General features: G+C 71.7%; 53 protein-coding genes and 2 pseudogenes (2 of these 55 running past the window's edge). 39 read left to right on the forward strand and 16 right to left on the reverse strand.

The features are described from left to right. Positions 1-884, forward strand: partial view of a Na+/H+ antiporter gene (locus ACZ5GP_RS04890; protein WP_468749416.1) — the 3' portion only. The gene continues 703 nt to the left of window position 1, outside the view; only the last 884 of its 1,587 coding nucleotides appear in the window; its start codon lies off the left edge, out of view; its stop codon occupies positions 882-884. A 23-nt stretch (positions 885-907) separates the two neighbouring features. Here ACZ5GP_RS04890 and ACZ5GP_RS04895 read toward each other — a convergent pair whose 3' ends face one another. Beyond that, a complete protein-coding gene (locus ACZ5GP_RS04895; RefSeq protein ID WP_468749417.1) occupies positions 908-1,999 on the reverse strand; it encodes a mechanosensitive ion channel family protein in 1,092 nt (363 codons plus the stop codon). A gap of 91 nt (positions 2,000-2,090) precedes the next feature. On the opposite strand from ACZ5GP_RS04895, the gene ACZ5GP_RS04900 reads away from it, so the two are divergent. After that, positions 2,091-2,660 (forward strand): dienelactone hydrolase family protein, encoded by a 570-nt coding sequence (locus tag ACZ5GP_RS04900; RefSeq protein ID WP_358584277.1) that lies wholly within the window; start codon positions 2,091-2,093, stop codon positions 2,658-2,660. 52 nt (positions 2,661-2,712) lie between these two features. Here the strand turns inward: ACZ5GP_RS04900 and ACZ5GP_RS04905 are convergent, their stop codons facing one another. The 4 genes from ACZ5GP_RS04905 to ACZ5GP_RS04920 form a co-directional block, all read right to left on the reverse strand. Then, a complete protein-coding gene (locus ACZ5GP_RS04905) occupies positions 2,713-4,380 on the reverse strand; it encodes an alkaline phosphatase D family protein (protein WP_468749418.1) in 1,668 nt (555 codons plus the stop codon). Between the two features lie 92 nt (positions 4,381-4,472). Beyond that, positions 4,473-5,273, reverse strand: coding sequence for a DsbA family protein (locus ACZ5GP_RS04910; protein ID WP_468749419.1), 801 nt, complete (start codon positions 5,271-5,273; stop codon positions 4,473-4,475). A gap of 45 nt (positions 5,274-5,318) precedes the next feature. Further along, positions 5,319-6,005 carry a hypothetical protein gene (locus ACZ5GP_RS04915; protein ID WP_468749420.1) on the reverse strand — a complete coding sequence of 229 codons (687 nt, stop codon included), beginning with the start codon at positions 6,003-6,005 and terminating at the stop codon, positions 5,319-5,321. A 77-nt stretch (positions 6,006-6,082) separates the two neighbouring features. Continuing rightward, complete coding sequence (locus ACZ5GP_RS04920) at positions 6,083-7,411, reverse strand: DUF2252 domain-containing protein (RefSeq protein WP_468749421.1); 1,329 nt, start codon at positions 7,409-7,411, stop codon at positions 6,083-6,085. Between the two features lie 180 nt (positions 7,412-7,591). On the opposite strand from ACZ5GP_RS04920, the gene dnaE reads away from it, so the two are divergent. Beyond that, entirely contained in the window at positions 7,592-11,134 is a 3,543-nt protein-coding gene (gene dnaE / locus ACZ5GP_RS04925) for a DNA polymerase III subunit alpha (protein WP_468749422.1), read from the forward strand. A gap of 119 nt (positions 11,135-11,253) precedes the next feature. Here dnaE and ACZ5GP_RS04930 read toward each other — a convergent pair whose 3' ends face one another. Further along, positions 11,254-11,433 (reverse strand): hypothetical protein, encoded by a 180-nt coding sequence (locus tag ACZ5GP_RS04930; RefSeq protein WP_468749423.1) that lies wholly within the window; start codon positions 11,431-11,433, stop codon positions 11,254-11,256. 337 nt (positions 11,434-11,770) lie between these two features. Between ACZ5GP_RS04930 and ACZ5GP_RS04935 the strand changes: the two genes are divergently transcribed. The 4 genes from ACZ5GP_RS04935 to ACZ5GP_RS04950 all read left to right on the forward strand — a co-directional run bounded on the left by ACZ5GP_RS04935 (position 11,771) and on the right by ACZ5GP_RS04950 (position 15,954). Next, positions 11,771-13,021: an NYN domain-containing protein gene (locus tag ACZ5GP_RS04935; RefSeq protein ID WP_468749424.1), complete on the forward strand. Its 1,251-nt coding sequence runs from the start codon at positions 11,771-11,773 to the stop codon at positions 13,019-13,021. Positions 13,022-13,084: 63 nt separating this feature from the next. Beyond that, positions 13,085-14,119: an ABC transporter ATP-binding protein gene (locus tag ACZ5GP_RS04940; protein ID WP_468749425.1), complete on the forward strand. Its 1,035-nt coding sequence runs from the start codon at positions 13,085-13,087 to the stop codon at positions 14,117-14,119. 349 nt (positions 14,120-14,468) lie between these two features. Next, entirely contained in the window at positions 14,469-15,293 is an 825-nt protein-coding gene (locus ACZ5GP_RS04945) for an ABC transporter permease (protein ID WP_468749426.1), read from the forward strand. Positions 15,294-15,327: 34 nt separating this feature from the next. Next, positions 15,328-15,954 carry a DUF2567 domain-containing protein gene (locus ACZ5GP_RS04950; RefSeq protein WP_468749427.1) on the forward strand — a complete coding sequence of 209 codons (627 nt, stop codon included), beginning with the start codon at positions 15,328-15,330 and terminating at the stop codon, positions 15,952-15,954. Positions 15,955-16,110: 156 nt separating this feature from the next. On the opposite strand, the gene ybaK is transcribed toward ACZ5GP_RS04950, so the two are convergent. The 4 genes from ybaK to ACZ5GP_RS04970 form a co-directional block, all read right to left on the reverse strand. Next, positions 16,111-16,608 carry a Cys-tRNA(Pro) deacylase gene (ybaK, locus tag ACZ5GP_RS04955; RefSeq protein ID WP_468749428.1) on the reverse strand — a complete coding sequence of 166 codons (498 nt, stop codon included), beginning with the start codon at positions 16,606-16,608 and terminating at the stop codon, positions 16,111-16,113. Positions 16,609-16,638: 30 nt separating this feature from the next. Continuing rightward, positions 16,639-17,385, reverse strand: coding sequence for an LON peptidase substrate-binding domain-containing protein (locus tag ACZ5GP_RS04960; RefSeq protein WP_468749429.1), 747 nt, complete (start codon positions 17,383-17,385; stop codon positions 16,639-16,641). 2 nt (positions 17,386-17,387) lie between these two features. Next, positions 17,388-18,359: a hypothetical protein gene (locus ACZ5GP_RS04965; RefSeq protein WP_468749683.1), complete on the reverse strand. Its 972-nt coding sequence runs from the start codon at positions 18,357-18,359 to the stop codon at positions 17,388-17,390. 197 nt (positions 18,360-18,556) lie between these two features. Beyond that, positions 18,557-20,071: an oxidoreductase gene (locus ACZ5GP_RS04970; RefSeq protein ID WP_468749684.1), complete on the reverse strand. Its 1,515-nt coding sequence runs from the start codon at positions 20,069-20,071 to the stop codon at positions 18,557-18,559. Between the two features lie 235 nt (positions 20,072-20,306). On the opposite strand from ACZ5GP_RS04970, the gene hisD reads away from it, so the two are divergent. The 10 genes from hisD (at position 20,307) to ACZ5GP_RS05020 (ending at position 28,034) form a co-directional block, all read left to right on the forward strand. Then, complete coding sequence (gene hisD / locus ACZ5GP_RS04975; protein ID WP_468749430.1) at positions 20,307-21,665, forward strand: histidinol dehydrogenase; 1,359 nt, start codon at positions 20,307-20,309, stop codon at positions 21,663-21,665. After that, positions 21,644-22,774: a histidinol-phosphate transaminase gene (locus ACZ5GP_RS04980; RefSeq protein ID WP_468749431.1), complete on the forward strand. Its 1,131-nt coding sequence runs from the start codon at positions 21,644-21,646 to the stop codon at positions 22,772-22,774. Before hisD ends, ACZ5GP_RS04980 begins: the two co-directional genes overlap by 22 nt. Continuing rightward, entirely contained in the window at positions 22,771-23,364 is a 594-nt protein-coding gene (gene hisB, locus ACZ5GP_RS04985) for an imidazoleglycerol-phosphate dehydratase HisB (RefSeq protein WP_030783956.1), read from the forward strand. Before ACZ5GP_RS04980 ends, hisB begins: the two co-directional genes overlap by 4 nt. Positions 23,365-23,367: 3 nt before the next feature. After that, entirely contained in the window at positions 23,368-23,532 is a 165-nt protein-coding gene (locus ACZ5GP_RS04990; protein WP_468749432.1) for a hypothetical protein, read from the forward strand. Positions 23,533-23,548: 16 nt separating this feature from the next. After that, a complete protein-coding gene (gene hisH, locus ACZ5GP_RS04995; RefSeq protein WP_468749433.1) occupies positions 23,549-24,190 on the forward strand; it encodes an imidazole glycerol phosphate synthase subunit HisH in 642 nt (213 codons plus the stop codon). Further along, on the forward strand, positions 24,187-24,915 hold the full coding sequence (gene priA / locus ACZ5GP_RS05000) for a bifunctional 1-(5-phosphoribosyl)-5-((5-phosphoribosylamino)methylideneamino)imidazole-4-carboxamide isomerase/phosphoribosylanthranilate isomerase PriA (protein WP_468749434.1): 729 nt from the start codon (positions 24,187-24,189) through the stop codon (positions 24,913-24,915). The genes hisH and priA overlap by 4 nt, the downstream gene beginning before the upstream one ends. Further along, positions 24,912-25,322 carry a RidA family protein gene (locus ACZ5GP_RS05005; protein WP_468749435.1) on the forward strand — a complete coding sequence of 137 codons (411 nt, stop codon included), beginning with the start codon at positions 24,912-24,914 and terminating at the stop codon, positions 25,320-25,322. The genes priA and ACZ5GP_RS05005 overlap by 4 nt, the downstream gene beginning before the upstream one ends. Next, complete coding sequence (gene hisF / locus ACZ5GP_RS05010; protein WP_468749436.1) at positions 25,319-26,074, forward strand: imidazole glycerol phosphate synthase subunit HisF; 756 nt, start codon at positions 25,319-25,321, stop codon at positions 26,072-26,074. The genes ACZ5GP_RS05005 and hisF overlap by 4 nt, the downstream gene beginning before the upstream one ends. A 77-nt stretch (positions 26,075-26,151) precedes the next feature. Then, positions 26,152-26,757, forward strand: a complete 606-nt coding sequence (locus ACZ5GP_RS05015) for a helix-turn-helix domain-containing protein (RefSeq protein WP_468749437.1) — start codon at positions 26,152-26,154, stop codon at positions 26,755-26,757. Positions 26,758-26,768: 11 nt separating this feature from the next. After that, positions 26,769-28,034, forward strand: coding sequence for an MFS transporter (locus ACZ5GP_RS05020; protein ID WP_468749438.1), 1,266 nt, complete (start codon positions 26,769-26,771; stop codon positions 28,032-28,034). 10 nt (positions 28,035-28,044) lie between these two features. On the opposite strand, the gene ACZ5GP_RS05025 is transcribed toward ACZ5GP_RS05020, so the two are convergent. Continuing rightward, positions 28,045-28,680 carry a TIGR03085 family metal-binding protein gene (locus tag ACZ5GP_RS05025; protein ID WP_468749439.1) on the reverse strand — a complete coding sequence of 212 codons (636 nt, stop codon included), beginning with the start codon at positions 28,678-28,680 and terminating at the stop codon, positions 28,045-28,047. An 82-nt stretch (positions 28,681-28,762) separates the two neighbouring features. On the opposite strand from ACZ5GP_RS05025, the gene hisI reads away from it, so the two are divergent. The 11 genes from hisI to lgt all read left to right on the forward strand — a co-directional run bounded on the left by hisI (position 28,763) and on the right by lgt (position 37,534). Then, positions 28,763-29,149 (forward strand): phosphoribosyl-AMP cyclohydrolase, encoded by a 387-nt coding sequence (gene hisI / locus ACZ5GP_RS05030; protein WP_468749440.1) that lies wholly within the window; start codon positions 28,763-28,765, stop codon positions 29,147-29,149. A gap of 11 nt (positions 29,150-29,160) precedes the next feature. After that, the gene (locus ACZ5GP_RS05035; protein ID WP_468749441.1) at positions 29,161-30,669 is read left to right on the forward strand and encodes an anthranilate synthase component I; all 1,509 of its coding nucleotides are present in this window, start codon (positions 29,161-29,163) and stop codon (positions 30,667-30,669) included. A gap of 7 nt (positions 30,670-30,676) precedes the next feature. Next, on the forward strand, positions 30,677-31,342 hold the full coding sequence (locus tag ACZ5GP_RS05040; protein ID WP_468749442.1) for a TIGR02234 family membrane protein: 666 nt from the start codon (positions 30,677-30,679) through the stop codon (positions 31,340-31,342). Positions 31,343-31,448: 106 nt separating this feature from the next. Further along, positions 31,449-31,673, forward strand: coding sequence for an HGxxPAAW family protein (locus ACZ5GP_RS05045; protein ID WP_358583091.1), 225 nt, complete (start codon positions 31,449-31,451; stop codon positions 31,671-31,673). Between the two features lie 126 nt (positions 31,674-31,799). Next, positions 31,800-32,243, forward strand: coding sequence for a DUF2752 domain-containing protein (locus tag ACZ5GP_RS05050; RefSeq protein WP_468749443.1), 444 nt, complete (start codon positions 31,800-31,802; stop codon positions 32,241-32,243). Between the two features lie 141 nt (positions 32,244-32,384). Beyond that, positions 32,385-33,194 (forward strand): indole-3-glycerol phosphate synthase TrpC, encoded by an 810-nt coding sequence (gene trpC / locus ACZ5GP_RS05055; RefSeq protein ID WP_358583088.1) that lies wholly within the window; start codon positions 32,385-32,387, stop codon positions 33,192-33,194. Between the two features lie 9 nt (positions 33,195-33,203). Beyond that, a complete protein-coding gene (gene trpM, locus ACZ5GP_RS05060; RefSeq protein WP_468749444.1) occupies positions 33,204-33,365 on the forward strand; it encodes a tryptophan biosynthesis modulator TrpM in 162 nt (53 codons plus the stop codon). 136 nt (positions 33,366-33,501) lie between these two features. Continuing rightward, entirely contained in the window at positions 33,502-34,785 is a 1,284-nt protein-coding gene (gene trpB, locus ACZ5GP_RS05065; RefSeq protein ID WP_468749445.1) for a tryptophan synthase subunit beta, read from the forward strand. Next, complete coding sequence (gene trpA, locus ACZ5GP_RS05070) at positions 34,782-35,597, forward strand: tryptophan synthase subunit alpha (protein WP_468749446.1); 816 nt, start codon at positions 34,782-34,784, stop codon at positions 35,595-35,597. The genes trpB and trpA overlap by 4 nt, the downstream gene beginning before the upstream one ends. A gap of 62 nt (positions 35,598-35,659) precedes the next feature. Next, positions 35,660-36,439: a DsbA family protein gene (locus ACZ5GP_RS05075; RefSeq protein ID WP_468749447.1), complete on the forward strand. Its 780-nt coding sequence runs from the start codon at positions 35,660-35,662 to the stop codon at positions 36,437-36,439. 84 nt (positions 36,440-36,523) lie between these two features. Further along, the gene (gene lgt / locus ACZ5GP_RS05080) at positions 36,524-37,534 is read left to right on the forward strand and encodes a prolipoprotein diacylglyceryl transferase (RefSeq protein ID WP_468749448.1); all 1,011 of its coding nucleotides are present in this window, start codon (positions 36,524-36,526) and stop codon (positions 37,532-37,534) included. A 71-nt stretch (positions 37,535-37,605) separates the two neighbouring features. Here the strand turns inward: lgt and ACZ5GP_RS05085 are convergent, their stop codons facing one another. The 4 genes and pseudogenes from ACZ5GP_RS05085 to ACZ5GP_RS05100 all read right to left on the reverse strand — a co-directional run. Further along, the gene (locus ACZ5GP_RS05085) at positions 37,606-38,466 is read right to left on the reverse strand and encodes an HpcH/HpaI aldolase/citrate lyase family protein (RefSeq protein WP_468749449.1); all 861 of its coding nucleotides are present in this window, start codon (positions 38,464-38,466) and stop codon (positions 37,606-37,608) included. Then, positions 38,463-38,876, reverse strand: coding sequence for a CoA transferase (locus ACZ5GP_RS05090; RefSeq protein WP_468749685.1), 414 nt, complete (start codon positions 38,874-38,876; stop codon positions 38,463-38,465). Before ACZ5GP_RS05090 ends, ACZ5GP_RS05085 begins: the two co-directional genes overlap by 4 nt. A 108-nt stretch (positions 38,877-38,984) precedes the next feature. Then, positions 38,985-40,283 (reverse strand): annotated as a pseudogene (locus ACZ5GP_RS05095) (ADP-ribosylglycohydrolase family protein); the annotation flags it as partial. Then, positions 40,280-40,638: pseudogene (locus ACZ5GP_RS05100) on the reverse strand (ADP-ribosylglycohydrolase family protein); the annotation flags it as partial. The pseudogenes ACZ5GP_RS05100 and ACZ5GP_RS05095, both read right to left, overlap by 4 nt. Positions 40,639-40,935: 297 nt before the next feature. Here ACZ5GP_RS05100 and ACZ5GP_RS05105 point away from each other — a divergent pair. The 9 genes from ACZ5GP_RS05105 to ACZ5GP_RS05145 all read left to right on the forward strand — a co-directional run bounded on the left by ACZ5GP_RS05105 (position 40,936) and on the right by ACZ5GP_RS05145 (position 54,588). Continuing rightward, entirely contained in the window at positions 40,936-41,667 is a 732-nt protein-coding gene (locus ACZ5GP_RS05105) for a VIT1/CCC1 transporter family protein (RefSeq protein WP_468749450.1), read from the forward strand. 306 nt (positions 41,668-41,973) lie between these two features. Beyond that, complete coding sequence (gltB, locus tag ACZ5GP_RS05110) at positions 41,974-46,548, forward strand: glutamate synthase large subunit (RefSeq protein WP_468749451.1); 4,575 nt, start codon at positions 41,974-41,976, stop codon at positions 46,546-46,548. Next, positions 46,541-48,001, forward strand: a complete 1,461-nt coding sequence (locus ACZ5GP_RS05115) for a glutamate synthase subunit beta (protein ID WP_468749452.1) — start codon at positions 46,541-46,543, stop codon at positions 47,999-48,001. Before gltB ends, ACZ5GP_RS05115 begins: the two co-directional genes overlap by 8 nt. A 255-nt stretch (positions 48,002-48,256) precedes the next feature. Further along, on the forward strand, positions 48,257-49,558 hold the full coding sequence (locus ACZ5GP_RS05120; protein ID WP_468749453.1) for a sugar ABC transporter substrate-binding protein: 1,302 nt from the start codon (positions 48,257-48,259) through the stop codon (positions 49,556-49,558). A gap of 54 nt (positions 49,559-49,612) precedes the next feature. After that, positions 49,613-50,623, forward strand: a complete 1,011-nt coding sequence (locus ACZ5GP_RS05125) for a carbohydrate ABC transporter permease (RefSeq protein ID WP_468749454.1) — start codon at positions 49,613-49,615, stop codon at positions 50,621-50,623. Next, positions 50,620-51,456, forward strand: a complete 837-nt coding sequence (locus ACZ5GP_RS05130; RefSeq protein WP_468749455.1) for a carbohydrate ABC transporter permease — start codon at positions 50,620-50,622, stop codon at positions 51,454-51,456. The genes ACZ5GP_RS05125 and ACZ5GP_RS05130 overlap by 4 nt, the downstream gene beginning before the upstream one ends. Positions 51,457-51,656: 200 nt before the next feature. Further along, the gene (locus tag ACZ5GP_RS05135; RefSeq protein WP_055556530.1) at positions 51,657-51,860 is read left to right on the forward strand and encodes a cold-shock protein; all 204 of its coding nucleotides are present in this window, start codon (positions 51,657-51,659) and stop codon (positions 51,858-51,860) included. Positions 51,861-52,006: 146 nt separating this feature from the next. Then, positions 52,007-53,605: a DEAD/DEAH box helicase gene (locus ACZ5GP_RS05140; protein WP_468749456.1), complete on the forward strand. Its 1,599-nt coding sequence runs from the start codon at positions 52,007-52,009 to the stop codon at positions 53,603-53,605. Between the two features lie 119 nt (positions 53,606-53,724). After that, positions 53,725-54,588 carry a pentapeptide repeat-containing protein gene (locus ACZ5GP_RS05145; RefSeq protein ID WP_468749457.1) on the forward strand — a complete coding sequence of 288 codons (864 nt, stop codon included), beginning with the start codon at positions 53,725-53,727 and terminating at the stop codon, positions 54,586-54,588. 9 nt (positions 54,589-54,597) lie between these two features. On the opposite strand, the gene ACZ5GP_RS05150 is transcribed toward ACZ5GP_RS05145, so the two are convergent. After that, positions 54,598-55,491: a hypothetical protein gene (locus ACZ5GP_RS05150; protein WP_468749458.1), complete on the reverse strand. Its 894-nt coding sequence runs from the start codon at positions 55,489-55,491 to the stop codon at positions 54,598-54,600. Positions 55,492-55,739: 248 nt separating this feature from the next. Here ACZ5GP_RS05150 and ACZ5GP_RS05155 point away from each other — a divergent pair, with 248 nt between their 5' ends. Continuing rightward, positions 55,740-56,537 (forward strand): S1 family peptidase, encoded by a 798-nt coding sequence (locus tag ACZ5GP_RS05155; protein WP_468749459.1) that lies wholly within the window; start codon positions 55,740-55,742, stop codon positions 56,535-56,537. A 150-nt stretch (positions 56,538-56,687) separates the two neighbouring features. Further along, positions 56,688-56,910: the beginning of an endo-alpha-N-acetylgalactosaminidase family protein gene (locus ACZ5GP_RS05160; protein WP_468749460.1), read on the forward strand. It continues 2,882 nt past the right edge of the window; the window shows 223 of its 3,105 coding nt (coding positions 1-223); it begins with the start codon at positions 56,688-56,690; its stop codon lies off the right edge, out of view.

Here is a 56,910-nt window from a genome sequence, read left to right on the forward strand (position 1 = left end):
GTGTGCTGGCCGTCCTCACCACCGCGCTCTACCTCGCGGAGAACGCGGTCGACGCCGACGACGTGCTCGGCCGCATCACCGGGCAGACCTTCTGGCAGATCGTCGACACCCTGGTCACCGGCGCCGCGTTCGGGCTCATCGGCCTGGAGCTGCACAACGTCTTCGGCATCGCGAGCGGCCGCGAGTGGGAGATGTTCGGCTGGGGCGCGGCGGTCGTCGGCGTCGTCGTCGGCGTACGGCTGCTGTGGCTGCTGCCCGCGACCTGGCTCGCCAAGCGCCTGCACAAGCGCCGGGACTACGACGAGGACATCCCGACGACCTGGCGCGAGACCGTGGTCATGTGGTGGGCCGGCATGCGCGGCGTGGCGTCGGTGGCCCTGGCGCTCGCCATCCCGCTCAAGACGGACGACGGGGCTCCGTTCCCGGCCCGCGACGAGATCATCTTCATCGCGTTCTGCGTGATCATGGCGACGCTCGTCGCCCAGGGGCTCACGCTGCCCTGGCTGGTGCGAAGGCTCGGGGTGCGGGCCGACACCGACGCGGAGCGGGAGCTGGAGCGGGCGCTCGCGGTGCGCGCCGCCAAGGCCGCCAAGCGCCGCCTGAAGGAGATCGAGGAGGTCGAGGAACTCCCGGAGGAGATCTCCGAGCGGCTGCTGCGCGGCGCGTTCGACATCGGGGCGAGGATCAGCCCGGACGTGGTCGACGAGGAGCGGCGGGCGCGGTACGCCAAGCGCGTGGACCGCATGAAGGCCGTCCAGCGCATCCAGCGCGAGATGATGTCCGCCGCCCGCCACGAGGTCCTCGCCGCGCGCAGCGAGCCCGGCGCCGACCCGGAGGTCGTCGACCGGGTGCTGCACCACCTCGACGTACGCAGCCTGCGCTGACCCCGCCCGCGCGGCCCGCCGGGTCAGCCGCGGCCGGTCCGCGGCGCCTTCGACGCCAGGTGCAGCGGGCGGTGGCCGTTCGGCGTGGGCTCCGCCGAGGCCGTGGTGATCTTGGGCAGGGCGTACGGATGGTGTTCCGTCAGCCACTGGATCAGCTGTTCGCGCACGGTGACCCGGACGGTCCAGATGTCGTCGGCGTCCTTGGCGGTGACCAGGGCGCGCACCTGCAGGGTGCTCGGTGTCGTGTCGGTCACGGCGAGACCCCAGTCCCGGCCGTCCCAGGCCGCGCAGTCGCGCAGGATGTCCCGGAGCTTGTCGCGCATCTGGTGGACCGGCGCCGAGTGGTCCAGGTGGAAGAAGACCGTGCCGGTCATCTGCGCGCCGCCGCGGGACCAGTTCTCGAACGGCTTCGACGTGAAGTACGACACGGGCATCGTGATCCGGCGCTCGTCCCAGGTCCGTACGGCGAGGAAGGTCAGGGTGATCTCCTCCACGGTGCCCCACTCGCCGTCCACCACGACGGTGTCCCCTATGCGCACCATGTCGCCGAAGGCGATCTGCAGGCCCGCGAAGAGGTTGCCGAGGGTGGACTGGGCGGCGACACCGGCGACGATGCCGAGGATGCCCGCCGAGGCCAACAGCGAGGTGCCGGCCGCCTGCATGGCGGGGAAGGTGAGCAGCATCGCGGCCACCGCCACGACGCCGACGATCGCGGAGACGACGCGCTGGATGAGCGTCACCTGCGTACGGACCCGGCGGACCCGGGCCGGGTCGCGGTGGACCGTGGCGTAGCGGGCGTAGGAGGACTCCACTATCGCTGCGGCGATCCGGACGACCAGCCAGGCCGTGGAGCCGATGAGGATGAGGGACAGGGCCCGCTCGATGGCCGCCGTGTGGTCCTTGCCGATCCTGGCCTGCCCGTAGGAGCCTCTCACCAGGGCGGTGCACAGGACGAGGTGGAAGGGCACGCGGCAGCGCCGCAGCAGGCCCCACAGCGGGGTCTCGTGATGCCGTTCGTCGGCCCTGCGCAAAGCGAAGTCGACCAGCCAGCCGACCACCACTGTGAGCACGACCGAGCCGCCGATCACGATCAACGGACGCAGTACGTTCTCCATGCCCCCGAGGGTAGGGGCACCCGGGGGTGTCCTCGGCACGGCCCCCGTGACCAGGGCGGGAAGGGGCGTGGCCGGATGGCACGATGTCTCCATGAACATCATGCTTTTCCACTCGACGTACGGGCTGCGGCCCGCGGTCCACGCGGCGGCGGACCGGCTGCGCGCCGAGGGGCACGAGGTCTGGACACCGGACCTGTTCGGCGGACGCACCTTCGACGACGTCGAGGACGGAAGGGCCTTCCAGGACGAGCTGGGCAAGGACGAACTCCTGAAGCGGGCGATCCTCGCCGCCGCCCCCTACTCCGAGCGGGGCCTGGTGTACGCGGGCTTCTCCCTCGGCGCCGCGACCGCGCAGACCCTCGCGCTCGGCGACGAGAAGGCGCGCGGCCTGCTGCTCCTGCACGGCACGTCCGACATCGCGGAGAACGTGTCCGTGGACGAGCTGCCGGTGCAGCTGCACGTGGCGGAGCCCGACCCGTTCGAGACGGACGACTGGCTCAGCGCCTGGTATCTCCGGATGGGCCGGGCCGGCGCCGACGTGGAGGTCTACCGCTACCCGGGCGCGGGACACCTCTACACCGACCCCGGCCTCGACGACTACGACGCGGCGGCCGCCGAGGACACGTGGCGCACGGCGATCGGCTTCCTGGAGACGCTGTGACGCGGTGACGCACTGACGCGGTGACCGTCGGAGCGTCGGGACCGCCAGTGGGTCAGCGCACGGGCTCGTCCGCCCGCTCGACCTTCTGCGTGCCGCTGCGCGTGCGGTACGAGCGCAGCCAGGACGAGGTCGCCCCGGGGTCGGTCCGGTCGGACAGGGCGTAGTAGTCCATCTGCGAGCGCTCCGCGGTGATGTCCAGGACGCCGTAGCCGTGCGAGTCCATGTCCAGCCACTTCACGTGGCGGTTGGCCGCCTTGAGGGCGAGCGCGGCCGCCAGGGAGACCGTGTGCGGGGCGACGTGGAGCATGTCGTCGATGTTGTCGGAGCTCACCGAGGTGACCACGAACTCCGTGGCCGCGGAGTGGCTCAGGGGATAGGTGGCCGCCTTGACCGGCACGTCGTTCGCCCACGCCATGTGGATGTCACCGGTCAGGAAGACGGTGTTGCGGATGTCGTTGTCGCGCAGGTGATCGATGAGTTCCTTGCGGTCGTCCGTGTAGCCGTCCCACTGGTCGACGTTGATGGCCAGGCCCTCCTGGGGCAGGCCCAGCAGCTTGGCGAGGGGCTTGAGGAGGTGCGCGGGCAGGGCGCCGAAGGCGACCGGCGAGATCATCACCGAGGTGCCGACCAGCTTCCAGGCGGCGTCCGAGGCCGCGAGGCCCGACTTGAGCCAGTCGAGCTGCGCGCGGCCGGTGAGCGTACGGTCCGGGTCGTCCACCGCGCCGCTGCCGGTGCTCGCCTGCTCGGAGCGGAAGGAGCGCAGGTCGAGCAGGTGCAGATCGGCCAGCTTGCCGAAGCGGACGCGGCGGTAGACCGTGCCCTCGGTGGAGGGGCGTACGGGCATCCACTCGAAGTAGGCCTGCTTGGCCGCGGCCATGCGCGCCGCCCAGGGGCCCTCCGTCCCGGCGGAGTGGTTCACCGCGCCGCCCGACCAGGCGTTGTCGGCGAACTCGTGGTCGTCCCAGATCGCGATGACCGGGTGCGTGGCGTGCATCGCCAGCGCGTCGGGGTCGGTCTTGTGCAGGCCGTGCCGGACGCGGTAGTCGGCGAGCGTGACGATCTCGTGCCGGGGTTCGTGGGGGCGTACGACGTTCTCGGCGGCCGGGTACTCGCCGCTGCGGTACTCGTACATGTAGTCGCCGAGGTGCAGGACCGCGTCCAGTTCGGTGCGGGCCGCGAGGTGGCGGTACGCCGAGAAGTAGCCCGCCTCCCAGTTGGCGCAGGACACCACGCCGAACCGGACGCCGTGTGCCGAGGCGTCGTACGCGGGGGTGGTCCTGGTGCGGCCCACGGGGGAATGGGCCGGGGAGGCGTCGCCCGCGGAGAAGCGGAAGTAATAGGTGGCCGCCGGGAGCAAGCCCCTTACATCGGCCTTGACCGTGTGGTCGGACTCCGCCCGCGCCGTGGTGCTGCCGCGACCGACGACCCTGGAGAAGCCCTTGTCCTCGGCTATCTCCCAACGGACCTCGGTGTCGGGCCCCTTGCCCGACCCGGGCACGGCCTCCGGAGTGGGCGTCACACGGGTCCACAGCAGGACGCCGTCGGGCAGCGGGTCTCCCGAGGCGACGCCGTGGTGGAAGGCCGGCCCGTCCGCGGCATGCGCGGGGACGGCGGCGAGCGAGGCGCCGAGGGCGGCGGTGGCGGCCGCGGCCTTGACGACGGTACGGCGGCTCGGGGCCGAGGCGTCGAGCGGCAGGTGATCTTGGTTTCGACTGGTCACGGGCGATCACGATACTGATCGGTAATCGCCGGAGGGGGCGAACCGGCCAAGTCCGCCCCCCTACTCGACACGTCAGGCGCGCTCGCCTGCTGCTACTTCGTCACGCCCGCCTTCTTCAGCGCGGCCTTCCAGGCGTCGTCGGTCTTCGGCGTCTCGACGACCTTGTCGTTGATCTTGATGGTGGGGGTGGACTCCACGCCCTCGGCCGACTGGAAGGAGTCGCTCATCTTCAGGGCCCAGGGGTCGAAGGTGCCCTTCTCGACGGCGCTCCGGAACTTCTTGTTGTTCTTGAGGGCGTCCACGGTGTTCGCCACCTTGAGCAGGTACTCGTCCTTCGCGAACTTGTCGGTGGACTCCGACGGGTGGTACTTCGCCGAGTACAGGGCGGTCTTGTACTCCAGGAACGCCTCGGGGCTGACGTTCAGAGCGGCGCCGAGCGCGCTGAGGGCGTTCTTCGAGCCCTCTCCGGAGAGGTTGTTGTCGAGGAACGTCCCGATGGTGAAGGTCAGCTTGTAGTCGCCGTCCTTCATGCCCTTGTCGATCGCGTCGCCGATGGACTGCTCCATGGCGGCGCAACCGGGGCAGCGCGGGTCCTCGTACAGGTGGACCGTGTTCTTGGCGGCGGACTCGCCGATCGTGACCTTGGTGCCGTTCGTGCCCGAGGAGTTCGCCGGGGCGACCACCTTCGCGTCGGCGGCCTCCTCCCACTTCGAGGGCTGGTTGGACTGCATGACGGCGTAGCCGACGCCGCCGGCGATGGCGAGGACCGCGACGATCGAGACACCGACGATCATCGCGCGCTTGCGCTTCTCGCGCTTGCGCTCGGCCTCCTGCTGGAGGCGGATCCGCTCACGGGCGGCGGACTTGGCGGCCTGGCTGTTGCGCTGGCTCATGATCTTTTTCTCCGTGTGGGTGAACTGCGTGGGGGTGTGTCGTGCTCAGGCGAAGGCGGCCGAGCACGGCGGCCCCCGCCGCCCCACGCAGTGCACCAGCAGGCGTGTGCGCGGCACATGCGCCCGGCGCTCGGGGCGCGGAAGGCGCCGCGCGGGCGGCCGGGCGGCGCCCACGGAGGCGACCGCGAGCAGCAGCGGCCGGAAGGTCGCCCCGGCGACCGCGCGCAGCAGCTGGGCCAGCGCCCGCTCGCCGCGCCGCAGCCAGGCCGCCGCCACCAGACCCACCCCGACGTGCGCCCCGAGCAGAAGCCAGGCGGCGCTCGGCTCGGCGTCGGCGAGCAGCGCCGCGGCACCGGCGTGGCTGTCGGCGGTCATCCGGGCCAGCGGGGTCCCTACGGGCGTCCCGCCGCACAGCACGTCGAAGCCGACGGAGCGCAGCGGGCCCGCCACCGGGCCGCCCGCCTCGCCGTAGCAGACGTGCTGTCCGGCGGTGAACACCGTGTCGGCGGCCAGCTCCGCCGGGATCAGCAGGGCGGCGATCCGCCCGTAGCCGCGCTCGCGTCCCGCCAGGGCGTACGCGAGGACGAAGACGGCGGCGGCGATGGCCGCGACGGTGGCCGGCGGCAGGGGGACCCGGGACAGCAGCACGTGCGACGCGGCGGAGAGCGTCACGACGAGTGCCGTGAACAGCGCCGCGCGCACGGCTCTGAGCGGGGTCCCGGATATGTCCATCGCGGAGGAGTGTGCCACGAGTTCCTGTAGGCGGTCCCTAAAGGGTCCCTAAGAGTTCCGCAGCGGGCCGCGGTGGCTCACAGGCCCGGGATGCGGCCGTTGCGGAACAGGTCGACGAAGATCTGGTGGTCGCCGCGGGCGCGTGCGCCGTAGCTGTGCGCGAAGTCGACGAGCAGGTCCCCGAAGCCGTCCTCGTCGGCCGCGATAGCGGCGTCGATGGCGCGCTCCGTGGAGAAGGGCACCAGCTCCGAGTGGCCGCTCTCGTCGTCCGCCGCGGCGTGCATCGTGGCCGTGGCGCGGCCGAGGTCCGCGACGACCAGGGAGATCTCCTCCAGGTCGTCGATGTCCGACCAGTCCAGGTCGACCGCGTAGGGCGACACCTCGGCGACGAGCTGCCCGGCGCCGTCCAGCTCGGTCCAGCCCAGCCACGGGTCGGCGTGCGCCTGCAGGGCGCGCTGGGAGATGACGGTGCGGTGCCCCTCGTGCTGGAAGTAGCCGCGCACCGCCGGGTCCGTGATGTGCCGCGAGACCGCCGGGGTCTGCGCCTGCTTGAGGTAGATCACGACGTCGTTCTCCAGGGCGTCGCTGTTGCCCTCCAGGAGGATGTTGTACGAGGGCAGGCCCGCGGAGCCGATGCCGATGCCGCGCCGGCCCACGACGTCCTTGACGCGGTAGGAGTCGGGGCGGGTCAGCGAGGAGTCCGGGAGCGTCTCCAGATAGCCGTCGAAGGCCGCGAGGACCTTGTAGCGGGTGGCGGCGTCCAGCTCGATGGAGCCGCCGCCGGGCGCGAAGCGGCGCTCGAAGTCGCGGATCTCGGTCATCGAGTCGAGCAGCCCGAACCGGGTCAGGGAGCGCGCGTCGCGCAGGGCGTCCAGGAGGGGGCCCTGCGCGGTGTCCAGCGTGAAGGGCGGCACCTCGTCGCTCTTGGCGCCCGTCGCCAGGTCGTGGATCCGCTCGCGGTACGCCGCGGCGCAGATCCGCACCAGGTCGGAGATCTGCTCGTCGCTGAGCGCCTTCGAGTAGCCGATCAGGGCCAGGGAGGCGGCGAGGCGCTTCAGGTCCCAGGTGAAGGGGCCGACGTAGGCCTCGTCGAAGTCGTTCACGTTGAAGATCAGACGGCCCTGGGCGTCCATGTACGTGCCGAAGTTCTCGGCGTGCAGGTCGCCGTGGATCCACACCCGGCCCGTACGCTCGTCCAGGTACGGCCCGCCGTGCTGCTCGCGCCCGAGGTCGGCGTAGAACAGGCAGGCCGTGCCGCGGTAGAACGCGAAGGCGGAGGAGGCCATCTTCCGGAACTTGACCCGGAAAGCGGCGGGGTCCGCGGCAAGCAGCTCGCCGAACGCGGTGCCGAAGACGGCGAGGATCTGCTCGCCGCGCTCATCGGCCGTGGGCTGCGGGACGGACATCGCGGGGTGCCTCCTGGTGCGGGGTGGGGCGGTGACATTTGGGACAGGTTCCCGACCGGTCCAACGCACGACGGTACCCCCGAGTGCCCGTCGGCTGTCACTGCCGCGGATTAGACTTCCCCGCTGTCCCCCCGGACCGCCCGCAGCCCTTCACCGACCGTCTCCCGGAGGCCTCCCACCGTGACCAAGCCGCCCTTCACGCACCTGCACGTGCACACCCAGTACTCGCTGCTTGACGGTGCCGCGCGGCTCAAGGACATGTTCAACGCCTGCAATGAGATGGGCATGACGCACATCGCCATGTCCGACCACGGCAACCTGCACGGCGCCTACGACTTCTTCCACTCGGCGCAGAAGGCGGGCGTGACGCCGATCATCGGGATCGAGGCGTACGTGGCGCCGGAGTCGCGGCGCAACAAGCGGAAGATCCAGTGGGGCCAGCCGCACCAGAAGCGCGACGACGTGTCCGGTTCGGGTGGTTACACCCACAAGACGATCTGGGCGGCGAACAAGACGGGCCTGCACAACCTCTTCCGGCTCTCCTCGGACGCGTACGCGGAGGGCTGGCTCCAGAAGTGGCCCCGCATGGACAAGGAGACGATCTCCCAGTGGTCGGAGGGGCTGATCGCCTCCACCGGCTGCCCCTCGGGCGAGCTCCAGACCAGGCTGCGGCTCGGCCAGTTCGACGAGGCGCTGAAGTCCGCCGCGGAGTACCAGGACATCTTCGGCAAGGACCGGTACTTCCTGGAGCTGATGGACCACGGCATCGAGATCGAGCGCCGGGTCCGCGACGGACTCCTGGAGATCGGCAAGAAGCTCGGCATCCCGCCCCTGGTGACGAACGACTCGCACTACACGTACGCGCACGAGTCGACCGCCCACGACGCCCTGCTCTGCATCCAGACCGGCAAGAACCTCTCGGACCCGGACCGCTTCCGCTTCGACGGCACGGGCTACTACCTGAAGTCGACCGACGAGATGTACGCCATCGACTCCTCGGACGCCTGGCAGGAGGGCTGCCGCAACACGCTCCTGGTCGCCGAGCAGATCGACACCACGGGCATGTTCGAAAAGCGCGACCTGATGCCGAAGTTCGACATCCCCGAGGGCTTCACCGAGGTCACCTGGTTCCAGGAGGAGGTCCGCCGCGGCATGGAGCGCCGCTACCCGGCCGGCATCCCCGAGGACCGCCAGAAGCAGGCCGAGTACGAGATGGACATCATCATCCAGATGGGGTTCCCGGGGTACTTCCTGGTCGTCGCGGACTTCATCATGTGGGCCAAGAACAACGGCATCGCGGTGGGCCCCGGCCGAGGCTCCGCGGCCGGCTCGATCGTCGCGTACGCCATGGGCATCACCGACCTCGACCCGATCACGCACGGCCTGATCTTCGAGCGGTTCCTCAACCCCGAGCGCGTCTCCATGCCCGACGTCGACATCGACTTCGACGAGCGCAGGCGCGTCGAGGTGATCAGGTACGTGACGGAGAAGTACGGCGCCGACAAGGTCGCCATGATCGGCACGTACGGAAAGATCAAGGCGAAGAACGCCATCAAGGACTCCGCGCGCGTGCTCGGATATCCGTACGCCATGGGTGACCGCCTGACCAAGGCGATGCCCGCCGACGTCCTCGGCAAGGGCATCGACCTCTCCGGCATCACCGACCCCAAGCACCCGCGCTACAGCGAGGCGGGCGAGATCCGGGGGATGTACGAGAACGAGCCGGACGTGAAGAAGGTCATCGACACCGCCAAGGGCGTGGAGGGCCTGGTCCGGCAGATGGGCGTGCACGCGGCCGGCGTGATCATGTCCAGTGAGCCGATCGTGGACCACGCGCCGATCTGGGTGCGCCACACCGACGGCGTGACGATCACGCAGTGGGACTACCCCCAGTGCGAGTCGCTCGGCCTGCTCAAGATGGACTTCCTGGGCCTGCGCAACCTCACCATCATGGACGACGCCGTCAAGATGGTGAAGGCGAACAAGGGCGTCGAGCTGGAGATGCTCTCCCTGCCGCTCGACGACCCGAAGACCTTCGAACTGCTCTGCCGCGGCGACACGCTCGGCGTCTTCCAGTTCGACGGTGGCCCGATGCGCTCCCTGCTGCGCCAGATGCAGCCCGACAACTTCGAGGACATTTCCGCCGTCTCGGCCCTGTACCGGCCGGGCCCGATGGGCATGAACTCGCACACGAACTACGCCGAGCGCAAGAACGGCCGCCAGGAGATCACGCCGATCCACCCGGAGCTCGAAGAGCCCCTGAAGGAGACGCTGGGCCTGACCTACGGCCTCATCGTGTACCAGGAGCAGGTGCAGAAGGCCGCCCAGATCGTCGCGGGCTACAGCCTCGGCGAAGCCGACATCCTGCGCCGCGTGATGGGCAAGAAGAAGCCCGAGGAGCTGGAGAAGAACTTCGTCCTCTTCCAGGCGGGCGCCCGGAAGAACGGCTACTCCGACGAGGCCATCCAGGCCCTGTGGGACGTCCTGGTCCCCTTCGCCGGCTACGCGTTCAACAAGGCGCACTCCTCCGCGTACGGCCTGGTCACCTACTGGACCGCCTACCTGAAGGCGAACTACCCGGCCGAGTACATGGCCGCGCTGCTCACCTCGGTGAAGGACGACAAGGACAAGTCGGCCGTCTATCTGAACGAGTGCCGGCGCATGGGCATCAAGGTGCTCCCGCCGAACGTGAACGAGTCCGTGCACAACTTCGCCGCCCAGGGCGACGACGTGATCCTCTTCGGCCTGGAGGCGGTCCGCAACGTCGGTACGAACGTGGTGGAGTCGATCATCCGCTCGCGCAAGGCGAAGGGGAAGTTCACCTCGTTCCCCGACTACCTCGACAAGGTCGAGGCGGCCGCCTGCAACAAGCGCACCACCGAGTCGCTCATCAAGGCGGGCGCGTTCGACACGATGGGGCACACCCGCAAGGGTCTGACCGCGCAGTACGAACCGATGATCGACAACGTCGTGGCGGTCAAGAGGAAGGAAGCCGAGGGCCAGTTCGACCTCTTCGGCGGGATGGGCGACGAGAACGCCGGCGACGAGCCGGGCTTCGGGCTCGACGTGGAGTTCTCCGAGGACGAGTGGGAGAAGACCTACCTGCTCGCCCAGGAGCGGGAGATGCTCGGCCTGTACGTCTCCGACCACCCCCTCTTCGGCCTGGAGCACGTCCTGTCCGACAAGGCCGACGCGGGCATCGGGCAGCTCACCGGGGGCGACTTCTCCGACGGGTCGGTGGTCACCATCGGCGGCATCATCTCGGGCCTCCAGCGCAAGATGACCAAGCAGGGCAACGCCTGGGCCATCGCCACGGTGGAGGACCTCGCGGGCTCCATCGAGTGCATGTTCTTCCCGGCGACCTACCAGCTGGTGTCGACCCAACTCGTCGAGGACGCGGTCGTCTTCGTCAAGGGGCGCCTCGACAAGCGCGAGGACGTGCCGCGGCTGGTCGCGATGGAGCTCCAGGTCCCCGACCTGTCGAACGCGGGCACCAACGCGCCCGTGGTGATCACCATCCCGACCGTCAAGGTGAGCCCGCCGATGGTGACCCGCCTCGGTGAGGTCCTCAGCCACCACCGCGGCAACAGCGAGGTGCGGATCAAGCTCCAGGGGGCGCAGAAGACCACCGTGCTGCGGCTCGACCGGCACCGCGTGAAGCCGGACCCGGCCCTCTTCGGCGATCTGAAGGTGCTGCTCGGCCCGTCCTGCCTGGCGGGCTGAGGCAGAGGCCGCCCGGCGGGCCGGAGCAGGAGCGGGCTCGGCGGGCCGAGCCGGGGCTCGACAGGGCATGAGGGGCGCACCCGCAGTGGGTGCGCCCCTCATGTGTGCCTCGATGTGCGTCAGTTGTGGCCGAAGCGGCGCTGGTGCTTACGGGCAACATCAGCGGGGCTGCCCTGAGCCTGCGACTCCATCGGCGACTGGGCCTCGACGGCGGCCGACTTGGCCTGCTCCGATGCCCGCTCGGCCGCCGAGGCGCGGTTCTCCTGGCTGCCCTGCTTGCGATTCTTGTTCTTGGCCATGGTGATCTTCCTCCTGAGGGGGACCTGGGGGCCATGACGCGATCAGGTTCACATACGCCGACAAGCCGCGCATTTCGGGCAATTACCGTGTGTAATAAGGCCCGCCTCCACGAGATGCGCCCATACGCCACGCCGAAGATCGAGTTCCGGCCGTTAACCTCCGCCAGGTCGGGCAGACTCGAAGCGAACCCGACGTGGCCCCGCACCCGCACCCCTGACTCGTTTCCGTCACAGGGTGTGTTCGTGGGCCACCGAGGGAACGTCCAGGAACCTCCGGGCACTTTTCAGGGACTTCCGCCGAAGGCCGGAGAACCTCCAGGGAAAGAGGGTGGATCGCGTGGACCGCTGCATCGTCCTGGTGGACGCCGGGTATCTGCTGGGTGCCGCCGCGAGTCTCCTCGCGGGGGAACCCTCCAGGTCCCGGATCACCGTCGACCACTCCGCCCTGATCCGGGGGCTGCGCGAACGCGCGGAAGCCGACACCGAGCGCCCGCTGCTGCGCATCTACTGGTTCGACGGGGCGCCCGACCGCGTGCCCCAGCCCGAGCACCGGCGCCTGCGCGTCATGCCGCGCGTGACCGTGCGGCTCGGCGCCCTGACCCGCAGCGACGGGCGATGGGCGCAAAAGGGCGTGGACGCCGCCATGCACGCCGAGCTGACCGAGCTGGCCCGCAACCGCGCCTGCTCCGACATCGTGCTCGTGACCGGCGACGGCGACCTGCTGCCGGGCATGATGGCCGCCAAGGAGCACGGCGTCGCCGTCCACCTGTGGGCGGTCCAGGCCGCCGACGGCGACTACAACCAGTCCGAGGACCTGGTCGCCGAGGCCGACGAGCGGCGCGTGCTCGACCGGGCGTGGATCACCAAGGCCGTACGCCCCAAGGAGCTCTCCGGCATCTGCGGCGCCCCGCCGCCCGCGCCGCGCCCCGAGATCGCCGCGATCCTCTCCGCGCCGCTCCCGGAGTCCGCCCTCGCCGCCGCCGCGCAGCGCGCCGAGGAGGAGGCGACCGCCACCCCCGCGCCGAACGGCGACACCCCGCCCAACGGCCGCGAGGCCGGCGAGCACCGCGGCCCCTCGGGCAAGGGCGTGCCCACCCCCAAGGACCTGGCCGCCCTGCGCGGCCCCGGCACCCAGACCGCGCAGCACCCCACGAACGCGACGCTGCGGTGGTCCTCCGACAAGGGCTGGGTCGAACGGCCCGGCGGCGCCCCCGAGGGCCCCGAGGCCGCCGCCCTGCCGACGCTCGCCCAGCTGACCACGGCCGAGCAGCGCTGGGCCGACCGCGAGGAGGACATCACCACCGTCGGCGGCGACCCCTACGAGGTCGGACAGGTGTTCGCCCGGCGGTGGACGGCCCGCCTCCCCGAACAGCACAACCTCCAGAAACTGTCCACGATGTACCCGCGCATCCCGCACCGCATCGACGGCGAGCTGCTGCGCTACGCCGCGCGGTTCGGCCTGCTCGCCCACAAGGACGACCAGATCGACGAACACGACCGGTACGCGATCCGGGCCGGCTTCTGGCGGGAGATCGACGGACGGACGGCCACCGAGCACGCCCCCGCGGGGGACCGGGCAGGTGACTGATACGGGGCGTACGGGGCGCCCCGGGCGTCATCTCGCCCCGTGGACCCCGTAGGCTCGTCCTTCGTGAGTACGCGCCCGGCACCGGCAGTCCGACAGGGACTCCGTCAGGAACACGGCAGCGACGCCGTCTGCGCGGTGCGCGACCTGGTCAAGACCTACCCCGCGGCCCGCGGCAGGCGCGGCAGGCCCGCGACGCCCGAGGTCCGCGCCAGCGACGGCATCTGCCTCACGGTGCGGCGCGGCGAGATCTTCGGTCTGCTCGGCCCCAACGGCGCCGGCAAATCCACTCTCGTACGCCAGCTGACCGGGCTCATGCGGCCCGACAGCGGCGCTGTCGACATCCTCGGGCACGACATCGTGCGCCACCCCGAGCGGGCCGCGCGGATCCTCGCCTACCTCGGACAGGAGTCCACCGCGCTGGACGAACTGACGGTGTCGCTCGCCGTCGAGACGACCGCGCGGCTGCGGGGGCTCGACGTGCGCCGGGCCCGGGCCGAGCGGGACGCGGTCCTGACGGAGCTGGCGCTCACGGGGCTGGCCGCGCGGCCGCTGAAGAAGCTCTCCGGCGGGCAGCGGCGGCTCGCCTGCTTCGCCACCGCGCTGGTGGGGGAGCGGCCGCTGCTCGTCCTGGACGAGCCGACCACCGGGATGGACCCCGTCGCGCGGCGTGCCGTGTGGGCGGCGATCGACCGGCGTCGGGCCGAGCGGGGGACGACGGTGCTGCTCGTCACGCACAACGTCATCGAGGCGGAGACCGTCCTCGACCGGGTCGCCGTCCTCGACCGGGGGCGGGTCATCGCCTGCGACACCCCGGCCGGGCTCAAGGAGAAGGTCGCCGACGAGGTGCGGGTGGAGCTGGTGTGGCGGGAGCGAGCGCCGATCGGCGTCCCCGAGGTGGCCGCGCTCCGCTCCCTCGCCGTCGAGTCGGGGCGGCGGTGGTCCTTGCGGCTCGCGCCCGATGAGGCTCGGGCGGCTGTCGCGGCGGTTACTGGCGGGGTCGCCTTTGGGGCGTTGGATGACTTCACCGTGGCTACGGCCAGTCTTGAGGACGTCTATCTCGCGTTGGGTGGGAGTGGGCGGGGGTTGGTGAAGGCGTGACGGTGGGTTCGGGTTCTGGTTCCCATTCGGGTTCTTGTTCTGGTTCGGCTGTGGGTTCTTGTGCCGGTTCGTGGGGGTGTGGCTGTGCCGCCGCTTCGCGGCGGATGTCGCCCACCCACCCACCCGTTTGCCCGGCGTCGAGTCGCCGGGCGGGGGTGGGTCGGGTTTCGCCCGCGTCGAGTGGCGGGGCGGGGGCTCGTGGGGTTTGGCGGGTGTCGAGTGGCGGGGCCAGGGCTCGTGGGGTTTCGTCCGTGTCGAGTGGCGGGGCCAGGGCTCGTGGGGTTTGGTCGGCGTCGCTTCGCGGGGTGGGGGCTCGCGGGGGCGCGGCTCTGTGTGGGAAGGGTGTTCGGTGAGCGCGGTTCCTCTGGAGGTTGCCGTGCGGGGCGACAGTGTGCACGCGGGGCAGGATGTCGAAGGGTCCGCGGTGCTCGGGCCGCGGGCCCGGCTGCTGCCGGCGCTCGCCGCCGTCTACCGGGCCCAGCTCTCCCGCGCGCGGGTCGCCCGGATGCCGCTGCTCTTCGTGGCGACCTTCCAGTCCGTCGGCATCATGATCCTGATGCGCGGCGTCGTCGACGGCGGCGGCGAGGCCCGTGCGGTCGTCGCCGGGTCCTCCGTGCTCGTCGTCGCGTTCGTCGCGCTCAACCTGCTCGCGCAGTACTTCGGCCGGCTCCGGGCCGACGGCGGCCTCGACCACTACGCCACGCTGCCCGTGCCGCCCGCCTCCGTGGTGCTGGGCGCGGCGGCCGCGTACGCCTCCTTCACCGTGCCCGGCACCCTCGTCACGGCGATCGTCGGATGCGGGCTCTTCGGGCTGCCGCTGACCCACCTGTGGGTGCTCGTCGCGGTGATCCCGCTGGCCGGCGCCGCACTCGCGGGCCTCGGCGCCGCGCTGGGGCTGCTCGCGCCGCGGCCCGAACTGGCCACCCTCCTCGGCCAGCTGGGCATGTCGGCGGCGCTGCTGCTCGGCGTGCTGCCGGCCGAGCGGATGCCGCCGCTGCTCCAGTACGCGCGCGACCTGCTGCCGTCCACGTACGGAGTGGAGGCCTTCGCTCGTACGTTCGATCCGGATCCGGACTGGGTCGTCGTCGCCCTCGATCTGGCGGTCTGTGCGGGGGTCGGCGTCGCCTCGCTCGCGGCCGCCACGTGGGCGTACCGCCGGGCGGCCGTCCGGTGACGCGCCGCACAGGGAGTACTGGCACGATGTGTGGGTGACCGCACCGCTGACTCCCTCCCAACCGCCGCACGACCGACCCGCGCACGACCCCTGGCAGGTACCCGCGCAGCCGTACGGAGCGCTGCCCCCGTACGGTCACGAGGAGGACGGGCCCGGCATGAAGAAGGAACTGCTGCAGGCCGCGGCGATCATGGTCGTGGTGGTTCTCGGCGGCTTGGTGCTCGGTGCGCTGTGGATCTGGATGGCGCCACGCATCCCGCTCATCTCGGACGGCGAGGCGGTGTACCTCAAGGACACCGAGGGCGAGCAGGCGATCGGTGTCGACGGAACGTTCACTCTGCTCTCGCTCGCCTTCGGCGCCGTCAGTGGCGTCGCCGCCTTCCTGGTGCGCAGGAGCGGGGGCGTGCCGATGGTCGCGGGGCTCGCGGTGGGCAGCCTGCTGGGCGCCCTGCTGGCCTGGAAGCTCGGGAGCCTGCTCGGACCCGACACGGACGTCGTCGCGCACGCCAAGGCGGTCGGCAAGGGCGTCGTCTTCAACGCGCCCCTGCAACTCAAGGCCAAGGGCACCCTCCTCACCTGGCCGGTGGCCGCGCTGGCCGTCCACCTCGGCCTCACCGCCCTGTTCGGACCGCGCGACCCGGACCCGTACCCGCTGGCCTAGGCGGGGCGCCTGCCGTGGTCGGCCCCGTGCTTCTTCGTCCGCCGCCTGCGCATGCGCGTCTTCTTCGACATGCCTGGGTCACTGGTTCCGCCGTCACTGGTCCCGCCCCGCACCGCTGTGGGGAAGACTTTCACGCCGTACGGGCAGGCGGAGGCCTCACGCCCTGCCGATGGGCGCAAGCACCGCTTCCGTGAGCTTCGCCAGGTCGTCCGGCGCCAGCTCGACCTCCAGGCCGCGACGGCCCGCGGAGACGTGGATGGTGGCGTGGGCCGACGCCGAGTCGTCCAGGACCGTGCGCAGCTTCTTGCGCTGGCCCAGCGGGGAGATGCCGCCCCGCACATAGCCCGTGGTGCGTTCGGCGGCCGCCGGGTCGGCCATCACCGCGCGCTTGCCGTGGACCGCGGCGGCCAGCGCCTTCAGGTCCAGGGAACCCGCGACCGGCACGACGGCCACGGTCAGCTCGCCGTCCACCTCCGCGACCAGGGTCTTGAACACGCGGTCGGGCGGGACGCCCATGGCCTGCGCGGCCTCCTCGCCGTACGAGGTCCGGGCGGGGTCGTGCTCGTAGGAGTGCACCGTGAAGGCGGTGCCCGCCGCGGTGAGCGCCACCGTCGCCGGGGTGCCGGCCGCCTGCTTCTTCTGCTTCTTCGCCAAGGTGCTCGCCTTACCTCGCTCGGCCGTGGATCAGTTGAGGCTGGTCGTCCCGCGCGTCAGCTCCGTCGCGGGCAGTGACGGCAGATTGCGGATGATCGCGGTCTCCGCGCGCAGCAGTCCCAGTTCGTCGCGCAGCCGCGAGGCGGTGTCCGGTGCCTCCAGGAGCCGCTGCTTCGTCGGGGTGTCCAGGACCGCCGCGGCGGCGACCAGATACGAGACCACGGACGGCTCGTCCGGCAGCTCGGCGCCCGTCGTCAGCGACCGCTCCCGCGCCCCGGCCAGCCGCTTCTGATAGGAGCGGAAGGCGCGCAGGACGCCGTCGGCGAGCGTGCCCGCCCCCTCGCCCAGCTCCTCCGGCACCTCCTCGACCTCGGCGGTCAGGTAGGCCCCGGAGGCCTCGATCGATGCGATGCGCACGCGCGTCGTACCGGTGGCCAACACCTCGAAGCCGCCGTCGGCGCGCTCCCTGATCGTCGCCGCGTCCGCCACGCAGCCGACGGCGTGGAAGGCCTTGAGGGGGTCGTCGCCGAAGCCGGCGGCGGGCCCGTGCTCGGGCAGCGCGGTCTGGTCGGGGAGGCCGGGCGCGCTCGGCGCCACCTCCAGGCCGTCGCGGATGGCGACGACGACGAACTGGCGCTGCTCCTCCTCGGGGGTCTTGAGCAGGTCGCGCATCATGGCGCGATAGCGCTCCTCGAAGACGTTCAGCGGCAGCACGAGGCCGGGGAACAGCACCGAGTTGAGCGGAAAGAGCGGAAGCCGGATGGTCACGACCGGCAAGCCTAATGCTCGCCGGCGCCGGCGCGTCCGCGCGGCGGCCGCAGAGGCGTCGTCGAGGCCACTTCTATCCGCACGCCGTCGCGCAGCTCCAGGAACTGGCCCAGTGGATCGTCGGCCATCCGGTCCCAGGGGAAGGACGTCGCGTAGGGGCCGATCAGGCGCAGCTGTTCCAGGGCGTCCTCCCAGCGTTCCAGGCGGACCAGGACGTAGGTGAGGAGGTTGCGGACCTCGGCGGGCCAGGGGTCGCGGGCCTCGTACTCGCGGGACAGCCCGATCGCGAGGTCGGCCGCCGCGTCCAGGCGCCGGCGGGGCACTTTCCCCGAGGGGCTGGTGAGGTAGGCGAAGGCGGCCCGCGCCGGGAGAACCTGTATCAGTGAGCCGGGCAGCGCGTCCGCGGCGGCGCGCTCGGCGAAGTCGAAGCACTCGCGGTGCGAGCCGTACCAGGCGGCCGACAGGTACTGCAGGGCCGAGGCGTGGCATCCGTAGTGGTACGAGGAGCGGCGCACCGCCTGTGCCCACAGCTGTTCGAAGACGGTGTGCGGGGCGTGTGTGCCCCGCGCGTGGTCCAGGGCGATCCGCCAGGGCACCGGGTCGCGCGGGTCGGCCTCGGCGGCGGCGGCGAGCAGCGGGCTCATCTCGCGCAGCAGCTCGGCGCGGGCCGGGGACTCCCAGCCGCGCACGACCGCCAGTTCGGCCTTGACGAGCAGGGCGTCCGGGTCGTGCGGGGACGCCTCCAGCCAGTCGTCGAACCACTCCGGGCGGGAGCGGGCGAAGGCGGCGAGCCGGGTGGTGTAGCGGTCGCGGTTCTCCCACTCGGCGGCCTCGCGGGTGGTGGCGAGCAGCTTGGCCGCCGGGCCGTGATCGCCCCGGCCCGCGGCGACGAGCGCGGGGGCCAGCTGCTCGTCGGGCACGTCGAGGAGCACCTCCTCGTCCGGCGGCAGGCCGGCGGCGAGCCGCGGGGTGTGCCGGAGCATGCGGGCGGTCCGGACGAAGGCACGCAGCACCCGTGCCCTCCTTTGCCTCGACCGGCGCCGCTCGTGCGGGGGCCGGTCACCGTCGTGGTCGCTCAATCGGTCGCCCGATTGCTGGTTCGCAGGAAGGACGGCCATCGGACGGAGAAGGTTGCCCACGACCCGGTAACGGTTCGGCCGCCACCCGCCCCCACCCCCTCTCAGTTGCGGCGCAGCAGGCGCGTGGCACCCGCTGCCACCGTCGTCGCCAGGACCCAGCCGAGCAGGATCAGCGCCGTCGAGAACCACTGCCAGCCGCCGCGCAGCTGCCAGTAGCTCTCCTGGCCCAGGTCGATCACGGGCAGCAGCAGGTCGAGGGAGAAGAGCGCCGGGTTCCAGTGCGGGTGTTCGCCCGGTTTGATCGCCGGGTGGTCGGCGTGCGAGAAGGCCACCGCGCTGATCGCCCACAGCACGGCCATCCACACCGCCGCCCGGCCCGGCCGGTAGCCGTACGCGACCGTCCAGTCCTGCGCGTACCCCCACAGCTTGGCCGCCAGCGGCAGCGTCTCGCGGCGTCTGCGCTGTTTGGCGAGGAGGACCTCGCGGGCGTCGGCGTCCTCGCCGCCGTTGCGCAGGACGGCGGCGAGCTTCTCGTACGGCTCCGGGTTGTACTCGGCGGTCGCGGCCGCCACCCAGCTCAGCCGCCGGGCGAGCGGGAAACTGCCCTGCGGGACGAGGTTCTCGTAGGTGAAGCCGCCCATCTGGAGGCCGCCGGGACCGGGCCAGCTCGCCGCCCGGTCGATGAGGTTGACGACCTTGGCGCCGGACAGGACGACCTTGCCGCGCGCCGGCGCCTCGCCGAGGAACCGCAGCTCGGGCGTCTGCACACGGCGCAGCGAGATCTCCTGGTCGTTCTGGAGCGTGAAGCGGGTCGCCGCGAAGTCGATCGCGTCACCGAAGCGGCCGTCGTCGAGCCGGATGCCGCCCTCGCACTCGAAGCGCTGCACGCGGGTGCCGCGCGCCGGCGTCGTGCCGCTGGTCTGCGGCGGGTTGCCGACTGCCGCCGGGGTTAAATACAGCGTTCGTTCCACTGTGAGCTGCGGTGCGTTGAGCGCGTACCGCCCGTACTGGTTGATCAGCCGGCTGCCGCGCAGGCTCAGCGAGACGCCGACCTTCGCGCCGCGCATGCTCAGCTCGCCGTGCGACTCCATCATCTCGGCCTGGAGGTCCTGCCCGACGGTGAGCCCGTCGCCGGTGATGGAGCGGCTGCGCCGGTCGCGGTAGACCACCACCTGGTTCAGGAGCAGGTCCGTGCCGATCTGGGCGTCCGTGAGGCGGATGCCGTTGTGCACCCGGCAGCGCGGCAGGTGCAGGTCGCCCTCCGTGTGCAGCCGGGCCGCCTCCAGGCGTGGGATCGAGCAGTCGACGAGCCGCAGCGTCGCGAAGCGGGTCTCCGGCAGGAGCACCTCCTTCTCGAAGCGGCAGTGCTTCATCTCCGTGTACGGCACGACGGTGCCGCCCGCGAGATCGAGCACGTCGGTGATCTGCACGCCCGCCAGCTTCAGCGAGGAGACGCGGCCCGCGAGCGCGGGCGGCCCGTCCAACAGCAGCCAGCACACGATGCGCGCCCGGACGCTGCGCTCGGGGCCCCAGGGGTGGCCGCCGTGCGGATCGTCCACCGCGGCGTCACCGGACCTGAGGTCGTAGACACTGCCGTTGCGGAAGGCCTGCCACATGCCGATCTCCGCGGCGGTCAGCCCGTCCGGCGGATCGCCGGCACCGGCGTCGTCGACCACTGCTGTCTTCCTCCCCGTCGCGGTGCGCCCATGCCTCGCGCACCTGCCTCGTACATCTGTTTCATGCCCGCTCCGTGACCGGCTGAACGCCTGGGGTGAACGGGCCACGCGAGATCTATATCAGCCAGTGATACGGGCGACCGACGTCGAAAGAAGGTCTGAGAGAATTGGCCATGTGATCTCTCGAATCGATCTGCGCGGCGACGCCCTCACGGAATTTCCGTCGGGGTCCGCCCTTCGCGCCCTGCTGCCCCGTGCCGACTTCGACGTCGCGGCCGCCCTGGAGAAGGTGCGGCCCATCTGCGAAGACGTGCATCATCGCGGCGACGCGGCGCTGATCGAGTACGCGGAGAAATTCGACGGCGTCCGGCTCGACCAGGTGCGGGTGCCCGCCGCCGCGCTCCAGGAGGCCCTGGCCGGTCTCGACCCCGCCGTGCGCGAGGCCCTGGAGGAGTCGATCCGCCGCGCCCGCGCCGTCCACCGCGAGCAGCGCCGCGCCCCGCACACCGTGCAGGTCGTGCCCGGCGGCAAGGTCACCGAGAAGTGGGTGCCGGTCGAGCGCGTCGGGCTCTACGCCCCCGGCGGCCGGTCCGTCTACCCCTCGTCCGTGATCATGAACGCCGTGCCGGCGCAGGAGGCGGGCGTCGCGTCGATGGCCCTCGCCTCGCCGCCCCAGGCCGACTTCGGCGGGCTCCCGCACCCCACGATCCTCGCCGCCTGCGCGCTCCTCGGCATCGACGAGGTGTACGCGGTCGGCGGCGCCCAGGCGGTCGCGATGTTCGCGTACGGCACCGCGACCTGCGCCCCGGCGAACATGGTCACCGGCCCCGGCAACATCTGGGTCGCCGCCGCCAAGCGCTACTTCACCGGCCGCATCGGCATCGACACCGAGGCCGGCCCGACCGAGATCGCGGTCCTCGCCGACGACACCGCCGACCCGGCGCACGTCGCGTCCGACCTGATCAGCCAGGCCGAGCACGACCCGCTCGCCGCCGCCGTCCTCGTCACGGACTCCGTGGCGCTCGCGGACGCCGTCGAGAAGGAGCTGGCGCCGCAGGTCGCCGCCACCAAGCACGTCGAGGACCGGATCGTGCCCGCACTCCAGGGCCGCCAGTCCGCGATCGTGCTGGTCGACGGCCTGGAAGAGGGCCTGCGGGTCGTCGACGCGTACGGCGCCGAGCACCTGGAGATCCAGACCGCCGACGCCGCCGCCGTCGCCGACCGCGTGCAGAACGCGGGCGCGATCTTCGTCGGCCCGTGGGCGCCCGTCTCCCTCGGCGACTACTGCGCGGGCTCCAACCACGTCCTGCCGACGGGCGGCTGCGCCTGCCACTCCTCGGGCCTGTCCGTCCAGTCGTTCCTGCGCGGCATCCACATCGTGGACTACACCCGCGAGGCCCTCGCCGACGTCGCCCACCACGTCGTGACGCTCGCCGAGGCCGAGGACCTGCCCGCGCACGGGGCGGCCGTCAAGGCGCGTTTTGCCGAAGGCGAACAAAATTGGCACAGCGGATGGCAGGTGCCGGGCCGGTGAGCGACGTACGCATCGACGACCTGCCCGTCCGCGACGAGCTGCGCGGCAAGTCCCCCTACGGGGCGCCCCAGCTCGACGTACCGGTGCGCCTGAACACCAACGAGAACCCCTACCCGCTGCCCGAGCCGCTCGTCGAGCGCATCGCCGAGCGGGTCCGCGAGGCCGCCCGCGACCTCAACCGCTACCCCGACCGGGACGCGGTCGAGCTGCGCACCGAACTCGCGCGCTACCTCACCCGCACCACCGGCCACGAGGTCGCCCTCGCCAACGTCTGGGCCGCCAACGGCTCCAACGAGGTCATCCAGCAACTCCTGCAGACCTTCGGCGGCCCCGGCAGGACGGCCATCGGCTTCGAGCCCTCGTACTCGATGCACGGCCTGATCGCGCGCGGCACCGGCACCACCTGGCTCTCGGGCCCCCGCCACGACGACTTCACCGTCGACGTGGCGGCGGCCACCGAGGCCATCGCCGAGCACCGGCCGGACGTCGTCTTCGTGACGACGCCCAACAACCCCACCGGCACCGCCGTGCCCGCCGAGACGGTCCTCGCCCTCTACGAGGCCGCGCAGGCCGCCAAGCCGTCCATGGTCGTCGTGGACGAGGCGTACGTGGAATTCAGCCACGGCGACTCGCTGCTCCCGCTGATCGACGGACGGCCGAACCTCGTCGTCTCGCGGACCATGTCCAAGGCCTTCGGCGCCGCCGGACTGCGCCTCGGCTACCTCGCCGCCCACCCCGCGGTGGTCGACGCCGTGCAGCTGGTGCGCCTGCCGTACCACCTGTCGGCCGTCACCCAGGCCACCGCGCTCGCCGCCCTGGAGCACACCGACACGCTCCTGAAGTACGTGGAGCAGCTCAAGGCCGAGCGCGACCGCCTGGTCACCGAGCTGCGCGCGCTGGGCTACGAGGTGACCGACTCCGACGCCAACTTCGTCCAGTTCGGACGGTTCCCCGACGCCCACGAGGTGTGGCAGCGGATCCTCGACCGGGGCGTCCTGGTCCGGGACAACGGCGTACCGGGGTGGCTGCGGGTCACCGCGGGAACCCCGGCCGAAAACGACGCGTTCCTCGATGCGGTACGCGAACTCAAGAAGGAGCACGGCGCATGAGCCGCGTAGGACGGGTCGAACGGACCACCAAGGAGACGTCGGTCGTCGTGGAGATCGACCTCGACGGCACCGGAAAGGTCGACGTGTCGACCGGGGTCGGCTTCTACGACCACATGCTCGACCAGCTCGGCCGGCACGGCCTGTTCGACCTCACGGTCAAGACCGAGGGCGACCTGCACATCGACTCCCACCACACCATCGAGGACACCGCGCTCGCGCTCGGCGCCGCCTTCAAGCAGGCCCTCGGCGACAAGGTGGGCATCTACCGCTTCGGCAACTGCACGGTCCCGCTGGACGAGTCGCTCGCCCAGGTGACGGTCGACCTCTCCGGGCGCCCCTACCTCGTGCACACCGAGCCCGAGAAGATGGCGCCGATGATCGGCGAGTACGACACGACGATGACCCGGCACATCCTGGAGTCCTTCGTCGCGCAGGCGCAGATCGCCCTGCACGTCCACGTGCCGTACGGGCGCAACGCCCACCACATCGTGGAGTGCCAGTTCAAGGCCCTCGCCCGGGCCCTGCGGTACGCGTCCGAGCGGGACCCGCGCGCGGCCGGCATCCTGCCCTCCACGAAGGGCGCGCTGTAACCCATGACCGGCCTCAACACCATCCTCATCGTCGTCGGTCTCTTCCTGATCGGCGGCGTCATCTCCTTCGTCAAGCAGGGGATGCCCAAGAGCCTCATCACGCTGCTGTCCATCGCCGCGGTGATGTGTCTGGCGGCGGGCATCCTGCGACTCGACTACTGGAACTGACGGGGGCGTACGACAGATGAGCACTCCCAAGAAGGTCGTCGTCTTCGACTACGGCTTCGGCAACGTCCGCTCCGCCGAGCGCGCCCTCGCGCGCGCGGGAGCCGACGTCGAGATCACCCGCGACTACGACAGGGCCATGAACGCCGACGGCCTCCTCGTGCCCGGCGTCGGCGCCTTCGCCGCCTGCATGCGGGGCCTGAAGGAAGCGCGCGGCGACTGGATCGTCGGGCGGCGCCTTGCCGGTGGCCGCCCGGTGATGGGCATCTGCGTGGGCATGCAGATCCTCTTCGAACGTGGCATCGAGCACGGTGTGGAGACCGAGGGCCTGGACGAGTGGCCCGGCACGGTCGAGCCGCTGAAGGCCGAGATCGTCCCGCACATGGGCTGGAACACCGTCGAGACCCCGGCGGGATCCACGCTCTTCAAGGGCCTGGACGACGACGCCCGCTTCTACTTCGTGCACTCCTACGCGGTGCACCACTGGTCCCTCGACGTCGCGAACCCGGCGATGCGCGCCCCGCACGTCACCTGGTCCACGCACGGCGAACCCTTCGTGGCGGCCGTGGAGAACGGCGCCCTGTGTGCCACGCAGTTCCACCCCGAGAAGTCCGGCGACGCCGGCGCCCAGCTCCTCACCAACTGGATCGGAACCCTGTGAGCATCCTCGAACTCCTTCCCGCCGTCGACGTCCGCGACGGCCAGGCCGTACGCCTCGTCCACGGCGAGTCCGGCTCGGAGACCTCCTACGGCTCCCCGCTGGAGGCCGCCCTCGCCTGGCAGCGGTCGGGCGCCGAGTGGCTGCACCTGGTCGACCTGGACGCCGCGTTCGGCACGGGTGACAACCGGGGCCTCATCGCCGAGGTCGCCGGCGCCATGGACATCAAGGTGGAGCTGTCCGGCGGCATCCGCGACGACGCCTCGCTGGCCGCCGCCCTCGCCACCGGCTGCACCCGCGTCAACCTCGGCACCGCCGCCCTGGAGACCCCCGAGTGGGTCGCCAAGGTCATCGCCGAGCACGGCGACAAGATCGCGGTCGGCCTCGACGTACGCGGTACGACGCTTCGCGGCCGCGGCTGGACCCGCGACGGCGGCGACCTCTACGAGACGCTGGCGCGCCTGGACTCCGAGGGCTGCGCGCGCTACGTGGTCACCGACATCGCCAAGGACGGCACGCTCCAGGGCCCCAACCTGGAGCTGCTGCGCGACGTGTGCGCGGCCACGGACCGCCCGGTGGTCGCCTCCGGCGGCGTGAGCAGCCTGGACGACCTGCGCGCGATCTCCGAGCTCGTCCCGCTCGGCGTCGAGGGCGCGATCGTCGGCAAGGCGCTGTACGCGAAGGCGTTCACGCTGGAAGAGGCGCTCGCCGCGGTGGCGTCGTCATGAGCGACGTCGTACGCCGCGTCGGCTCGGGCGGCCCGTGGGAGGAGGCCATCGGCTACTCACGTGCCGTCGCCCTGCCGAACGGTCTCGTCCTGGTCTCCGGCTGCACGTCCGTGGTGAACGGCGCGATCGAGGCCGGCACCCCCTACGAGCAGACCCGCAACGCCTTCCAGGTCGCCTTCGACGCCCTCGGGCAACTCGGCCTCGGCCGGGAGCACGTCGTGCGCACCCGCATGTACCTCACGCACGCGCGCGACGTGGAGGACGTGGGCCGTGCCCACAAGGAACTCTTCGACGCCGTCCGCCCGGCCGCCTCGATGCTGATCGTCTCCGGGTTCGTCGACCCGAGCCTGGTCGTGGAGGTCGAGGTGGAGGCGTACGCCCCCGAGACCGGGGGAGAGGCGCGATGACCCTCTCCGTACGCGTGATCCCCTGCCTCGACGTGGACAACGGCCGCGTCGTCAAGGGCGTCAACTTCCAGAACCTGCGCGACGCGGGCGACCCCGTCGAGATGGCCAAGGTGTACGACGCCGAGGGCGCCGACGAGCTGACGTTCCTGGACATCACCGCCTCTTCCGGCAACCGCGAGACGACCTACGACGTGGTCCGCCGCACCGCCGAGCAGGTCTTCATCCCGCTCACGGTCGGCGGCGGCGTCCGCACCGCCGAGGACGTCGACAAGCTGCTGCGCGCGGGCGCGGACAAGGTCGGCGTGAACACGGCGGCGATCGCCCGCCCCGACCTGATCCGCGAGATCGCCGAGCGATTCGGCCGGCAGGTGCTCGTCCTGTCCGTGGACGCGCGCCGCACCCCGTCCGGCTCCTTCGAGGTGACGACGCACGGCGGCCGGAAGTCGGCCGGCCTCGACGCCGTCGAATGGGCGCACCGGGCCGCCGAGTTGGGCGCCGGCGAGATCCTGCTCAACTCGATGGACGCCGACGGCACCAAGGACGGCTACGACATCGAGATGATCTCGGCCGTGCGCAAGCACGTCACGGTGCCGGTCATCGCCTCCGGCGGTGCGGGCCGCCTGGAGCACTTCCCCCCGGCCGTCGCGGCGGGCGCGGACGCGGTCCTCGCGGCATCGGTCTTCCACTTCGGCGACCTGCGGATCGGCGAGGTCAAGGAAACCCTGCGGGAGGCCGGACACCCGGTGCGCTAGCCAGCGGGCCTGATCTGCGAAAGAAAAGTTGCGCAATTTATATTGCGCAACTTTTCTTTCGTACCTACGGTGAGGTCATGGACGACGCTCAGGAGCCCTCGCCCCGCCCCAGCCGCCGCATCACCGACGTCGGCACGCTCAAGGCCTTCGGCCACCCCCTGCGGATGAAGCTGTACGGCGCCGTGCGGGTGGCCGGACCCGCGACCGCCTCGCAGCTCGCCGCGCAGGTCGACGAGGCCGTCTCGCTCGTCAGCTACCACCTGCGCAAACTCGCCGAGCACGGCCTGATCGAAGAGGCCGAGGCGCGCAGCGCGGACGCGCGGGAGCGGTGGTGGCAGGCCGCGCAGGACACCCTGAGCTTCCGGCACGAGGACTTCAAGGACACCCCCGAGGGCGTGGCCACCCACACGGCCGTCATCCGCGGCCTGATCGCCCACCGCAACGAGCAGTACGAGACCTACCTCGACCAGCAGGCGGCCTGGGGCGAGCAGTGGCGCAGGGCGGCGGACCAGTCGGACTTCCTGGCCCGGCTCAACCCGGCCGAACTCACCGCCCTCACCGCGGAGATCCACGCCCTGGTCAAGACGTACGAGGAGCGCGGCAAGGCCGCCGAGGCGGCGGGCGACACCGAGGACCGCGAGAACGTCGCCGTCCACCTCTCCAGCTTCCCGTTCCGGACCTGAGGGGCCGACCCATGACCACCACCGGCTTACGCCCGGCCCCGGTCGGCGTCGAGCGCCCCGCCCACCGCGACGGCAACGTCCTGCGCTGGCTGAGCGCCTACACCGCCTCGATGGTCGGCGACAGCGTCTACTTCGTGGCCCTGTCCTGGGCGGCCACCCGCACCGGCAGCCCCGCGCAGGCGGGCCTGGTCCTCGCCGTGGGAGCCGTGCCGCGCGCCGCCCTCATGCTCGGCGGCGGGGTCGTCGCCGACCGGTTCGGGCCGCGCCGCGTCGTCATCGCCAGCGACACCGTCCGGTGCCTGGTGATCCTCGGCGTGGCCGCGCTGCTCCTCCTCACCGCCCCCGGCATCTGGGTCCTGACCCTGGTCGCCCTGGTTTTCGGTGCCGTGGACGCGCTGTTCCTGCCCAGCGTCGGCACACTGCCGGCCCGCATCACCGCGCCGGGGCAGCTCGCCCGGGTGCAGGGCATGCGCGGGGTCGCGGCCCGCGTCGCCACGGTGGCCGGCGGCCCGCTGGGCGGCCTCGCGGTCGCCACGGGCGGCTCATCCGCGGCGTTCGGGGCGGCCGGCCTCCTCTTCGCGGTGTCCCTCGCGCTGCTGCTCGCCGTACGGGTGGGGGAGTTGCCCGGGGACGGGGCGAGGGGCCAGGAGACCGGCGGACGGTTCGGGGGCGCGGGAAAGGAGTTGGGCGACGGCCTGCGCTACATCCGGGGCCACCGCGTCCTCGCCCCGCTGATGCTCGTGACCGCCGTCATCGAGCTGGGCTTCGCGGGACCCGCGAACATCGGGCTCGTACTGCTCGCCGAGGAGCGCGGCTGGGGCGCTTCGGGGCAGGGCTGGATCCTCGCCGGCTTCGGCGTCGGCGCCGGGCTCGCCTCGCTGCTGCTCGCCGTGCGGGGCCGCGTGCCCCGCGCCGGAACCGTGCTGTCCCTCGCGGCCCTGCCGGGCACGGCCGCCCTCGCCGCACTCGGCCTCGTGCCCTCGGTGGCGGGCGCCGTCGTGGCCGCGGTCCTCCTGGGGATGCTGATCGGGCTGAGCGGCGCCCTGTGCGGGGCGCTGGCCCAGACCGTCACCGACCCCGCCTATTTGGGCCGCGTCACCGCGGTGGGCAGCCTCTTCACCCTCGGCATCGCCCCGCTCACCTACCCCGCGGTGGGCGCCGCGATCGGGGCGTGGGGCGTCGAGGCCGTGTTCGCCGGCTGCGCGGCGCTCAGCGCGGCCGGGGGCGTGCTCGGCCTCTGCTCACGCCCCCTGCGCCGCGCCGAACTCCCGCGCTGAGACGGCTTCCTCAGAGCCCCAGCTGCTTCGTCTCGTGCAGGGCGGCGATCGCGTTCTTGTCGCCGTCCAGGGACACGTCGGCGACGTCTTGGCGGCCGTACGCGAAGAGCAGCAGCTCGGACGGTTCGCCCGTCGCCGTCACCACCGGGGTGCCCCGGTGGGCCACCGCCGTCTGGCCGTTCGGGCGGCGGAGCACCAGGCCCACCGGGGCCTTGCGGCCCAGCAGCCGGGCCGTGCGCTCCAGCCGGGACCACAGGGCGTCAGAGAAGACCGGGTCGAGGTCGCGCGGGGCCCAGCCGGGCCGCGCGCGGCGCACGTCCTCGGAGTGGATGTAGAACTCGACGGCGTTCGACGCCTCGTCCACCTGCTTGAGGTTGAAGGGCGAGAACCGCGGCGGTCCCGTTCTGATCAGCTGGATCAGCTCCTCGTACGGTTTGGCGGCGAACTCGGCCTGCACCCGCTCCAGGCGCCCCGCCAGCTGCTTGATGAGCAGCCCGCCCGCGGCGTCCGCGCGGCGCTCGCGCACCACGACGTGGGCCGCGAGGTCCCGGGTCCGCCAGCCCTCGCAGAGGGTCGGCGCCTCGGGGCCCTCCGCCTCCAACAGGTCGGCGAGGAGAAGTCGTTCACGCTTCGCATGGGTCGACATACCGGCAAGCCTACGGCCCTCCCCCCGGTCCGGACAGTGGACGCGCACCGGCCCGGCCGCCCCGGCGCGGCACAATGGGCGCATGACCAGCGTGCCCCCGCCCAGCAGCGGCCTCGACCCGGAGATCGCCGCGCGCCTCAAGCGCAGCCCAGACGGGCTCCTGCCCGCCATCGCCCAGCAGTACGACACCGGTGAGGTGCTGATGCTCGGCTGGATGGACGACGAGGCGCTGCACCGCACCCTCACCACCGGGCGCTGCACCTACTGGTCGCGCAGCCGCCAGGAGTACTGGGTCAAGGGCGACACCTCCGGACACGTCCAGCACGTCAAGGAGGTCGCCCTGGACTGCGACGCGGACACCGTCCTCGTCCAGGTCGACCAGGTCGGCGCCGCCTGCCACACGGGCACCCGCACCTGCTTCGACTCCGACGTGCTGCCGCTGGCCGGCGTACCGGCCCGCGGTCAGTAGGGTCTGCTGCCATGGACCTGGAGACCTTCCGCAAGCTCGCGACCGACCGCCGCGTGATCCCCGTCAGCCGCAGGCTCCTCGCGGACGGCGACACCCCCGTCGGCCTCTACCGCAAGCTCGCCGCCGAACGCCCCGGCACCTTCCTCCTGGAGTCGGCGGAGAACGGCCGCAGCTGGTCCCGCTACTCCTTCGTGGGCGTCCGCAGCGCCGCCACCCTCACCGTCCGCGACGGGCAGGCCCACTGGCTGGGCACCCCGCCCGTCGGCGTGCCCACCGACGGCGACCCGCTCGCCGCCCTGCGCGCCACCATCGAGACCCTGCACACCCCCGGCGACCTGGTCGCCGACGCCGGCCTGCCGCCCTTCACCGGCGGCATGGTCGGCTACCTCGGCTACGACATCGTGCGCCGCCTGGAGAAGATCGGCCCCGGCGAGCGCGACGACCTGCGTCTGCCCGAGCTGACCATGCTGCTCACCAGCGACCTCGCCGTCCTCGACCACTGGGACGGCTCGGTCCTCCTGATCGCCAACGCGATCAACCACAACGACCTCGACACCGGCGTCGACGAGGCGTACGCCGACGCCATCGCCCGCCTCGACGCCATGGCGGCCGACCTCTCGCGCCCCGTCGCCCAGCCCCCGGCCGCGCTGCCGGCCTCCGAGCTGCCCGCCTACACCGCGCTGTGGGGCGGCGAGCAGTACCAGGACGCCGTCGAGGACATCAAGGAGCGCATCCGGGCCGGCGAGGCCTTCCAGGTCGTGCCCTCCCAGCGCTTCGAAACGCCGTGCACGGCGAGCGCGTTGGACGTGTACCGGGTACTGCGGGCCACCAACCCCTCGCCGTACATGTACCTCCTGCGCCTGGACGGGTTCGACGTCGTCGGCTCCAGCCCCGAGGCCCTCGTCAAGGTCGAGGACGGGCGCGCCATGGTCCACCCCATCGCCGGCACCCGCCACCGCGGCGCCACCCCGCAGGAGGACCAGGCGCTCGCCGACGAACTGCTCGCCGATCCCAAGGAGCGCGCCGAGCACCTCATGCTCGTCGACCTCGGCCGCAACGACCTGGGCCGCGTCTGCGAGCCCGGCTCCGTCGAGGTGGTCGACTTCATGTCCATCGAGAAGTACTCCCACGTCATGCACATCGTCTCGACGGTCACCGGACAGGTCGCCGAAGGACGCACCGCCTTCGACGTGCTCACCGCCTGCTTCCCCGCCGGAACCCTCTCCGGCGCGCCCAAGCCCCGCGCCATGCAGATCATCGACGAACTGGAGCCCTCCCGGCGCGGCCTGTACGGCGGCTGCGTCGGCTACCTCGACTTCGCGGGCGACTCCGACACCGCCATCGCCATCCGCACCGCCCTGCTGCGCGACGGCACGGCGTACGTGCAGGCCGGAGCCGGCGTCGTCGCCGATTCCGACCCCGTCGCCGAGGACACCGAGTGCCGCAACAAGGCCGCCGCCGTGCTGCGCGCCATCCACACCGCCAACCGCCTGCACGCCCCCGCGAGCCGTGAGGGATAGTGGGCAGGTGACTTCCGCAGTACCACCGCCCTCTTCCGACACCCCTCCCGAGCCCGCCGGACCCGCCGAGACCCCGGAACAGCGCGGCAGCAGGCGCAGCATCGCCGCCGCGCTGCTGCTCGGCGCCGTCGGCGCGGCGCTCGCCCTGCTCGCCTCCCGCCAGACCTGGGCCCGCGGCACCGCGTCGGTGGCGGGCGGCGAGCTGCCCCTGAGCGTCACGGGCAGCGACGTCACCGGCGTGCCCGCGGCCCTCGCGATAGTGGGCCTCGCCGCGCTCGTCGCCGTCTTCGCGGTCCGCCGCGCCGGCCGCGCCCTGGTCTCCGTGCTGCTCACGCTCAGCGGCGCGGGCATCGTGGCCGCCGCCCTGCTCGGCGCGGGCGACCGCGACGCGCTCGACGAGAAGGCCGCCACCGCGTCCGGCGACGCCGCCGCCACCATCGGCGACCTCGGCCACACCGGATGGCCGTACGCCGCGGCCGCCGCCGGCGTCCTGATCCTGCTCGCCGGACTGCTCGCCCTCACCTACGGCCGCTCCTGGCCCGCGATGTCGGGCCGCTACGAACGCGACGGCTCGCCGAGCCCCCGCAAGGCCCGCCGCGCCCCCGATCCGGAGCGGCCCGAGGAACTGTGGAAGGCCCTGGACCGCGGCGAGGACCCGACGCGCGAAGCGTGACCCCGCGCTCACCCCCTACGCGCGGGTACGGGACAATGACGGCGAGCGTCCGACTCGCGGTGGGCCTGGTGCCCACCACCACGCATACAGCAACGAGGAGCAAGTCATGGCGGGTAGCCACGGACACACCCCGGCCGCCTGGACCGGTGTCATCATCGCCTTCATCGGTTTCTGCGTCGCGGGTGCCTTCATGGTGATGGCCAACGTGCCCGGGTTCTGGGCCGGCATGGCCCTCATCGCGCTCGGCGCCATCGTCGGTGGCGCCATGCGCGCCGCGGGTCTGGGCTCGAACAAGCGCCCGCAGCGCGAGGTCGTGCGGTCCGAGAGCTGACGTGCGCCGTACGGTCCGCCGTACGACGCCCGGTACGGAGAAGAGGCGGTCCGGCAGCAGCCGGAGCCGCCTCTTCTCGCGTGCGCCCACCGGGCGGCGGGCCCCCGCGCCGGGCACAATGCACGGATGAGCGCCGAAACCGAGAGCGCGGGAACCGCCCGCAAGGGCGCGCCCGCCGTCCTGGGCCGCCTCCTGGTGCCCGCCGGTCTGCTCGCCTGCGTCACCGGCGCCTTCGCGTACGTCGGCGCCGTCGACCCCAACGAACCGGGCCACTACCCCGTCTGCCCCCTGCTGCGCCTGACCGGCCTCTACTGCCCCGGCTGCGGCGGGCTGCGCAGCGCCCACGCCGCCGTCCACGGCGACCTCGCCACGGCGCTTGGCGCCAACGCGCTCGCCGTCGTCGGCTACGCGCTCTTCGCGTGCGTGTGGGCCCTATGGGTGGTCAAGGCGGTGCGCGGGCGGCCGCTGCGGATCGCGCTCGGCCCCGCGCAGCTGTGGGCCGTCGGCGTGGTGGTCACGCTCTTCACTCTCGTGCGCAATCTGCCGTTCGGGTCATGGCTGCATCCCTGAACCCGCAGGCCACACGGGTGACGGCTGTCCAGGTCGTGGGACGGGCGTCAACCGGATGCGGGGGCTTCGCCCTCCTGCGGATACCATCGCAGTGACCAGCTTGAACGTCAGCTTCAACCGTCAGGGAAGGGGACCGCTCGCGTGAGTGTGCTCGACGAGATCATCGACGGAGTCCGTGCCGACCTCGCGGAGCGGCAGGCGCGCGTCAGCCTCGACGAGCTCAAGGAACGCGCGGCGAAGGCCCCCGCGGCCAAGGACGGCGCGGCCGCCCTGCGCGGTGACGGCGTGAAGGTCATCTGCGAGGTCAAGCGCTCCAGCCCCTCCAAGGGCGCGCTCGCCGCGATCGCGGACCCCGCCGGGCTCGCCGCCGACTACGAGGCGGGTGGCGCCGCCGTCATCTCCGTGCTCACCGAGGAGCGCCGCTTCGGCGGCTCGCTCGCCGACCTGGAGGCCGTCCGCGCCAAGGTCGACATCCCGGTGCTGCGCAAGGACTTCATCGTCACGTCGTACCAGCTGTGGGAGGCCCGGGCGTACGGCGCCGACCTCGCGCTGCTGATCGTGGCCGCCCTGGACCAGCCCGCCCTGGAGTCCCTCATCGAGCGCGCCGAGTCGATCGGCCTCACGCCGATCGTCGAGGTGCACGACGAGGACGAGGCCGAGCGCGCCGTGGACGCGGGCGCCCGTGTCGTCGGCGTCAACGCCCGCGACCTGAAGACGCTCAAGGTCGACCGCACCGTGTTCGAGCGGATCGCCCCCGAGCTGCCGGACAGCGTCGTCAAGATCGCCGAGTCCGGTGTGCGCGGCCCGCACGACCTGATCGCGTACGCCAACGCGGGCGCCGACGCGGTGCTCGTGGGCGAGTCCCTGGTCACCGGCCGGGACCCGAAGGCCGCGGTCTCCGACCTGGTCGCCGCCGGCGCCCACCCCGCCCTGCGGCACGGACGGAGCTGACCCCTCCCGATGTCGATCTCCGCCCGCCTGGCCCCCGGCTGCCGCCCCCGCGGCTGCCGGGCCCCCGCACGCCGCGTGCGGGGCAGGCGCGTGCGCTACCACATCGGCTCGGAGCCGGGCCAGATCCCCGGGATGCGATGGCGACGCGGCGCTTTGGACGCCGCGAGCTGAAACGCCCCTGAAAGGGGCGCGGGGAACTGCGCGACCAGCCCACGACGGGCCGCAGTCGCGCTGAGTCCTGGAACGGCAACGGCGACAAGGCGTACGCGAGACAGACGTCAACCCACGCCTCAGCGAGGAATCAGCCATGCCCAGCGAGTTCTTCATCCCGGACCCCGAGGGTCAAGTCCCCAGCGCCGAAGGCTACTTCGGCGCGTTCGGCGGCAAGTTCATCCCGGAGGCCCTCGTGGCCGCCGTCGACGAGGTCGCCGTCGAGTACGACAAGGCCAAGAGCGACCCCGCCTTCGCCGCGGAGCTCGACGACCTCCTGGTCAACTACACCGGCAGGCCCAGCAGCCTCACCGAGGTCCCCCGCTTCGCGGAACACGCCGGAGGCGCCCGCGTCTTCCTCAAGCGCGAGGACCTCAACCACACCGGCTCGCACAAGATCAACAACGTGCTCGGCCAGGCCCTGCTCACCAAGCGGATGGGCAAGACCCGCGTCATCGCGGAGACCGGCGCCGGCCAGCACGGCGTCGCCACGGCCACCGCCTGCGCGCTCTTCGGTCTCGACTGCACCATCTACATGGGCGAGATCGACACCGAGCGCCAGGCCCTGAACGTGGCCCGCATGCGCATGCTCGGCGCCGAGGTCATCGCCGTGAAGTCCGGCAGCCGCACCCTGAAGGACGCCATCAACGAGGCGTTCCGCGACTGGGTCGCCAACGTCGACCGCACCCACTACCTCTTCGGCACCGTCGCGGGCCCGCACCCCTTCCCCGCCATGGTCCGCGACTTCCACCGCGTCATCGGCGTCGAGGCCAGGCGGCAGATCCTGGAGCGCGCGGGGCGGCTGCCCGACGCCGCCGTCGCCTGCGTGGGCGGCGGCTCCAACGCCATCGGCCTCTTCCACGCCTTCATCCCCGACGCCGGCGTACGCCTCATCGGCTGCGAGCCCGCCGGGCACGGCGTCGACACGGGCGAGCACGCGGCCACCCTCACCGCGGGCGAGCCGGGCATCCTGCACGGCTCCCGCTCCTACGTCCTGCAGGACGAGGAGGGCCAGATCACCGAGCCCTACTCGATCTCGGCGGGCCTGGACTACCCGGGCATCGGCCCCGAGCACGCCTACCTCAAGGACAGCGGCCGCGGCGAGTACCGAGCGGTCACCGACGACGCGGCCATGCAGGCGCTGCGCCTGCTCTCCCGCACCGAGGGCATCATCCCGGCCATCGAGAGCGCCCACGCCCTCGCCGGGGCGCTCGACGTCGGCAAGGAGCTGGGCGCGGACGGGCTGATCGTCGTCAACCTCTCCGGGCGCGGCGACAAGGACATGGACACCGCCGCGCGGTACTTCGACCTGTACGACACGGACGCCGCGGTCGAGGCCGACGCGGCGGCCACCGCGGAGATCGAGGGAGACGCCAAGTGAGCGGCAACATCCGACTGCTGAACGACACCCTGGCGGCCGCGAAGGCCGAGGGCCGCTCCGCGCTCATCGCCTATCTGCCCGCCGGTTTCCCCACGGTCGACGGTGCCATCGAGGCGGTCAAGGCCGTCTTCGACGGTGGCGCCGACATCGTCGAGGTCGGCCTGCCGCACAGCGACCCGGTGCTGGACGGCCCGGTCATCCAGACCGCCGACGACATCGCCCTGCGCGGCGGCCTCAAGATCCGCGACGTCATGCGCACCGTCCGCGAGGCCCACGAGGCGACCGGCAAGCCGGTGCTCGTCATGACGTACTGGAACCCCATCGACCGCTACGGCGTCGAGCGCTTCACCGCCGAACTCGCCGAGGCGGGCGGCGCCGGCTGCATCCTGCCCGACCTGCCCGTCCAGGAGTCCGCGCTGTGGCGCGAGCACGCCGACAAGCACGACCTCGCCACCGTCTTCGTCGTCGCGCCGAGCAGCAAGGACGAGCGGCTCGCCACCATCACGGCGGCGGGCTCCGGCTTCGTCTACGCGGCGTCGCTGATGGGCGTCACCGGCACCCGCGCCTCCGTCGGCGAACAGGCGCAGGACCTGGTGCGGCGCACCAAGGCCACCACCGACCTGCCGGTCTGCGTGGGGCTCGGCGTCTCCGACGCGCGACAGGCCGCCGAGGTCGCGGGCTTCGCCGACGGGGTGATCGTCGGCTCCGCGTTCGTGCAGCGGATGCTGGACGCCGCGGACGGAGCCGCCGGACTCGCCGCCGTGCGCGCGCTCGCGGCCGAGCTGGCCGACGGGGTGCGCGGCAAGGCGTAACTCGTACGGGTGGACCTGGACCGGGGAGGCGCGCTCGCGCCTCCCCGGTTCGTTGGCGGGGTGTGAGTGAGAAGAACCGTGAGGCAAAGCGATCGGCCCGTGAGCGGCTGACGGAAGAGCGAGAGCGGCAGAAGGCCCGCGACAAGCGGCGCCGGGCGCTGATCGTGGGCGCCGCCGTGGTCGGCGTCCTCGGCCTCGCCGCCGTGGTCGGCCTGCTCGCCGCCGGGTCCGGGGACGACGAGAAGGACACATCGGGGCCGGTGGCCGTCCCGAAGGGGGCGACCGGCCAGGACGAGCTGACGCTCCCGCTCGGCAGGGCGGACGCCAAGTCCACCCTCACCATCTGGGAGGACTTCCGCTGCCCGGCCTGCAAGGGCTTCGAGGACGCCTACCGCTCGACGATCCACGACCTGGCCGACCAGGGCAAGCTCAAGGTGGAGTACCACCTGGCCACGCTCATCGACGGGAACATGGGCGGCAGCGGCTCCCTGCGCGCGGCCAACGCCGCGGCGTGCGCCCAGGACGCGGGCAGGTTCCCGGCCTACCACGACGTGTTGTTCAAGAACCAGCCCGCCGAGACGGACGACGCCTTCGCCGAGAACGACAAGCTGATCGAACTCGCCGGTCAAGTGGACGGCCTGGTCACGGACACCTTCAAGAAGTGCGTCGAGGACGGCGCCCACGACAAGTGGGTCACCAAGTCGAACAAGGCCTTCCGGGACGCGAAGCTGCAGGGCACCCCCACCGTGCTGCTCAACGGCAAGAACATCTTCAGCGACCAGCGGAACCCCCTCACCCCGCAGAAGCTGCGCCGACTGGTGCAGGACGCCGACAAGGGCTGAGGACAGGGCCGTGAGGCCCGTTATGGAGCCGTAGCCGGGCTGGTTGCCGTCGCCACCGCCCGGCACGGTAGCGTCGGACCTGCCATGGACCTTGCCTACATTCCCAGTCCCTCGCGCGGGGTGGTCGAACTCGGCCCCATCCCGCTGCGCGGCTACGCGTTCTGCATCATCATCGGCGTCTTCGTGGCCGTCTGGCTCGGCAACAAGCGGTGGGTCGCCCGCGGGGGCCGGCCCGGCACCGTCGCCGACATCGCCGTGTGGGCCGTGCCGTTCGGCCTCGTCGGCGGGCGCCTCTACCACGTGATCACGGACTACCAGCTGTACTTCAGCGAGGGCCGCGACTGGGTGGACGCCTTCAAGATCTGGGAGGGCGGCCTCGGCATCTGGGGTGCGATCGCGCTCGGCGCGGTCGGCGCGTGGATCGGCTGCCGCCGCCGGGGCATCCCGCTGCCGGCCTGGGCCGACGCGCTGGCCCCCGGCATCGCCCTGGCCCAGGCCATCGGCCGCTGGGGCAACTGGTTCAACCAGGAGCTGTACGGCAAGGCCACGGACGTGCCGTGGGCGCTGAAGATCACCTCGGCGGAGGACGGCCGGCTCCCCGGCACCTACCACCCCACCTTCCTGTACGAATCCCTGTGGTGCGTCGGCGTCGCCCTCCTGGTCATCTGGGCCGACCGCCGCTTCCAGCTCGGGCACGGCAGGGCGTTCGCGCTCTACGTCGCCTCGTACTGCGCCGGGCGCGGCTGGATCGAGTACATGCGGGTCGACGACGCGCACCACATCCTCGGTCTGCGGCTGAACGTCTGGACCGCGATCGTGGTCTTCGTGCTGGCCGTGGTCTATTTCGTGCTGTCGGCGAAGAAGCGCCCCGGGCGCGAGACGGTCGTGGAACCCGAGGGTGACGGTGTCAGTGACAGTGGTGGCGCGGGCGGGCCCGTGCAGCTCACCAAGGGCTCCGAAGAGGCCGCGAGCACCGAGGAGACCGCCGAGAGGAAGGACTCCGAGGCCGCCGAGAAGGTCGCGGAGAAGCAGGACTCCGGGGCCGCCGAGAAGGTCGCGGAGAAGAAGGACTCCGAGGCCGCCGAGAAGAGCTGAGGCCGCACCACCCGTACGTGCGCCGAGGGGCCGCCGGATCATCACCGATCCGGCGGCCCCTCGCTTTTCGGTCAGCGAGGGCGTCGCGCCAGGGCAAGGACCCTTCGCGCGCCTTCTACCACGGCCTTGTCCACGAAGCGGCCGTCCGGCAGGGCCAGGGCGCCCTCGTCCGTGGCCGCCGCCTCGGTGATCTCCTGGGCCCGTTCGACCTCCTCGGCGGTGGGGAGGTAGGCCCGTTCGATCACCGGGAGCTGGCGGGGGTGGATCGCCGCGCGGCCGAGGAAGCCGAGGGCGCGGCCCCGGGCGCAGGACGCGGCGAGGCCGTCGAGGTCGCGGACGTCCGGATGGGCCGACTGGCCGGGCGGGGGCAGACCCGCCGCCCGCGCGGCCACCACCACGCGGGAGCGCGCCCAGTCCAGGCCCGCCTCCTCCCGTACGCCGAGATCCGCGCGGAGGTCCGCCTCACCGAGGGAGAGGCCGCGCAGCGCGGGATGCGCGCCCGCGATGGCGAACGCGTGTTCAAGGCCGAGCGCGGATTCGATCAGGGCGTGCAGGGTGGGGGAGCCGCCGTCGGCGGCCGCCGCGCGGTCCGCGACCCGGACGATGTCCGCGCGGGAGGTGACCTTGGGCAGGCGCAGCCCCGCGAGGCCGGGGAGCGCGGCGAGCGCGCGCAGATCGGCCTCGGCGAGCGGACCGCCCAGGTCGTTCACCCGGACGTGCACGGGGACGGGGGCCGGCCGGGGCTCCGCGAGGAGTTCCGCCGTCGCCGCTCTCGCGTACTCCTTGCGGTCGGGGGCGACCGCGTCCTCCAGGTCGACGATCACCACGTCGGCGCCCGCGTGGAGGGCCTTGGCCACCACCTCGGGCCGGTCGCCCGGGACGTAGAGCCAGGTCAGCGGGGACGGCGTGGTCACCGGGGGAGGCGCGGTCACAGGGCGTCCTCCTTGCGGAGCGTGGTGATCTCCTCCTCTGTCAGGCCGAGTTCGGTCAGGACCGCGTCGGTGTCCGCGCCGTGCGGACGCCCGGCCCAGGCGATCGCGCCCGGTGTCTCGGAGAGGCGGAACAGCACGTTCTGCCTGCGCAGCGGGCCCAGTTCCGGGTCCTCGACCGTGGTCAGCGTATCCAGCGCCGTGTACTGCGGGTCGGTCATCACCTCGCGTACGTCCTGGACGGGGGCGACCGCGACCTGCGCCTTCTCGAAGGCCGCGATCACCTCGGCGCGGGTGTGGCGGGCGATCCAGCCGCCGACCGCCTCGTCGAGGACGTCGGCGTGCCGCGCCCGCTCGGCGCCGGAGGCGAACCACGGCTCGGCGATCAGCTCCGGGCGGCCGACCAGCCGCATCAGGCGCTCCGCGACCGACTGCGCCCCCGGGCACCGCACGGAGAGCGCGGCCGCCGCGGATGCCCGGGGCAGCGCCTCCGACACGGGTCCGCCCTCCCCGAGCGCCACGGCGAGGGTGTCGAAGCCGATGCCGTCGAAGCCGCCCACGGAGGTGGCGAGCCGGTTCCGCAACGGCGCCGTCCAGCGGGCGGGGAGCGCGTCCGGGCGGCCCGCCAGCAGACCCGCGAGGGAACCCGCCGTCGCCCCGTTGGAGTCGGTGTCCCAGCCGCCGGACACGGCCCGGGTGATGGAGCCGGTGAAGTCGCCGTCGGCGTGGGTCAGGGCGGCAGCGAGCAGGGCCGCGTTGGGGACGACGTGCACCCAGTGGTGGTTGCCGTAGGCGGTGTGCAGGCGGTCCACCACCTCGTCGAAGTCCCCGCTCGTGGCGGCGAGCCGGACGCCCTCGCGCACGGCTGCGGCCAGCCCGCAGTCCGCGGGGACGGCGGCCAGGCCGGTGCGCAGGCACTGGTGGACGTCCACGTCCCCGGCCGCCGCTTCGGCGAGGGTGGCCGCCACGAACACGGCGCCGTGGACGCCGTCCCCGGTGTGCGTCAACACCGCGTCGCGGTAAGCCTGTTCGGCGGCGGCCCCGGGGTCGCCGGGGTTGGTCCAGCCGTGGACGTCGGCCCGGATCAGCGCGCCGATCCACGCGCGGAAGGGGTTGCGGTGGGTGGCGGTGTGCGGAGGTTCGACGCCCTGGAGGAGATTGCGGTACGCGACACGCTCGGCGGTGAAGGTGCGGCCCGCGGGCAACTCGTCCAGCCAGAGCCGCGCCACGTCCGCGGTGGTGAAGGACTTTCCGTGGCGCTGGAGCAGGACGAGGTTCAGCAGGGGGTAGTTGAGGTCGTCGTCCTCGGGCATGCCGTCGATGTTCTCGGCGAGGGAGGTGGTGGCGGAGCGCTTGTTCCAGGGGTACTCGGCCAGGAGCGCGGGCGGCACGCCTCGTGCCGTGAACCAGGTGCGCAGGGGCCGGTTCCTCGCTGCCCCGGCGAGACTCCGGATGCCGTCCAGGGGGAGCTTCTCCACCGGTTTGCCCAGCAGGCATCCCGCGGCGCGGCCGAGCCAGGCGGCGTGGAGACGGGCCCGCAGGTCGTCGGGGACCTTCCGCCTCGGCGCCCGGCGTGACGGGGGCGGCTCGCCGGCCGGTGACGGAGCGGCCGCGCCCAGCTCGTCCAAGAGCTGTTCCGCCAGGGCGCGCAGGCGGGCCGGTGCCGGGACGGGGGACGCGCCCGCGCGCGGCGGGGCCGGGTGGCCGCCTGCCGCGAGCCAGCGGGCACGGGCCGAGGAGATGTCGCGACCCTCCAGCTCCGCCTGCCGCAACTCGTGCCCGACCAGATCCTCCGGCTGCACCCAGGTGAGGCGGATCATGGGGTGGCCGTCAGGGCGGTGAAGGCCGACTCGTGGGCGCGCCTGCGGGCGGTGTCCCGGGCGAAGACCTCCACGGCGACCTCCGTGAGGGCCTTCGCCGGGGCACGCAGATCGAGGCGGCTGGCCCCGGCGACCCGCTCGGCCCACTCGCCGGGCACGGCGGCCTCGCCGCGTAGCGCGCCCACGAGGGCGCCGCTCATCGTCGCGATGGAGTCGCAGTCCCGGCCGTAATTGACCGAGCCGAGGACCGTACGGCGGTAGTCGGCCTCCCCGACCAGGAGCATGCCGAGGGGCGCCGAGCGCGTCGCCGACCGCCAGGCCGAGCAGCGCGCCGCGCGCCCGTTCGGGGAGATCGGCGGTGCCGCCGGGTGCCGGGACCGAGGGAACGCATGCGGTGGACGCCATGCCGTGCCTCCCTGTTGCGCGGACCGCTGGACGCGGTGCTTGGTTGCATCCCTGCCACGCGGGGTGCCCGCCCGAGCGTCCGGGGGCCCGGATCACTCCTTCGCGCCGGGGACCGGCGCCTGCCCGACGGCTTCCGCGAGACCCCGCCGAGCCGCGTTTGCGCAGGTAAGTACGGCCTTCCTTGCTGGCGAGAGATTTATTTCGGGCGTACTTTCGACATCGTCCAAGCATTGAGGGGGTCCACACCATGGCGATCATCGAGACCGAAGCGACGCTGCACGAGGCGCACCGCGACAACCACACCCACCGTGATGTCAACGGCGGCTGGCTGCGTCCGGCCGTCTTCGGCGCGATGGACGGACTGGTGTCCAACCTCGCGCTGATGACGGGTGTCGCGGGCGGCTCGGTCGCGCAGCAGACCATCGTCATCACCGGCCTCGCGGGGCTCGCCGCCGGAGCCTTCTCCATGGCGGCGGGGGAGTACACCTCGGTCGCCTCGCAGCGCGAGCTGGTCCAGGCCGAACTGGACATCGAGCGGCGGGAGTTGCGCAAGCACCCCAAGGACGAGGAGCGCGAGCTGGCCGAGCTGTACGAGTCGCGCGGCGTCGAGCCCCGGCTGGCCCGCGAGGTCGCCCGGCAGCTCTCCAAGGACCCCGAGCAGGCCCTGGAGATCCACGCCCGCGAGGAGCTGGGCATCGACCCCGGCGACCTGCCGTCGCCGACCGTGGCCGCCGTGTCCTCCTTCGGCTCGTTCGCGCTGGGCGCCCTGCTCCCCGTCCTGCCCTACCTGCTCGGCGCCACCGTGCTGTGGCCCGCGCTGCTGCTCGCGCTCATCGGCCTCTTCGCCTGCGGCGCGGTGGTCGCCAAGGTCACCGCGCGCTCCTGGTGGTTCAGCGGTCTGCGCCAGCTCGCGCTCGGCGGGGCGGCGGCCGGTGTGACGTACGCCCTGGGCAGTCTGTTCGGTACGGCCGTAGGATGAGGCCTCGCAGGTCTATACAGGACCTTGCATAAGTAGTCGTTACTCGGCGGTTTCGAATCGATGGCCACCGGGCATGAGCCGTAAGCGCTGCGGGCAACGAAGCCGGCGGCGCTCTGGGCCTTCGGCCATGGATCTGACCGTAGAGGCCCCATCCGGCCGCTCCCACCTTCGCGAGCGGTGTCCACATGTTGGAATGAACTATCCGCTTTTCGAGAAGCGTTCCATCATGTAACCTGCACGAAATTTCGCCAGGGCCAACGTCGTCCCTTGCCCTTTGTAGTTGCCTCGACGACGACGGGAGTGCCGATGCGTACCCACGCCTGGTCGCCCATGGACGGTCGCCCCGCCCCCCAGGGGATGTACGACCCCCGTAACGAACACGACGCCTGCGGTGTCGGTTTCGTGGCCACCTTGACCGGTGTTGCCAGCCATGAGCTGGTCGAACAGGCGCTGACGGTACTGCGCAACCTCGAACACCGCGGCGCCACCGGCTCCGAGCCCGACTCGGGCGACGGCGCCGGAATCCTGCTCCAGGTGCCCGACGCGTTCCTGCGCGAGGTGGCCGGATTCGAACTGCCCGAGGTCGGCGCCTACGCCGTCGGCATCGCGTTCCTGCCCGTCGACACCGCCGGCACCACCGACGCGGCCGTCTCGCAGATCGAGACGATCGCCGCCGAGGAGGGCCTGACCGTCCTCGGCTGGCGCGACGTGCCCGTCGCCCCCGAGCTGCTCGGCGCCACCGCCCGCTCCACGATGCCGGTCTTCCGGCAGATCTTCGTCGCCGACGGCGAGAGCACCGGCCTGGCACTGGACCGCAAGGCCTTCCTGCTGCGCAAGCGCGCCGAGCGCGAGGCCGGGACCTACTTCCCCTCGCTCTCCGCCCGCACCATCGTCTACAAGGGCATGCTCACCACCGGCCAGCTGGAGCCGTTCTTCCCCGACCTGTCCGACCGCCGCTTCGCCACGGCCGTCGCGCTCGTCCACTCCCGCTTCTCCACGAACACGTTCCCGAGCTGGCCGCTCGCCCACCCGTACCGCTTCGTCGCGCACAACGGCGAGATCAACACCGTCAAGGGCAACCGCAACTGGATGCGGGCCCGCGAGTCGCAGCTCGCCTCCGACCTCTTCGGTACGGAGAAGCCGGACCGCGTCTTCCCCATCTGCACGCCGGACGCCTCCGACTCCGCGTCCTTCGACGAGGTCCTGGAACTCCTGCACCTCGGCGGCCGCTCCCTGCCGCACTCCGTCCTGATGATGATCCCGGAGGCCTGGGAGAACCACGCCTCCATGGACCCGGCCCGGCGCGCCTTCTACCAGTACCACTCCACGATGATGGAGCCCTGGGACGGCCCGGCCTGCGTCACCTTCACCGACGGCACCCAGGTCGGCGCGGTCCTCGACCGCAACGGCCTGCGCCCCGGCCGCTACTGGGTCACCGACGACGGCCTCGTCGTCCTCGGCTCCGAGGTCGGCGTCCTGGACATCGACCCGGCCAAGGTCGTCCGCAAGGGCCGCCTCCAGCCCGGCCGGATGTTCCTCGTCGACACCGCCGAGCACCGCATCGTCGAGGACGACGAGATCAAGGCCGCCCTCGCCGCCGAGAACCCGTACCAGGAGTGGCTGGAAACCGGCGAGATCGAGCTGTCCGACCTGCCCGAGCGCGAGCACATCGTGCACACGCACGCCTCCGTCACGCGCCGCCAGCAGACCTTCGGCTACACCGAGGAAGAGCTGCGGATCATCCTCGCGCCGATGGCCAAGACCGGCGGCGAGCCGCTCGGCTCCATGGGCACGGACACCCCCATCGCGGCCCTGTCCGAGCGCCCGCGCCTCATCTTCGACTACTTCACGCAGCTGTTCGCGCAGGTCACCAACCCGCCGCTGGACGCCATCCGCGAAGAGCTTGTCACCTCGCTGCACAGCAGCCTGGGCCCCCAGGGCAACCTCCTGGAGCCGACCGCCGCGTCCTGTCGAAGCGTCACCCTGCCCTTCCCGGTGATCGACAACGACGAGCTGGCCAAGCTCATCCACATCAACGCCGACGGCGACATGCCCGGCATGACGGCCGCGACGCTCTCCGGCCTCTACCGGGTGGGCGGTGGCGGCGACGCCCTCGCCGCCCGCATCGACGAGATCTGCGCCGAGGCCGACGCCGCCATCGAGGCCGGCGCCCGCCTGATCGTGCTCTCCGACCGGCACTCCGACGCCGAGCACGCGCCGATCCCCTCGCTGCTGCTCACCTCGGCCGTCCATCACCACCTCATCCGCACCAAGCAGCGCACCCAGGTGGGCCTGCTGGTCGAGGCGGGCGACGTCCGCGAGGTCCACCACGTGGCCCTCCTCATCGGCTACGGCGCCGCGGCCGTCAACCCCTACCTCGCGATGGAGTCCGTCGAGGACCTCGTCCGCGCCGGCACCTTCCTGGACGCCGTCGACGGTGGGGCCGAGCAGGCCATCCGCAACCTCATCCACGCCCTCGGCAAGGGCGTCCTGAAGGTCATGTCCAAGATGGGCATCTCCACCGTCGCCTCCTACCGCGGCGCCCAGGTCTTCGAGGCCATCGGCCTCGACCAGGCCTTCGTGGAGCGGTACTTCAGCGGGACGACGACGAAGCTCGGCGGCGCCGGTCTCGACGTCATCGCCCAGGAGGTCGCCGCCCGGCACGCCAAGGCCTACCCGACCTCCGGCGTCCCCTCGGCGCACCGCGCGCTGGACATCGGCGGCGAGTACCAGTGGCGCCGCGAGGGCGAGCCGCACCTGTTCGACCCCGAGACGGTCTTCCGCCTCCAGCACTCCACGCGCAGCCGCCGCTACGACATCTTCAAGCAGTACACGGGCCGCGTGAACGAGCAGTCCGAGCGGCTCATGACGCTGCGCGGCCTCTTCGGCTTCAAGTCCGACCGCCCCTCGATCTCCATCGACGAGGTCGAGCCGGCCTCCGAGATCGTCAAGCGGTTCTCCACCGGCGCCATGTCGTACGGCTCGATCTCCCGCGAGGCGCACGAGACCCTCGCCATCGCCATGAACCAGCTGGGCGGCAAGTCCAACACCGGTGAGGGCGGCGAGGACGCGGACCGCCTGTACGACCCGGCGCGCCGCTCGGCCATCAAGCAGGTCGCCTCCGGCCGCTTCGGCGTGACCTCCGAGTACCTCGTCAACGCCGACGACATCCAGATCAAGATGGCCCAGGGCGCCAAGCCCGGCGAGGGCGGCCAGCTGCCCGGCCACAAGGTCTACCCGTGGGTCGCCAAGACGCGTCACTCGACGCCCGGCGTCGGCCTCATCTCGCCGCCGCCGCACCACGACATCTACTCCATCGAGGACCTCGCCCAGCTCATCCACGACCTGAAGAACGCCAACCCGCGGGCCCGCATCCACGTGAAGCTGGTCTCCGAGGTCGGCGTCGGCACGGTCGCCGCGGGCGTCTCCAAGGCCCACGCGGACGTCGTCCTCATCTCCGGCCACGACGGCGGCACCGGCGCCTCCCCGCTGACCTCGCTCAAGCACGCGGGCGGCCCCTGGGAGCTGGGCCTCGCCGAGACCCAGCAGACCCTGCTGCTCAACGGACTGCGCGACCGCATCGTCGTCCAGACCGACGGCCAGCTGAAGACCGGCCGCGACGTGATCATCGCCGCGCTGCTGGGCGCCGAGGAGTTCGGTTTCGCGACCGCCCCGCTCGTCGTCTCCGGCTGCGTCATGATGCGCGTCTGCCACCTGGACACCTGCCCCGTCGGCATCGCCACGCAGAACCCGGCGCTGCGCGAGCGCTTCTCCGGCAAGGCCGAGTACGTCGTGAACTTCTTCGAGTTCATCGCCGAGGAGGTCCGCGAACTCCTCGCCGAGCTGGGCTTCCGCTCCATCGAGGAGGCCGTCGGCCACGCCGAGCTGCTCGACACCGACCGGGCCGTCAAGCACTGGAAGGCGCAGGGCCTGGACCTCCAGCCGCTCTTCCACGTGCCGTCGCTGCCCGAGGGCGCCGTCCGGCACCAGATCGCGGTCCAGGACCACGGTCTGGAGAAGGCCCTCGACAACGAGCTGATCAGGCTCTCCGCCGACGCGCTCGCCGCCCCCAGCGCCACCGACGCGCAACCCGTGCGCGCCCAGGTCGCCATCCGCAACATCAACCGCACGGTCGGCACCATGCTCGGCCACGAGGTGACGAAGAAGTTCGGCGGCGCGGGTCTGCCCGACGACACCATCGACATCACCTTCACCGGCTCGGCGGGCCAGTCCTTCGGCGCGTTCGTGCCGCGCGGTGTCACCCTGCGCCTGGAGGGCGACGCCAACGACTACGTCGGCAAGGGCCTGTCCGGCGGGCGCATCGTGGTCCGCCCGGACCGGGGCGCCGACCACCTCGCCGAGTACTCCACCATCGCCGGCAACACCATCGCGTACGGCGCGACCGGCGGTGAGCTGTTCCTGCGGGGCCGCACCGGCGAGCGCTTCTGCGTGCGCAACTCGGGCGCGACCGTGGTCTCCGAGGGCGTGGGCGACCACGGCTGCGAGTACATGACCGGCGGCCACGCCGTGATCCTCGGCGAGACCGGGCGCAACTTCGCGGCCGGCATGTCCGGCGGTGTCGCGTACGTCATCGACCTGGACCGGGACAACGTCAACGCGGGCAACCTGGGCGCCGTCGAGGAGCTGTCCTACGCCGACGAGCAGTGGCTGCACGACGTGGTGCGCCGCCACCAGGAGGAGACGGGTTCGACCGTCGCCGGGAAGCTGCTCGCCGAGTGGGACGTGGCGGTGGAGCGCTTCAGCAAGATCATCCCCAGCACGTACAAGGCAGTGCTCGCCGCCAAGGACGCCGCCGAGCGAGCCGGTCTCTCCGAGACCGAGATCACCGAGAAGATGATGGAGGCGGCGACCAATGGCTGATCCCAAGGGCTTTTTGAACCACGGCCGTGAGGTCGCCAGGACCCGCCCGGTCGAGGAGCGCGTCCGCGACTGGAACGAGGTCTACGTTCCCGGTTCGCTCCTGCCGATCATCTCCAAGCAGGCCTCGCGCTGCATGGACTGTGGCATCCCCTTCTGCCACAACGGCTGTCCGCTCGGCAACCTCATCCCCGAGTGGAACGACTACGCCTACCGCGAGGACTGGTCGGCCGCGCAGGAGCGCCTGCACGCCACGAACAACTTTCCGGAGTTCACCGGCCGCCTGTGCCCGGCCCCCTGCGAGTCGGCGTGCGTGCTCGGCATCAACCAGCCGCCCGTCACCATCAAGAACGTCGAGGTCTCGATCATCGACCAGGCGTGGGACCGCGGCGACGTCGCGCCCCAGGCCCCCGAGCGCCTCTCCGGCAAGACGGTCGCGGTCATCGGCTCGGGCCCCGCGGGCCTGGCCGCCGCCCAGCAGCTGACCCGGGCCGGCCACACGGTCGCCGTCTACGAGCGCGCCGACCGCATCGGCGGCCTGCTGCGCTACGGCATCCCCGAGTTCAAGATGGAGAAGCGGCACATCAACCGCCGCATCGAGCAGATGCGCGCGGAGGGCACCAAGTTCCGCACCGGCGTGGAGGTCGGCCGGGACATCGACGCGATGAAGCTGCGCAAGCGCTACGACGCCGTCGTCATCGCCGCCGGCGCCACCATCTCCCGCGACCTGCCCGTCCCGGGCCGCGACCTGAACGGCATCCACTTCGCGATGGAGTACCTGCCGCTCGCCAACAAGGTGCAGGAGGGCGACTTCGTGGCGCCCCCCATCACCGCCGAGGGCAAGCACGTCGTCGTCATCGGCGGCGGCGACACGGGCGCGGACTGCGTGGGCACCGCCCACCGCCAGGGCGCGGCCTCGGTCACCCAGCTGGAGATCATGCCGAGGCCCGGCGAGGACCGCGCGCCGCACCAGCCGTGGCCGACCTTCCCCATGCTGTACAAGGTCACCTCCGCGCACGAGGAGGGTGGCGAGCGGGTCTACTCCGTCTCGACCACGCACTTCGAGGGCGACGAGGACGGCAACGTCCAGTTCCTCCACCTCGTGGAGGTCGAGTTCGTCGACGGCAAGCTGACCCAGAAGCCGGGCACCGAGCGCAAGATCCCCGCCCAGCTCGTCACCCTCGCGATGGGCTTCACCGGCACCGACCGCGAGAACGGCCTGGTCGACCAGTTCGCCCTGGAGCTGGACGAGCGCGGCAACGTGGCGCGCGACGCCGACTTCCAGACCAACGTCCCCGGCGTCTTCGTCGCCGGTGACGCCGGCCGGGGCCAGTCGCTCATCGTCTGGGCCATCGCGGAGGGCCGTTCGGCGGCCCGCGGGGTCGACCGCTTCCTCACCGGTGCGAGTGATCTTCCGGCCCCGATCCGCCCGACGGACCGCGCCTTGATGGCGTAATTCCGTCCCCCCCTACGTCCCGTACAACGGCGTACGGAACTGAAGCGGCGCCCGCCTTGTCCCCGACCGGACCAGGGCGGGCGCCGTGGCGTTGGGCGTGACGCCTGTGTTGCATGGTGCGCAATGGCACGTGCGCATGTTGCGTCACCCGCAACCGTCATTACGGTTCGGCCGCTTATCCCAATGGGTCTAGACCGCCTCCGCGGTGTATGACCACAATCGCTCCCACCAATCGCAACCTTGGAGGGGGCCGGCATGAAGCGACGTGTCATCGCGGCTGTTTCTATCGCCATGAGTCTCGGACTGACCGCCACGGCGTGCGGCGGCGATGACGGCGACGAGGGCGGCAAGGCCACCGACGGCAAGGGCAAGACCCTCACCGTATGGATCATGGAGGGGACCAACCCCGACGCCCGGCCGTTCTTCGACGAGGCGGGCAAGGCCTTCGAGAAGAAGACCGGCGCCAAGATCAAGGTCGAGTACCAGCAGTGGGCCACCGCCCAGAAGAAGTTCACCACCGCCATCGAGGGCGGCGAGGACCAGGTGCCCGACGTGGCGGAGGTCGGCACGACCTGGGTGCCGCAGTTCGCGAAGACGGACGCGCTCGTCGACGTCACCGACGAGGTGAAGAAGTCCGGCCTCGGCGACGACCTCGTCGCCGGCCTCAAGGACGCGGGCACGCTCGACGGCAAGCAGTACGGCATGCCCTGGTACGCGGGCGTCCGCTCGATCGTCTACCGCAAGGACCTCTTCGCGAAGCACCACATCAAGCCCCCGACCACGTGGGACGAGCTGCGCACGGCCGCGAGGACGCTCAAGGAGAAGGAGCCGAACCTGGTCGCCTTCCCGGTGGCCGGCGGCGCGGAGATGTTCGCCACCCCCTTCGTGTGGGGCGCGGGCGGCGAACTGGCCACCGGGTCCGATGGTTCGTGGAAGTCCGGCATCAACTCGCCCGAGGCCGTCAAGGGCATCGAGTTCTACACCGGCCTCGCCACCAAGGACAAGGTCTCCCCGGCCAAGGTCAACACCTGGACGGAGAAGGAGGTCGGCGAGGCCTGGAACAAGAGCCAGGTCGGCATGTCCATCGGCGGCAACTGGACCCCCAAGGCGATCATCGACAAGAACCCGTCGCTCAAGGGCAAGCTCGGCGCCGTGCCGATCCCCGGACGAGACGGCGGCATGAGCAAGTCCTTCCTCGGCGGCTCCTACCTGTCCACGTTCAACACGGACAAGAAGGAGCTGGCCTGGGAGTTCGTCAAGATGCTGACCACCGGTGAGTTCGCCGCCAAGTGGGCCGAGCAGACGAACTACTTCCCCGGCCAGAACTCCGAGCTGAAGAAGATCGCCGCCAAGAAGGACCCGCTGGTCGAGCCGTTCGCCCGGCAGATGCTGGAGGCCGGCGCCACGGTCCCCAAGACCACGGCCTACGGCGAGATCCAGGCCTCGAAGGTCATCCCCGGCATGGTCCAGTCGATCCTCACCGGCAAGGCGTCCGTCCAGGAAGCCGCGGACAAGGCGGCCAAGGACATGGACGCGATCTTCGCCAAGGACAAGTGACGAGGGCGGCGCCGGCACCGTGAAAGGCACGACTGTGAAGGACGAGGCGCGACTGTGAAGGACGCGACTGTCGTGAAGGACACGCTCGTCGGCGGCGGATCGAAGGCACCGGTCCGCCGCGACCCCCCGCGGCCCGCCGGTGACGCCGAGGCCGCCCGCCGCCGCAAGCGACTGACCACCCTCACCCGCCCGTGGCTCCTGCTCACCCCCGCCCTCGTGGTCCTCGCCGGCCTGCTGCTGTGGCCGCTGATCCAGGTCGGCAAGCTCTCCCTCCAGGACTACGAGGTCAAGTTCGGCGGCGGAACGGGCACGTTCACCGGCTTCGACCACTACCGCGACCTGCTCGGCAGTGACCTGCTGTGGCAGACCGTCCTGCCCAACACCGTCTTCTTCGCCGTCGCCTGCGTCGGCCTGACCGTCGCCCTCGGCACGCTCGTGGCGCTGCTCCTCAACCGCCTCGGGCCGACCTGGCGGCTGATCTGCTCGATCGCGATCCTCGCCGCCTGGGCCATGCCCGCGGTGACGGGAACGTACGTGTGGATCTGGCTCTTCCAGCCGCAGGACGGCATGGTCAGCCAGCTCGCGGGCGCGGCCGGCCTCATCGACCCGGAGACCACCAACTGGTTCACCGAGCGCGGCCCGTTCTACGCCATCGCCACCCTCAACGTCATCCACCACGGCTTCCCGTTCGTCGCCATCACCGTCCTCGCGGGGCTCATGACGATCCCCAAGGAGCTGTACGAGGCGGGGGAGCTGGACGGCGCGAACGCCTGGCAGCGGTTCTGGAACATCACGGTGCCGACCATCAGGCCGGTCTTCCTTGTGGTGACCATCCTGTCCACCATCTGGGACTTCAAGGTCTTCACCCAGGTCTACCTGATGCCGGGCGGCGACGGCTCCAACCCGGACGTCTACAACCTTGGGGTCTACTCCTACATCGAGGCCTTCGCCAAGAACGACTACGGCGCGGGCGCCGCGGCCGCGGTGCTGCTGACCGTACTGCTCCTGATCATCACCGTCGTCTACATCCGTACGCTGTTCCGGCAGGGGGAGGAGGACCTGTGACGGCCCGCCACCGCACCACCCTCGCGAGCCGCGTCGGCCTGCCGGCCGCGGTCGTCGCGCTCCTCGTCTTCACGCTCTTCCCCGTCTACTGGATGATCTCCACGGCGCTCGACCCGAAGGCGCTCACCCGCGGCTCGGACGTCCTGCCGAGCGGCATCAGCCTCGAACACTTCGCGTTCGTCTTCGACAAGGGCAACTTCGGTACGTACCTGCTGAACTCGGCGCTCGTCGGGCTCGCCACGATCCTCGCCGCCGGAGTGCTCTCGCTCTTCGCGGCCATCGCGGTGGCGCGCTTCACGTTCCGCTTCCGCACCTCCGTGCTGATCATGATCCTGATCGTGCAGATGGTGCCGCTGGAGGCCCTCGTCATCCCGCTGTTCATCCAGATGCGGGACTACGACATGCTCAACTCCCTGCTCGGGCTGAGCATCGTCTACATCGCCCTCTCGCTGCCCTTCGCGATCTGGACGCTGCGCGGCTTCGTCGCCACCGTGCCCAAGGAGGTCGAGGAGGCCGCGTACATCGACGGGGCGTCCTGGCCGCGGATGTTCTGGTCGGTGCTGCTGCCGCTGGTCGCGCCGGGCCTCGTCGCCACCTCGATCTTCGCCTTCATCACGGCGTGGAACGAGTTCGTCTTCGCGTACACCTTCATGAAGGGCAGCGACAAGTACACGGCGGCCGTCGGCATCTACCAGTTCTTCGGGGAGAACTCGACGTCCTGGGGTCCGGTCATGGCCAGCTCCACGCTGGTCACGGTGCCGGTGATGATCTTCTTCGTGGTCGTGCACCGGAGGCTGGGCTCGGGCCTGGCGGCGGGCGCGGTCAAGGGCTGAGGCCCCGGGAACAACCGCTCCGCCGGGCGTGTTAAAGTTATGTGTTGCAGTTTTGGTACCCATGACTTTATGTACGCCTGACGGGAATGCTCCGAGGGCGCGTAATTGTTTTACCGGTTCTCTCCGGTATGGGGTCATTGCAGCGCTGGAGATCGCAATTCCGTGATTCTCCATACTCTGCCCCTGTTGAGGAGATTGACATGGCAACCGGCACCGTTAAGTGGTTCAACTCGGAAAAGGGCTTCGGCTTCATCGAGCAGGACGGCGGCGGCCCCGACGTCTTCGCCCACTACTCGAACATCGCGTCCTCCGGCTTCCGTGAGCTCGTGGAGGGCCAGAAGGTCTCCTTCGAGGTCACCCAGGGCCAGAAGGGCCTCCAGGCCGAGAACATCGTTCCTGCCTGATCGTCGCAGCGCGCGAACCTCAGAGCCGAGGCCCGCACCGGAAGGTGCGGGCCTCGGCTTGCGCTGTCATCGGGCCCTACGGGCCCAGAGCCGCACCGAAGGCTCAGAGGTCCGGAAAAGTCCAGCGACCAGGAAGGCATCACTGCATGAACAACTCCGACCGCCCCGCACGCCCCGCCCGCAAGCGTTCCGCGAACCCCGCGGGGAAGGGCAGGCCGAACGGCCAGGCCGGCGGCTCCGCGAGGGGCCAGGCCGGCGGCTCGGCCAGGGGCCAGGCGAAGGGCTCCGTGCACTCGGCGAAGAAGCCCGCGAGCCGTAAGCCGAAGCCGGCCCAGGGCGGAGAGTTCGCACTGCCGGAGAGCATCACCCCGGCCCTGCCCGCCGTCGAGGCCTTCGGCGACCTGGACATGCCCGAGGCCCTCCTGAAGACGCTGGCCGCCCAGGGCGTCACCGCCCCCTTCCCGATCCAGGCGGCCACCCTGCCCAACTCCCTCGCCGGCCGTGACATCCTCGGCCGCGGGCGCACCGGCTCCGGCAAGACCCTCGCCTTCGGCCTCGCCCTGCTGGCCCGCACCGCCGGGCACCGCGCCGAGTCGAAGTCGCCGCTCGCCATGGTCCTGGTGCCCACGCGCGAGCTGGCCCAGCAGGTGACGGACGCCCTCACGCCGTACGCCACCTCGGTGAACCTCCGCATGGCCACCGTCGTCGGCGGCATGTCGATCACCAAGCAGTCGGGCACGCTCCGCCGCGGCGCCGAGGTGCTCGTCGCGACCCCCGGCCGCCTCAAGGACCTCATCGAGCGCGGCGACTGCGACCTGTCGCGGGTGCGCACGACCGTCCTCGACGAGGCCGACCAGATGGCCGACATGGGCTTCATGCCGCAGGTCACCGCGCTGCTCAAGCAGGTCGAGCGGGGCGGCCAGACCATGCTGTTCTCGGCGACGCTGGACAAGAACATCGACCGGCTCGTCCGGATGTTCCTGAGCGACCCCGTCGTGCACTCCGTCGACCCCTCCGCGGGCGCCGTCACGACGATGGAGCACCATGTGCTCTACGTCGCCGACGAGACGGACAAGAAGGCCGTCGCCATGCGGATCGCCGCCCGCGAGGGCCGCGTGATCATGTTCCTGGACACCAAGCGCGCCGTGGACCGCTTCACCAAGCGGCTCCTCGCCAACGGCGTACGCGCCTCCGGCCTGCACGGCGGCCGCTCCCAGCCGCAGCGCAACCGCACGCTCGACCAGTTCAAGACCGGGCAGGTCACCGCGCTGGTCGCCACGAACGTCGCGGCGCGCGGCATCCACGTCGACGACCTCGACCTCGTCGTCAACATCGACCCGCCCGCCGATCACAAGGACTACCTGCACCGGGGTGGGCGCACCGCGCGGGCCGGGGAGTCCGGCAGTGTCGTCACGCTCGTGCTGCCCGAGGAGAAGCGGGACATGACGCGGCTGATGTCCGACGCGGAGATCAGCCCGCGGACGGCGCGGATCAGCTCCTCGGACGAGGAACTGGTGCGGATCACCGGGGCGCGGGAGCCTTCCGGGGTGCCGGTCGTCATCGAGACGCCCGCTCCGCAGCAGCCGGCGGCCGGGGCTTCGCAGCGGCGTCGGCGGCCTCGCAGCGGAGGCGGCGGGGGTGGCGGTGCGGGTGCGGGTGCGGCTGCGGCTTCCGGGCAGGGGCGGCGTCGGGCGCCCCGGCGGGCCGGGGGCGGGGCCCAAGGGGGGCGTCGTAGCGCCGCGTAGTCTTTCGGCTTCCCGCCGTGGGGGGTTTCCCGCCGCTCCGCGGCGGGTTTCTTCCACCCACCCACCCGTTTGCCCCGCATCGACAAGCCACCGTGCGAAGTCCGACAAGGAGACGTTCGATGAAGTCGGAGCGTGATCCGCTCGCGCTGAACCTGCTCGGGGACGAACAGGATGGCCGCGCCGGGCTGCGCGCCGAGTGCGGCGACTGCTTCGGGCTCTGCTGTGTAGCCCTCGCCTTCTCCGCGTCCTCCGACTTCGCCGTCGACAAGGACGCGGGCAAGCCCTGCGCCAACCTCCGGGCGGACTTCCGCTGCGGCATCCACCGCGAGCTGCGCGACAAGGGCTTCCGGGGCTGCACGGTGTACGACTGCTTCGGCGCCGGGCAGCACGTCTCGCAGGGCACCTTCGGCGGCCGCGACTGGCGCGCGGAGCCCGCCACCGCCCGGCAGATGTTCGAGGTGTTCCCGGTCATGCGGCAACTCCACGAACTGCTCTGGTACTTGACCGAGGCGCGCACGCTGCCGCAGGCCGAGCCGATCCGCTCCGACCTGGAGAAGGCCCTCGCCAGGACCGAGGAACTCACCCGGGGCTCCGCCGAAGCCGTCGCCGCCACCGATGTCGCCGCCCACCGCGAGGACGTCAACGTCCTGCTCCTGCGCACCAGTGAACTCGTACGCAAGGGCGTCGGCGGCAAGAAGAAGAACCGGCGAGGGGCGGACCTCTTCGGCGCCCGGCTCAAGGGCGCCGACCTCAGGGGCGCCACCCTGCGCGGCGCCTGCCTGATCGCCGCCGAGCTGCGCGACGCGGACCTGCGCACCGCCGACCTGATCGGCGCCGACCTGCGCGACGCGGACCTGCGGGGCGCCGACCTGACCGGCGCCCTGTTCCTCACGCAGTCGCAGGTGAACGCGGCCAAGGGCGACGAGCGCACCAAGCTCCCCGGCGCCCTGGCCCGCCCCGGCCACTGGTCGGACGCGTCCTAGCCGCGCGCCTCAGGCGTCGCACTCCAGGACGGTGCGGCACAGGGCGCACCGGGCCCGGACCCGGCCCCGCGCCGGGACGCGGATCCGCTGGAAGCACGTGGGGCAGGGGAAGGACACCCGTAGCGTGCCGGGCCCGTCGGGCGTGAACGCGTACGCCGCCCCGGGCGCCCGCGCGTCGTGCTCACGCGCGTACCGCCGGTCCTTCGCGTACCGCCGCCTGTCCGCCCAGCCCGCAGCCGCCAGCGGTGGCTGCCGCTCGTCGCGGCGGGCCTGGGCGAGGCCCTTGGTGTACGCCGTGTACGCCTGCGCGCTGGTGAACCACGTCTCCGGTGCCTCGCCGAACGCCAGCGCCCGCTTGGCGAGGACGTAGCCGAACTCCTCGGGGGTGAGGTAGCCGAGCTTCTGGGAGGAGGCGCCGTCCTCGCGGTAGGCGTCCAGGAGCAGCCAGCCCGCGCCCAGGTAGGTGGCGGCGGTGTCGGTGAGGATCTCGTTGTCGCGCGTGCCGGGGAAGGACAGGTCGAGGCGGTGCAGGTACACGTGCGTGACCTCGTGGGCGAGTGCCGCGCCGATGTCCCGCCGGTGGGTGCGGAAGCGGTCGTTGAGTTCGAGGAAGTACTCGGGGCCGGCGGTGAGTTCGACGTTCGCCGCGTGGGTCATCTCGCGGAAGCCGACGATCATCCGGGCGTCGGGCAGACGGAAGTGCCGCACCATCTCGCGGGCCACCCGCTGGACACCCGGATACAGGTCGTCCTGGTCGCCGAGGGCCACGTCGGCGGGGGCGACGCTGGTGTCGAAGGCGTGGACGGTGTCGTACGACAGGCGTTTGTGGAGCGCGGTGACGGCGGCGCGCACGGTCTCCAGATGGGGGTAGCCGTGTACGACAGGACCGCCGCCGACCGTCACGCCCGCACCCCCTGACGCCACCCGCCGGTCACCCGACTCGCCCTCACTGTACGGCTGTTGGGGCCTGCCGCCCAGGGCGGGCGGGGGCTTCGCGCGGCGCCTCGTGGCCGGAAACAGCCCCTTGTACTCAGCGGACGCCGATCTCCATAATCCGGGACAACGCTTTTGGCGGGCTCATGCCATCCGTGTGGTCGATGGGAGCCCATGGCGTGCACCGCCCCCCACGAAACCCCACGAAGGGAAGTCCGTTGAAGACCAAGCCGCGTGGAGTCAAGAGAGCCGCCACCCTCGGTGGAATCGCGCTCGCCGCCCTCAGCCTGCAGCCCGTGGCCGCCTCCGCCGCTCCCGAGCCGGGCCCCCGGCCGAGCGAGAGTGTCGTCGGCGGCACCACCGCCAAGCAGGGCGAGTTCCCGTTCATGGTCCGGCTGTCGATGGGCTGTGGCGGCGCTCTGTACGCCAAGGACATCGTGCTGACCGCCGCCCACTGCGTGGACGGCTCCGGCGCCAACACCAGCATCACCGCCACCGCGGGCGTCGTCGACCTGCGCAGCACCTCCGCGATCAAGGTCAAGTCCACCAAGGTCCTCCAGGCCCCCGGCTACAACGGCAAGGGCAAGGACTGGGCGCTCATCAAGCTGGCCAAGCCGATCGACCTGCCCACGCTGAAGATCGCCAAGGACACCAGGTACAACAACGGCAACTTCACCGTCGCGGGCTGGGGCGCCGCCCGGGAAGGCGGCGCCCAGCAGCGCTACCTCCTCAAGGCGACCGTCCCCTTCGTCAGCGACGCCGACTGCAAGGCCGCGTACGGCGCCGAACTCACCCCCGGCGAGGAGATCTGCGCCGGCTACCTCGCCCAGGGCGGCGTCGACACCTGCCAGGGCGACTCGGGCGGCCCCATGTTCCGCAAGGACGAGGCCGGCGCCTACGTCCAGGTCGGTATCGTCAGCTGGGGCAACGGCTGCGCGCGGCCGAACTTCCCCGGTGTCTACACCGAGGTCTCCACCTTCGCCGCGAACATAGAGAGCGCGGCCGCCGGTCTGTGACCTTCCGCCGCACCGACATGCGGGGCGTCCACCGCGGGCGCCCCGCACGTACGTAAGTCCAAGTCCTGTCCCTCCTTAGTCCATGGGCGTGTCCGCCCCGCCCGGCGCATCGTGATCGGCACCGATTCCGACCCATGACAGGGGTGCCGCATGCCGCCGTCGGACACGTCAGGCCCGAGCCGCCGAGCCGTCGTCGCCACCGGGGCGATCGCCGGGGTGGGAGCCGCATTCGCCCCGGGTGCCGGCGCCTTCGCCGCCGGGCCGCCCGCCGCCGAAGCGGTCCTGCGCTCACGCCACCTGGACGTGCGCGTCGCCCGCGACTTCCCCCGTGTCGTCTCCTACACCGACCGCGCGAGCGGCGCCGTCCTGCACG

The organism is Streptomyces sp. NPDC031466 (assembly GCF_055581265.1).

Coding starts and splice junctions, on each gene's coding strand:
- ACZ5GP_RS05140 (WP_468749456.1), top strand. CDS start 52,007: ATGAACAACTCCGACCGCCCCGCACGCCCCGCCCGCAAGCGTTCCGCG.
- ACZ5GP_RS05025 (WP_468749439.1), bottom strand. CDS start 28,680: ATGTCGACCCATGCGAAGCGTGAACGACTTCTCCTCGCCGACCTGTTG.
- ACZ5GP_RS05050 (WP_468749443.1), top strand. CDS start 31,800: ATGAGCGCCGAAACCGAGAGCGCGGGAACCGCCCGCAAGGGCGCGCCC.
- ACZ5GP_RS05015 (WP_468749437.1), top strand. CDS start 26,152: ATGGACGACGCTCAGGAGCCCTCGCCCCGCCCCAGCCGCCGCATCACC.
- ACZ5GP_RS04920 (WP_468749421.1), bottom strand. CDS start 7,411: ATGTCCGTCCCGCAGCCCACGGCCGATGAGCGCGGCGAGCAGATCCTC.
- hisB (WP_030783956.1), top strand. CDS start 22,771: ATGAGCCGCGTAGGACGGGTCGAACGGACCACCAAGGAGACGTCGGTC.
- ACZ5GP_RS05105 (WP_468749450.1), top strand. CDS start 40,936: ATGGCGATCATCGAGACCGAAGCGACGCTGCACGAGGCGCACCGCGAC.
- trpB (WP_468749445.1), top strand. CDS start 33,502: ATGCCCAGCGAGTTCTTCATCCCGGACCCCGAGGGTCAAGTCCCCAGC.
- hisI (WP_468749440.1), top strand. CDS start 28,763: ATGACCAGCGTGCCCCCGCCCAGCAGCGGCCTCGACCCGGAGATCGCC.
- gltB (WP_468749451.1), top strand. CDS start 41,974: ATGCGTACCCACGCCTGGTCGCCCATGGACGGTCGCCCCGCCCCCCAG.
- ACZ5GP_RS05120 (WP_468749453.1), top strand. CDS start 48,257: ATGAAGCGACGTGTCATCGCGGCTGTTTCTATCGCCATGAGTCTCGGA.
- hisH (WP_468749433.1), top strand. CDS start 23,549: ATGAGCACTCCCAAGAAGGTCGTCGTCTTCGACTACGGCTTCGGCAAC.
- ACZ5GP_RS05020 (WP_468749438.1), top strand. CDS start 26,769: ATGACCACCACCGGCTTACGCCCGGCCCCGGTCGGCGTCGAGCGCCCC.
- ACZ5GP_RS04930 (WP_468749423.1), bottom strand. CDS start 11,433: ATGGCCAAGAACAAGAATCGCAAGCAGGGCAGCCAGGAGAACCGCGCC.
- ACZ5GP_RS04910 (WP_468749419.1), bottom strand. CDS start 5,273: ATGAGCCAGCGCAACAGCCAGGCCGCCAAGTCCGCCGCCCGTGAGCGG.
- ACZ5GP_RS05035 (WP_468749441.1), top strand. CDS start 29,161: ATGGACCTGGAGACCTTCCGCAAGCTCGCGACCGACCGCCGCGTGATC.
- ACZ5GP_RS04915 (WP_468749420.1), bottom strand. CDS start 6,005: ATGGACATATCCGGGACCCCGCTCAGAGCCGTGCGCGCGGCGCTGTTC.
- ACZ5GP_RS05115 (WP_468749452.1), top strand. CDS start 46,541: ATGGCTGATCCCAAGGGCTTTTTGAACCACGGCCGTGAGGTCGCCAGG.
- ACZ5GP_RS04900 (WP_358584277.1), top strand. CDS start 2,091: ATGAACATCATGCTTTTCCACTCGACGTACGGGCTGCGGCCCGCGGTC.
- ACZ5GP_RS05045 (WP_358583091.1), top strand. CDS start 31,449: ATGGCGGGTAGCCACGGACACACCCCGGCCGCCTGGACCGGTGTCATC.
- ACZ5GP_RS05005 (WP_468749435.1), top strand. CDS start 24,912: ATGAGCGACGTCGTACGCCGCGTCGGCTCGGGCGGCCCGTGGGAGGAG.
- ACZ5GP_RS05090 (WP_468749685.1), bottom strand. CDS start 38,876: ATGCGGCTGGTCGGCCGCCCGGAGCTGATCGCCGAGCCGTGGTTCGCC.
- lgt (WP_468749448.1), top strand. CDS start 36,524: ATGGACCTTGCCTACATTCCCAGTCCCTCGCGCGGGGTGGTCGAACTC.
- ACZ5GP_RS05135 (WP_055556530.1), top strand. CDS start 51,657: ATGGCAACCGGCACCGTTAAGTGGTTCAACTCGGAAAAGGGCTTCGGC.
- hisF (WP_468749436.1), top strand. CDS start 25,319: ATGACCCTCTCCGTACGCGTGATCCCCTGCCTCGACGTGGACAACGGC.
- ACZ5GP_RS04990 (WP_468749432.1), top strand. CDS start 23,368: ATGACCGGCCTCAACACCATCCTCATCGTCGTCGGTCTCTTCCTGATC.
- ACZ5GP_RS04895 (WP_468749417.1), bottom strand. CDS start 1,999: ATGGAGAACGTACTGCGTCCGTTGATCGTGATCGGCGGCTCGGTCGTG.
- ACZ5GP_RS04980 (WP_468749431.1), top strand. CDS start 21,644: ATGGCAGGTGCCGGGCCGGTGAGCGACGTACGCATCGACGACCTGCCC.
- ACZ5GP_RS04965 (WP_468749683.1), bottom strand. CDS start 18,359: ATGCTCCGGCACACCCCGCGGCTCGCCGCCGGCCTGCCGCCGGACGAG.
- trpM (WP_468749444.1), top strand. CDS start 33,204: ATGTCGATCTCCGCCCGCCTGGCCCCCGGCTGCCGCCCCCGCGGCTGC.
- ACZ5GP_RS05145 (WP_468749457.1), top strand. CDS start 53,725: ATGAAGTCGGAGCGTGATCCGCTCGCGCTGAACCTGCTCGGGGACGAA.
- ACZ5GP_RS04970 (WP_468749684.1), bottom strand. CDS start 20,071: ATGTGGCAGGCCTTCCGCAACGGCAGTGTCTACGACCTCAGGTCCGGT.